Here is a 57,671-nt window from a genome sequence, read left to right on the forward strand (position 1 = left end):
CAACTTCTGGGCATGGTTCTGGGTTGTGTTCTCATTTTCAGCAAGCCTTCGATTACTATCAAAGCTCCCTGGCTTCTGGGGACGTTGGTTCTCCCCTGCAGGAGTTATAATCTGCGGCACTGCGGGCGTGCTTATTACCAACGAGCTCATTACCAACATTTCCAATGACCTGATACATTATGCTACTATCATTACAGTCTTAGGAGGTGCTCTGCTATTGATTTTGGCACTACGCCCAGAAGTCTCGATCCAGTCTCAGGCTGCATTTGTCTTTCTTGTGCCTCTCGGATTTCATGCTTATTTCCTGATAGCAGGATTAGTTTCAAGCGCCATCCTTGACCCGCCCTTTTTGCTAGTGGTAAGTATGGTTATGAGCATAATAGCACTATGGCTTCATCGTGATGCTCTAAATTACTGGTATCGGTCTAAATATGTCACTTATATTTTAAATAAAATTTTTTAGTCACTAAGAAATAAACCTTAATCTTCCTTTTTTTCTCTTAACTCTCAAGAAAAATTGTTTTATAGATTGACAGCCTGATATTTTCTGACACGTTCTTTAATATTCAGGATGTCCGGCAAGGTCAAAGGCACCACGTTCAGAATCTATTCTCGTAGGAGTTCGTGCATTCAAATCGCATCTCTTGAACTAATTCTTCAGGATATAGAAATCTCAAAAAAGTGTACGTTTTTGTAGAGAATGCACAAAACCCTAATTTTCTAAAAGTTGCCTTAACTAAAAATATATTTTGTAATATCTGCTTAATAAAGAGTTAATTTTTTTGTACGCATGTGTAAGAAATTTACACTATTTATTCTTGGAGAGTATCCTTAACAAAATAAATGATTATTTTATAGTAATTACATAATGAAAACATAGTTTGAAGAAAAAATTAATGAGAAGTACTTTCCGTTTCTCACAGTGCTTCCCATCCTCTCTTGCCCATCCCTCTTGTTTACACTTGTCAGATCAGTATCGTTTACACTCGTTAATATTGTTTACACTTGTATTATTGTTCACACTTTCGTTTAATTTCGCTTCGAAATAACCGGCAGTTACCTCATTCTTATGTGCTGCGAAGGCAGCTAAGACTTCCTGTTTTTCTCGTTCAGGAACATTGTAGTAGTCAAGTGATTCTTCGAGATCTGCTGCGACCGCATCGAACTCCTCAGGTGAGATTCGCAAGTCACGATGAGCATCTGCAAGGTTTTTGCCTGTATAGTTGAATGGTCCACCTGACACTGCGGCAACCCATAGAGTTCTCATGAATTTGAGGCCTGGCAATCTATTTAATTTATTGTTGTGCCAATCCCTTAGGGCAGGGTTTTTTGAATTTTTGCCAGCAACCGTATCGTTCACAACTGTATCGCTGAAACGATTCACTACCAATGCGATGGCATAGATCCCACCAAGACGTTCATACAAAGATTTTTCTTGTTTCCCCTCATTCTTTACTTCCTTACACGTCTCGTTTACTACTTTATCTTCCGTATCATCAAGCTCTCCGCCATTAGCATATGCTGCACTTACTGCCGTATCAGTCAATGACACTAAAAAACAGACTGCCAGCAAAATAGCTATTGCCCTTTTGATTTGACTTTTCATATCTACACCCCATATTTTCCACTTCCATTGATTGGTAACGAATAGGATTCCAGTGATAATTGTCACAATACCGAGAAGCATGTGAAGGCTCAGAACCCAGTTGTAATAGGGTAGTGTAAGGCCTCTTGTCTGTTATACAGCATGTAAAATACTGCAGGCAATGCCAGACAAAAAGCAACTGATGCGATTTTCCCATGGCTGGCTATGCTTTTTTTTCTCCTGTAAACCGCATGTATAAGAAATAAAAAAGCTGAGATCTGAATCAGTAGTGAGAGGTCAGACGGCATAAAGGGTCTTGAGCCTGAAAACATTTTACCTTCCGCCGACATTTTTTCAAATATTATTCAAAATTATCTTGAACCTGTTTACAATTAAAAAGTACTATAAAAATCACAAAACGTGATAGGGATTACTATGCATATATTTCTACCTCATAACTTTACAATATCAGTCTCCCAGAGACAATTACAAAAAAAATGTAATATAGAATTCTTTGTTGAATGAAGGCATTTCTTATCATTGATCAACAAAGAAAGATTGTAATTAACTGAGAGGAATTATCATAATCAAACTGCTTTACCGTTCTGGCAGAAATACATCGAAGGAGTGCCGTCTCCGAGATTGTATTCTTTCCAGACAGCGCAGGTGTAACATATGCATTGTTCTTTAGGGTTAAGATCCTGACAGGTAGCTTTACCCGTTGAACAGTATATTCCTGGGACGTTCTGAGGTTCAGGAACCTCTCCTTCTCGTGCACTTTCCAATTCCTTTGTTAAGCTGTTAAGTTTATCCTTTGCACATTTGCTGTCAGCCTGGACAGGACATTTTGGGCACATACATTTTTTTATATTTTCTCTAGTGTACGGAACTTTCGAATTACCACTCGTATTCATTTTATCCCCCGAATTACATTAATGAAAAAATATTCATTTCATATCTTGGGTTTAGAACATAAAAGCCTTTTCAGTTTTTAAAAGACTTTTCAGTTTTCGGAAAGATTATAACTTATGCGGGGACTGAAAAAGCAGTTTTTTACATGCTGGTAAATTCGACCGCGTAAATCCTGTTGCATACCTGTATTATATATCAGTTTATCTAAATTATACAAAGATCGATTTTCGAATAATATCGATTGGTGAGGGATAAAATGATTTTTAAAACAAATGTAATTGAGACTGTTCAGAGAACACCTGATATAAAGAGCATAAGATTTGAGAAGCCTCAGGGATTTCATTACCTTGCAGGCCAGTATATATTCGTGACTCTGGGTAACGGTCCTGACCAGATGACAAAACACTTTACATTGTCCAGTAGCCCTACTGAAGGCTTTCTCGAGATTACCAAGAGACTGACAGGCCATCCCTTTGCAAATGCTCTGGCAAGCCTGAGTTCAGGTGATAAGGTTTCTATGATGGGAGCTTATGGCGATTTCACCTTCCAGGGCGAGTATGATAAGGTAGGCATGCTGTCAGGAGGTATAGGTATAACTCCATTACGAAGTATGATCAAATACTCAATCGATAAGAAGCTAAGTGTTAACATAATCCTGCTTTACTCCAATAGATTTGAGGATGATATAGCCTTCAGAAATGAACTGAAGAATATGCAGACTGAAAACTCAAACATAAAAGTAGTTGAAACAATTACCAAACCCGGTCCAGACTGGAAAGGGGAGTCAGGAAGAATCAATGCTGAGATGATTAAAAAATTTATGCCGGATTATATGGAAAGCACATTCTACTCAAGTGGCCCACAGAAGATGGTAGATGCAATGGTCTCTCTTTTAAAGGAGCTGGGAGTTCCGGAGAAGCAGATTAGGCAAGAATACTTTCCCGGCTATGATTGATTTGCAAGCAAAATCTTCAAAAAGAATCAAGGCTTCAAAGCCTCATTATCTCGGGTTCTGCCTTAATTCCCTCCTTTGTTCTTGATTTGATATGTGCCATTGCCTATGATGTTTCCCTTTCCAGAAATACTATGCAATCCGCAATTTTTGTTTGGACAGAAAATATTAGTGAATTTTGGTTTTTGTCCTCTTTTTCCATTAAATAGAATTACATCAGTTCTAATATACAACATCAACTAAATAATAAAGGAGCAACTAAATATGGATGAATGACATTAATCGAGCTACTTTGGAAGCATATCATAAAGTGTAAAATCTTGTCTTTGTCTTAAGCTCCAACAGCAATTGACCATCCTTTATCTCATATCTATAAACATTCAGGGGCTTCTTTGCAGGTCCATTAATCACTGAGCCATCTGTAATTTTGAATCGTGAATAATGCCAGGGGCAGGTAAGGACTTCTCCTTCCAAAGTCCCTTCTGCCAGGGGTGCCCCTGCATGGGTACACCTACCATCAAGGCAGTGGAGCTGGCCATTTAAGTTGACAACTAGGAACTCCTGCTCCCTCAGATAGAATTTCTTCATACTCCCAGCGGGAACGTCATTCGTATTACATAGTTTTAGGTACATCTGCATCCCTGCCCTTGATGGCGACAAAAGATGATATCTCATTATACCTGTTCAAATATTTGCACACAGCGGTTACAAACTCCGCATGGCTCCAGAATAGTGGAGAAACGCTCAAAGGTGCTCCGGTACTGGGGTCTATCTGCTCCCCCATTACCCCTGAAGGTTGAGCGTGTTTTGTAGCCCAGAAAAGCAGATCTAAACCTTCTTTGAGCTGATCCAGCCTGGAAGCCCTGGCAATGTGCCACCTGGCTAGCCATAGGGTGCATATGAACCAGGGGTTTCCGGCAACATTTTTAGAGACACGGAAATATCCATCATTCTCATAGCGTGCAACGCCTCCTATATCCGTTTTTACCCAGAGTTTATCTGCAACTGCCCTCATTGTGCCCTCGACGACTTCGTCAGATGCATCGAAAACTTCGAATAAGAAGACCCCTGAAAGGCTGCTGTCTATAGTCATATCCTGAGACCCGTCCTCATTGATCGCTTTAGCAAATCTGTGCATATTGCTATTATATAGATAGGTAATCATTGCTTTTCTGATACCTTCTGCAGCACTGCTCAAGACCTCTTGACGATCTCTATCAAAGAAGACCTTTGCAAAATTAGCAGCAGCTATTAGGGCAGCATAGACTGCAGAGACGGTCCAGGTAAATGTCCCTACTTTTTCCTCCCATAGATCGAAGGATGGCCTGGGAAGCCCTGTTTTGGGATCAATATAATCCAGAAGAAACTCTGAAGCCTTTACCACCAGCTTATCGTAAACTTTCGCTATGAATTCGATATCATTGTGGCTCTCAAAGTGCTTCCAAAGAGCATAGAGAACTATAGCAGTCTCGTCTTCCTGAATTGGAAGTCGAATTCTGCCGTTTTGGTCGATGGATGCGAGCCAGCTGCTGCCTACAGAGCCATCTGGGGCATACTTGTGATGGAAATACCCCTTAGTAGTCATCGTCTTATTGCAGAATTGGAAGAATAGTCTGGAGACATCCTGAAAGCCTGCCAGGTCCCAAGCGTTGGCTATGAAGGCTCCATCCCTCATCCAGATGTATGCATAGGTATCTCTATTGAATTGAAGGTTATCAGAATCACATGAGGCGATTATACCACCGCCGTTGTCCATGCCTGCTCTCATTATCAGCAATGATTCCTTGAACATTCTTGTTATCTCGTTAGGCAAAATGTTAAGGTTTAATCCCTTCTTGTTCACCCAAGCGGCAAAATAGTTTTCAGTCTCCAGGAGCAGTTGTTCTACACCTGTCCTTTTAATCCTGGAATCAAGATTCTGTACATCATTCAAATCTTGGCCACAGGCTATCCAGTAATAGAGTACTTCATAGGACCTGGGTGCCAGATCAAGCTCAAAGGAAACCGTCGAATCTACAGATCCTTGGGAAATGGGGAATCCGCCTAGCAGTCCATCCTCTGCATCTACCCAGGTGCCTTCCATGCCGGGTATCTCTTTGACTCCAGTAGCAAACTGATAGATCCCTTTGCCTTGACCAGTGACACCATCAATAAGGAAGTAGCGTTTACGCTTATAATGGATTATAGAGTTTAGGGCAGAGTCATACATTGCGGTATCGCCAAAATCGTCGCCATATATGTGAAAGTCATGACTGAAGAAGAGTCTGGTTTTCCTCTGTGAATCCTCTTTGTTATGGATTATCAATTTCTTAAGGTAAACATCCAAATAATTATGGACTCCTTCATTGGTTTCTATAGTGATGCCCAACTCCGAGTGGCTAGCTCTGGTCCTGCTGACTAGTGTCTCTGGCATGTATTCCATCTTAATACCCCAGCTGCCATCGACCCATCTGAATTTTCCATCTACCCAAATGCCATTCCTAAAAATATGACCTCCTACATGATTCTCCAGGCCGATTTGGGGATAGTATAGATCCCTGATTCTCGATTCCCTATCAAAGGCAATAGCCAGCCTGCCATTACCTATTATAGTCCCTCTTGGCATATTCTGTCTCTTAAAAATAGTCTATGATTAATTATCAGCAGCATAAGGATATAAAGCTACAGGAGTAGTTCAGGCTTGGAGAGTTCAACGAGGTCATTTAATCTTAGGTATAGTAGCTTATTTGGCGTAGATTATTTTGAGAATGAGCTAAAATAAGTGATATCATATAGAAGAGAACCAAGTTAGCAATACTTCGCTATGGACGGCTTACATGCGTGCCTATCATTCCAGACATGCTACCGACAAATCTTTGATGACTTTCTTGCCTATGATTTGGTACCCAAGGATATGCGAGAAAAGATTGAACGAGCTCATCCCGAAACCCAGTTTTAATTTCAATTATCAGAATTATTCAGGATTGCTTTCACAATCAGAAGCTCTATTGGTCACTTAAAATACAATACCCAGAGAAGTAAACTTTGAGTTTTGGGATCGACTCAAATAATACTAAACAATAATGTCGACTACAACCAACTCTGATAGTATCAACCTTGAGCGAGAAATGATGTTATGGGAGCGAAGTCTGAGCCTATTGGAGAACAGTCCTTAAATCTCATTCTAATGGCCGGGCATGCTGGAAGTTTTCGAGAAATCGATGAGGGCAGGAAAATAGCAAAAAGGACAAATCAAAAAGAATATGAGATCTATGCCAGTCCAAGTGAGCTTCGAGAGATTATACCTGCTGTAGAGCGAACAAGCAAGGATAATCAAGAAGTAAGTGATATGGGCGAGAATGTTGTAATAATGCAGAACTTATTTTATGGTATCCGAGCGCAATCACTTGTAGCTCTTGATATAAAAATAGGGAAAAGTACAGCTTCGAGAGCTCAACTATTGGAGTCCGGGGAAAAAAGTCAAGCTGGGGCTTTTTTTAAAGAAGTGAAGATGAGGTTTTACGACCATTATACTAAATCTTCTACTCGAGGATGGCGGTTTATTCCAGTAAGTGATAGAAATAGGGCAAAAATAGGTCGAAATTCCGAGATATTCTTGAGGAAACAACTTGATAGAATAAGTGTGAATAAAGATGCCGTGTTAAGAAGTATTATAAGTCAACTTGATCTGATTAAAAAGAAAATGGAGCAAAGTCAAAAAACATTTATCGCATCTAGTGTCCTGATTGTAATCGATCTTCAGCATCCGGAGGATGTACGTGCAAAGTTGATTGATTTAGCGCATCCTATCGATGTGAGTAATAAACTGTTTCAAAAAAATAAAGAAAATTTTAATGAAGGAATAAATGCACTTATTGCTTTTTTTAAAAGCCGTGCAGCCGGATGAGAGATAAAAATAGATTGCACAGAAAGATTATACGGGTGAGTATTAATTCACGTTAAGAGCTTATCCGAAATTTCTGCTACTCTAAGTGTTATCCATGCACATGCTAAATGAAGCATAGCAAGGTAATTCTTAATTTTCTTTTCCCATCTTATAATTGTCTTCTGAATCTGTTTAGCCAAGAATGTCTCCTCTCCACAACCCATTTTCTTGCCTTAAAACCTTGTATTTCTATTCTTATGTTTTCCTCTCCCCTCTCTTATGTTTTCCTCTCCCTTGCTTTTGATATGGGCATTATAACCGTATTCTTTAACCAATTCTCCGATATCAGGAAAGTCATATCCTTTGTCCATACACATATTACCCAAACCGCAAGTAATTTACTTTTCAGATAAGCGCTTATCATCTGCGGTCACTTACAATGGGGTCTTCCCCGGGGAAAAGTAAGGCAGTTTATCTAATTTCAGGACAATTAACGGATTGAGCAAAATGTCGGTAGATCAGATCCCAATCGGTAAATTCTCTTTCATGACCCGCCTCTCGCAAAAAGCTCTCAGGCTATATGACCGGAAAGGGTTGCTTGTTCCGGAAGCAAAGGACCCTTTTACCGGGTACCGTTACTATACTGTTCCTCAGCTGGAAAAAGGAATGAAAATTAAAACCTTAAGCTTCCTTGGTTTTTCCCTGGAAGAGATTTCCATGCTACTGGATGCGGAAAGTAATGGAAACTACGAGCAGATGGAAGCATGTTTCAGGAAGAAACTTGAAGAGACACGAACCGGAATCGGAAAACTGCAACGGATCGAGGGCATTTTGCAGGGCGCCTGCAAACATAATGGAAAAATTATGGAGTTGTTTAAGATGTCTGTTACAGAACCCGTTATTAAGGAAATTCCCGAATTTAGAGTGGTAAGCAAGCGTGAAAAAGGGACTTTTGACGGAACCATCCATAAACTTATAGGCGAAATCTGTGCATGTGTCAGCAGCCCTGAAAACCAGCGGAACAGGGTAAAGGTCACGGGCCCTATTATGTTCCTCTGCCATGACGAGGAATACAAAGAAACTGACGCCGATATTGAGATTGCCCTTCCGGTTTCGGGCAGAGTCTCAGTAGAAGACCCTAAAATGGAGATTAAAACCATACCTGCTGCAAGGGTGGTTTCTGTTATCTATCGGGGTCCGTATCCCGGAGTTGAAGCCGGCTACAATCGGGCTCTTTCATTTGCCAGAGAGAATAATCTAGAATCTTTCGGCCCGAGCAGAGAACTATATCTTAACGATCCGGCAGAAGTCCCGGAAGAAGAACTCATGACTGAAGTTCAGATTCAGGTCAGGGAAAAGTAATTTTTTATTCTCCCAGGGCAGTACTCATATTAATGCTCCAGATTTCTGGAGTATTTTTTTTCAAAACATATCATACTGTGTTGTTAGCTCTGCCTTGGCACCTTTTGCAGAACCGGCAGATTTTATCACGTGATAAGCCTTGAATCACGAAATTAGCTTAGAAGAATTTTAATTCTCAAAAAGTAAGCTGGCTTTCAAAAATCAGCTACTAACCAGTTCAGGAGAAGATAATAGATCTGCCTGGATCTGCTAAGAAAAAGACCAGCTTAATTGGAAATTATTAAGCTCCAGAATCTATTTTTTAGTTCGTCCAAAATATTTTGTTAGAGTTTATATAAATTTGTAAACTATCGCTGATTGAATATGCTGTCAGTATTCTTTTTGGTTCTTGAATTAAGTGAGAAGAACCCTTAGAAATGTTATTGTTGGAGAGATACCTGTAGAGTATGGCTAAATAATTTCGAGCTCTTATTTTTATCAACTTCTGAATTATAGTTCTTTCAGTATTATATTCTCTGAAAATTAATACTTTGTCGATACAATTTGAAACCACTTTCACTGGCAAGCAAAGATAGATTTATACCAATAATATTTTCTTCCGGAAGTTGATGGAGAAGATTTTCTGGTAACATAATACTCACTCAACGCATCTTCTATAAAGTAAATCGAAGAGTCAGGTCAAATTGTATCAAACTTATCAAAATCTGGAGAGTATAGCAATGGGGAAACAAAAATCTGATAGAACACGCAAGATACTGAGTATTTTCACGGTAACTATTTTTCTAATATCAATAACTGTTGCGTCAGTAAGCGCACAGAATGGAGAAACATTATTCCCAATAGAGCCCGGTGCTAATGAAACAGAAGAAATAATAGAACCTACAGAAGAAGTAATAGAAGAAGTAATAGAACCTACAGAAGAAGTAGCAGAGCCTACCGAAGAAGTAATAGAACCTACCGAAGAGGTAACGGAACCTACCGAAGAAGTAATAGAACCTACCGAAGAGGTAGTAGAACCTACCGAAGAGGTAGTAGAGCCTACTGAGGAGGTAGTAGAACCCACTGAAGAGGTAGTAGAACCCACTGAAGAGGTAGTAGAACCCACTGAAGAGGTAGTAGAACCTACCGAAGAGGTAACGGAAGCAATTGAAACAATACCTGTTGAAACAATACCACAGGAAGATGTAATAGTATCAGGAGATAATGTAACAGTACCAGAAGAGGCTGTAACACCACCAGAGGAGAATGTATCATTACCTGAAATCATATCACCAGCATTGGAAACTAATGGTACTTTTACTATCATTAATGAAGATAATACCACATCCACATTGGAATTAGGCCCCGATACTGGAGGAGTTGCGGTCAATCCAAATGACACACGTGCATATGTGACCAATATTAACAATAATACTGTCTCTGTGATTAACACAATAAACAACAGTGTTGAAGCCACAATTAATGTTGGAAATTATCCTTCAGGAATTGCATTTGCAGGAGAGAAGGCATATGTAACCAATGTTAATAGTAACACGGTCACTGTAATTAACACAATAAACAACAACGTTATAGGCACAATTAATGTCGGAGAGCGTCCTGGTGCTATTGCAGTTGCAGGAGATAAGGCATATGTGACTAATATTAACAGCAACACTGTCACTGTAATTAACACGATAAACAACAACGTTATAGGCACAATTAATGTCGGAGAGCGTCCTGCTGGAATTGCAGTCGCAGGAGAAAAGGCATATGTGACTAATGCTAACAGCAACACTGTCACTGTGATTAACACGATAAACAACAACATTATAGGCACAATTAATGTTGGAAGCTATCCTACTGGAGTTGCAGTCGCAGGAGAAAAGGCATTTGTTTGTAATGCTAACAGCAACACTGTCACTGTGATTAACACGATAAACAACAACATTATAGGCACAATTAATGTTGGAGAATATCCTGCTGCAATTTCAGTAATAGGAAATGAAGCACATGTGACCAATCTTAACAGCAACACAGTCACTGTAATTAACACGATAAACAACAATATTATATCAACAGTGCCTTCAAGGAGCATTCCTGTTCCTCCATCCGGACATTGTGTGTGTGTTATTCCAGTACAAAAACCACCATGTCCTACGTGTCCGTGTCCTACATGTCCTTCAGTACCAAAATGTCCTACTGCAAACTTTACCAGCAGTCTCGTTCTGGTGGTGAAGTTTACTGACCTATCAAAAGAAGCGAATAAATGGTACTGGACCTTTGGAGACGGAACAAACTCAACTGAGCAGAACCCTATACACGTATACAATAAACCTGGAAACTACAAGGTTAATCTGACCGTAAGCAACAATAACTGTACAGTTAGGAAAAGTAGTGTAGTCAATGTCTGTACCTGTCCCAAGTAACGGAACAACTCCTGGCTCTAATGCTCCAGAGACCTGGAGCAATTACTCTTTTTTCTCCAGAAATTCTTTCTTCTCCAGAAACACAACTGTGTTATAGGCAGGAGGTTCAGGCCGGATTCTCTGCTCCTTAAAGCCTTCAGGAAAATTAAGCAAAAAATCTCTATTCAGCAGTTTCATTAATCCTTTCTCATAAATTCTGTAAGAGATTTTACACCCGGCAGGTGCTATTTTCAATAGATGAGCAAGAATTTCTTCTTTAGGCTCAGCCTGGGCAGCTATCATAATGACTCTGGTACTTACGTCAGGAGTTATGAAATCTCCTGTGCTCAATGAAAAATGATTTCCATTGAGTATACTGATATCTTCGGAAACTCCAAGCTTTTTAATTACCTCTTTTGAGAGGTCTGCGCTCACCGTATCCTGTTCTATCCCTGTACTTTTTACCCCATGCTGCTTTAAAAAAACAATCAGAGTAAGAGGGAGAGGTCCGCTCCCGAGAAAAAGTATTCTATCCTCTCTTTTGAGCCCGAAACCTTCGAATTCTGTTCTAACCAGTTTGAGATAGTTCTCGTAAAAAGGGAATTCCTTAAGGGTTTTCCAGGGCGATTTACTTGCAAGAATCTTGTTTGAATATCCTGTTTCAAGCCTTATCGTATAGAGATTTCTAAACCTGTAAATGGAGATAAAAATTGGTTCCAGTTCCCGGCTGTTCAAAAGTTCAGTGACTGCATTATCTTCAATATCCAGTGTAATAAGGGAATTCAACCTCTGGAAAAATGACCCATATAGATCGGAAGAGCCGTAGAGAATCTCTTTTTCAGGCAGATCCTTTATTTCCTCATACAGCTTGAGAATTTCCCCTAGAATGAACCCGGATGAAAGTTTAACGCTTTCGCTGACCTCTCCAACCATAATATCCCCGAAGAATATTATGGCGCTTTTGAATAAAAAGACACAGTATAAGGAGTGATGATGCAGAGTTAGATTTAATCAGTCCTCTTGGGCAAAGCAAGACGTGAGGACAAAACGTTTTTCGATAGGTAATTCTATTTTACTTTCACCTATCAGGGTTTTTAGTTATTTCGTTTTAGCTCTTTCATTTCTTAGCTCACTAAGTACCTTTCCTTTTTGTCCTTTTCTTTTATCCTTTTTTCGCTATTCTTATCTACTCTGCTTGTCTGTCCTTTTTATCCGGGCGACTTCTCCCGAAGCACTTCTACAGCAAACACAGGATCTCCTTGCAGTGCAGCGAAGGGATTCCTTGCACTTTTTTCATTCCCTATCCAGATGGAGTGAGCACAGTAAAGGCAGCAGCAGCGTGTGGTGTACAGATTATTTTTCGGCACATAGGCTTTGCAGCAGTTGCTGCCTCTTAAAACTCCATGTTTGCATAGAACAAGCTGCCTTGTCAGGTGCAGGTCCTATTCCAGACTATTCTGTTTACAGTCCCAGCTATCCGGTTCATTGAAATTCAGTATTTCACCCAATTTATAATTTGGTTTTATATACATTTAAAACTTTCCTATTCTGTCCTATGTTTTTATATTAGTTAAATTATAAATGTGAGTGAGCTTTCAGGCAAAAAAGAAAGCTTTAATTTTAAAGGACTTTAACCGAGAATTTTGCCGTTGTGAAGGAAGTTTTTTATCTGTGTCCCGCAATATACGCAACGTTTTTAAGCATCTTATAATTATTATGGTGCAGACCGGTAATCGTTTATCTTTAAGTTCGTTTATCTTTTATTCCATACAGCATTCGGGCTACCGAAAAATATGTGAAAACCCGATTAATCTCGAGATTCTAACTTAAAAAATATAAAGATCCAAAATTGAGGCTTACAAAAATGCAGTACCAGGCAACAGTAACTATTGAACAGAAAGCAGGCATGCTTGACCCTGAAGGCACCACAGCTAAAAGGGCTCTCGGACACCTTGGATATGCAGTCGAAAGCGTGAAGACTGCAAAACTCTACGAACTAGTGCTCGAAGCCGAATCTGCTGAAGTTGCGAAGCAGAAAGTTGATGAGATGTGCCAGAAGCTTATTGCAAACCCAATCATCCACAACTATACTATAGAGCTTAAGGAACTCAAATAAAGTCTCTGAAGGGAATAAAGGATTGAAGATTAAATCCGGAAAGCTAAATGCTCGAAAATTTGAAGGAAGATTGAGGGAAAAAAATGAAAATTGCCATTATTCAGTTCGGAGGCACAAACTGCGACATGGATGTTCTTCATGTTCTTAAAGACGTGGTTGGTGTGGATGCCGAAACTGTCTGGTACAAAGAAGAAAGCCTGACAGGCTTTGACGGTGTTGTTGTTCCAGGCGGCTTTTCCTATGGAGATTACCTCAGGGCAGGAGCTATTGCAGCTCGAACCCCTATTATGGATTCCGTAAAAAAGATTGCAGCCGAAGGAAAACCTGTTCTAGGTATCTGCAATGGTTTCCAGATTCTGACCGAAGCCCGGCTTCTCGAAGGAGCTCTTACAACAAACGAATATCCCAAATTCAGGTGCCACTGGACAAACCTTAGAGTAGAAACAGCCAATACCCCCTTTACCTCGAAGTTCAGGAAAGGTGAGGTTATAAGGCTGCCCATTGCTCATATGGAAGGAAAGTTCTACGCTGAAGAACCAACCCTGGCAGAGCTCGATGAGAATGAACAGGTAGTTTTCCGTTATGTGGATGAAAAAGGAAGGGCGACCGATAAAGCCAATCCTAACGGCTCTCTGGAAAACATCGCAGGAATAGTAAACACTTCAAGAAACATTCTCGGACTCATGCCTCACCCGGAAAGGGCTTCGGAATCAATCCTTGGTTCTGATGACGGCAGGCGGGTTTTCGAGTCCATGGCGGATTATATCACAGAAAACTTCTAATTTACAGAAAATCTCTAATCCGCTATTCATTTCTTTTTAAATTCCTTTCTTTTTTAATAAAAGCTTTTTAAATTTCTGTTTTTTAATGAAATGTTATTTTTATTTTTGATACTTTATTTTTTCAATTGTATATTAACTTCCGTTATTTTACTTCAATTTTTTTTCTTTAACTTGTATCTTTCCCCTATCAGTTTTACAGATTGTTGGAATCCGGATTTTTTTGCTTTTTTAATCCTCAAATCTTCCTTTTCAACTGATTTTCCCGGTATAGAAGAGTATGTTTGCAGAGGGAAATAAATGAAAGTTCAGGTTTATTTTTCAGAACATATATTTCAAAATCTTTTTATTACTTCAGATTATATTCTTATGAGTTATTATAAATACAGTATTTATTTTTCTGTATGGATAATTCAATCAATTAAGGGGAGTATTGGATAATGAATGAGAAATCAGTTTTTAAGACTTTTGCAGCCTTCCTTCTCGTGCTCGGGATAATTGCAACCCAGGCAAGTGCTGCAGTTATTACCGTAGGTTCCACCGGAGGAGAAAACTACACCTCTATTCAGGAAGCTATTAACAATGCACAGAATGGAGATACAATTCTTGTAAACCCTGGAGTTTACAAGGAAAACGTAAAAGTGAGTAAAGAAGTTTCAATCATCTCAAACTCTGCATCAGAGAACCAGATTAACCGCACATATGTACTGGGTGCGTTTTCTAACGAAGATGTCTTTTCCGTTAATTCAAGCAACGTGACAATATCCGGGTTCCATATCTCAGGAGGTCCTTCCAGTGGGGACTTGCATGAAGTTGGGATTTATCTTGAAGGGGTAAATAACTGTTCATTAGTCAATAATGCTCTGGTATTGAACGATGTAGGCATCGTTCTCAATGATTCTCAGCGCAACTACATTAAAGACAACCTTGTGAGCATCGGATACAGTGGGATTATTCTCATTGATTCCGAAGAAAATGAGCTGTCAGACAACTGGTTAGCAACGAACAGCGAGGGAATCTTGCTGAATAATTCTGTCAACAATAGTATTTTTAACAATACAGCAAGTGGAAATGAAATAGGGATTTATCTCGGAATGTCTGGAAGAAATATAATTAATTCTAACTTCATCTCGAAAAATGACTATGGAATCATTGGAAAAGTGGCAGAATACAATACTATGTTTAATAATTCCCTTTACCAGAATGGGCTTGGAATATACCTTAACGAATCTTCCAACAACACTATCTACCAGAATGAGTTTTCGAATTTCTTTGATGTATTGGATGAAGGAACTAATATATGGAACAGCAGTTCCTCAGGCAATATGTGGAGTAACTACACAGGCGAAGATGCCAATGGAGACGGTATTGGGGACACTCCATTCGTTATCAATGAAACAACCGGAAGCACGGATTACATGCCTCTGGTAAATGAAATTTCTTCAGACAACAACTCAGGAACGTGAGTGAAAAACCCTGAACTGATTCAGAAGAGCTATCAGGAAACTGGAAAGTGAGGAAGAAAACTGGGAAGTGAGGAAGAATAATCCAAAAAAAGTGCTCATGGAGAACTTTTTAGCAAAATCCTTTAAGGATTTTAATTTCAGGATTTTTGTTCGTTCTCCTGGAATTCTTCTTCACACTTTTTGGTTTTTCTATTCTTATTTTTGCTTATTGTAATTTTATTACTTTTTTATCTGCTTTCCAAATCTGACTTTACTCTTTTTCGGCTTTATCAATTGCTTCCTTTATATTTTCTATTGTCTGCCAGGAATGCCTGACGATACTGGGAAATTCTCCGCAGTGCTCTTTTCCCCATTTTACAAGGAAATCTCTTGTCTTCGGGTCAGAAGGATAGCCGCTCCCTAAATCTACTCCCCACTCTTTCTTGAGTTCTTCGATCAGCTCATCCCTGCGCACCTTTGCAATAATCGAGGCTGCCGAGACTATGGGATAGATGGCATCTGCCTGGTGCATGGAGATAATCTCTATTTTTTTTGCATGATCAGGACTGGTTTTTGCATACTGTCTGCGGAGATTTTCTGCAAAACGTTCGGCTTTAACATCAGCCGCGTCAGCATATACGATATCTGGTTTCAGCTGTTCAAGCACCTTTGCAAAGCAGACAACCATGATCTCGTTCATGCTCATTATTTTCCGGAGTTCATCAATCTGAGATGGGCTGACCTCAAGGATGAAATAGCCTTCTGCATGTTTTTTGATCTGGGCTGCAAGCTGCTCCCTTTTTTTAGGCGTCAGCTTTTTGGAATCCGCAACTCCCAGTACCTTGAGGATATGGGCTTTGGACTCATCGATCTTTACGCCTCCAATGCACATGGGCCCTATTACCGGACCTTTTCCGGCTTCATCAATTCCTGCGATCATCATTTTCTGGCTGCCTCCTTATTGAGGGAAAAGATTTTTTTAGGTATTAAAGTTTGCTCCCCTTAGAATCTCTCCACTTTGATTTGCAAGATAAATTAATTCAGAATGTGTACTCTTAAAACTTTTTCTTAAGGAGTTAATTCTTAGAGGACTATTTCTTAAAGAATCGCTTTTAAGAGAATTATTTATTAAAATTTATTAAGGAGACCTTTTATCTTTTCATTTTTTCATACTATATGCATTTAGCTTTACATAGAAGTTAGTTCTAACTGAGAAAATAATTTAAAACTAGAAAAATCTCCTAAAATTAGAATAACTCTTAGATTAGAATGATTTTTGAGAGCTAATTTAAAATACTTTAAATTTAAATTATTGTCTAACTTAAACCATATATACTTGATGAAGTATAGTTAATACTTAGTCGAAATTTCTTTGGGCAGGGAAATCATCGATTTTGGGAAGTGAGCAATCGGGCGATGAAAACTTCCCTGGCTAGTAGAGACGTTGGATCTTATTAAACGTTAAATGTTTAATTTTCCTGCTTGAATTTTGAATTTACCTGTTATCCATTTATTTTTGAGCCGGCCGGAGATTTATTTTTGGCTTTTAGAGGAATACGGAAAGGGGGTTATAATATCATTTTATGTGAATGTGGGGAGCTAGTGGAAGAAAATATTTTTATAGCTTATACGAAAACATCAGCTAATCCTTCAACCAGAACCATAGGTCACCAGAAATGTGGGGTTATTTTCAATTTTATTGACGGTAAAAGTCCAAAGAAATACTCTTCTCGAAAAGAATTGAAAATACTGGCTGCGAAGTTTGCAGATAAAAATGAGTTACTTGTGGAAAATACCGGGAAATTCCTGCTTGAGGTAGATAGACTCAAATCCAGTGGCCGTTTATCAGACATCGAAATATTAATCAGTGCATACAGGCGGATTCTGGAGTTAGAAAATAAACTCAAGCTATGTCCGGACAAAATGAAACACAGTCCGGATGATTAAAATGCCTGTTCTAGTAATGAAATCTTTCTTTTGCTGACTTTATATGACGCCATATGTTGACAATCTCGAACATCTTCTTGATGAGCTCTCCAGAATCGACAGGCTAATCCGCAGTTATTTCGAAGTCTTCTGGACAGATCCTTCTGAGCCGATGGATGAATTCAGGGGCCTGTATATTTCGGAAGCCGAAATAAGTACGCTCCTGAACGCAGGGGGGTTCGGAACAGACTCAAAAACGCTGCCGGACTCTGAGATCGAAGAAATAAGAGAGATGCGCAGAAATATAGGTCTTAGAAAAATTGAAACCCTGAGATATAGCAAAGAACTGAGACTTCAAACCCTATCTGAACTTTTCAGCCTTGACCCGTTTGAGATTGATATCCTTTTAATAGGGCTTGCCCCTGAACTGGATCTGAAATATGAAAAGATCTATTCTTACCTTCAAAATGATGTGACCAAAAAACGACCCGGAGTCGATCTGGCCCTGAACCTGCTCTGCCAGACAGCTGAAGAAAAAGTTAAGGCAAGAGCATATTTTTCGCGAGAATCACCCCTGGTCAAAAATTATCTCATATACCTTGAAGGAAGAGAGACAGGCGGGAATTCGGAAGGACAGCAATCTCTTCTGTCTGCATACATAAAAGTTGACGAGAGAATAATTGATTTTTTACTTGCGTTCGATGAGCCTGACCCGAGGATCCGGGATTTTTCATACATAATGGAAACAAAAAGGTCTTTCGAAGACCTTATCCTGCCCGAAGACCTGAAAAGCAGGTTAAAAGACTCTGTAAGCTGGCACATAAGGAATAAAGTTCCTTTAAAATTCTTTTTCGAGGGTCCGGCGGGCAGCGGAAAAAAGATTACCGCAGAGGCTACTTGCAGGGAGTCAGACGCTGATTTGCTTATTGTGGATTCAAAAGCCCTTCTAAAAAACCATTTTTCTGAAACAGTGACCCTTGTGCTCAGGGAATCGCTTTTGCAGGATTCAGCACTTTATCTTGAAAACTTTGATGCTCTGCTTGCAAATAACGAAACCGAGGCTAAAGAGACTGAAATTCCTGTGAAGAATTTACTTCAGGACCTGAGAAACTTTCCAAAAGATGTTTTTCTGGCAGGAAGAAGGTTTTCTGAACGAAGAGAGGATTTGATAAATAATGGTTTCCTTTCTTTTCCTTTTCCTCGTCCTCCTTATCTTCTCAGAAAAAAATTATGGGAAGCTTGCCTGGAGGAAGACTGTATCCTGGCAGGGGATATAGACTTGAAAGAACTTGCAAGCAAGTTCAGGTTCACGGGCGGTCAGATTGAAAATGTTGTCAGTACGGCACGGGAGATCTCAAGGGCAAAAAATCCGGATGTCCCGGCACTCTCAGCTGAGATTCTCTACGAAAGCTGCAAAGCCCGGTCAAATCAGAGGCTGAGCGGTCTCGCTGTAAAAATTAACCCGCATTATAACTGGGAAGATATTGTCCTTCCGAAGGATACTCTTGAGCAGTTAAAAGAGGTCTGCGATTTTGTCAAATATAGAGGGATAGTATACTCCGACTGGGGTTTTGAAAAGAAATTATCCCTTGGCAAAGGCTTAAACGTGCTTTTTTCAGGTCCCTCCGGGACAGGGAAAACTATGGCAGCTGAAATTCTTGCACGGGAAGTCCGGCTGGACCTTTACAAGATAGATCTGTCGAGTATTGTCAGTAAGTACATTGGGGAAACCGAGAAGAACTTAAATAAAATATTTAAGGAAGCTGAAACAAGCAATGCAATTCTCTTCTTTGACGAAGCTGATGCCCTTTTTGGCAAAAGGTCCGAGGTAAAGGATGCTCATGACCGTTATGCAAATATTGAGACCGCTTATCTGCTCCAGAAAATGGAAGAACATGAAGGGACCGTGATACTTGCAAGTAATTTCCGGAAAAATATGGATGATGCATTCCTTCGCAGGTTACACTTTACAATTGAATTCCAGGTTCCTGACGAAAAATCCAGAGAGCTTATCTGGAGACATACCTTTCCTGCTGAAACTCCTCTTGAGGCTGAAGTGGATTTTGTTTTCCTGTCAAAATTCAAACTTACAGGCGGAAATATCAAAAACATAGCTCTCTCAGCTTCTTTTCTGGCTGCGGGAGGCTCTGGCAGGGTCGGGATGGAACACATCATCAGGGCTACGAAACGGGAATACCAGAAAATTGGAAAACTGTTTACAGAAGCTGATTTTGGTGAGTATGCAAGCTATTTGAGATAATTATGTGTACTGGACATGTTTACAGGCACGGAGTATGTCTACGAATACTAAACGTTTTAGCAGTATAGATTGAACTATAAATTTTTCAATGGATATTCATCCTTTGCAATTAAGCAGTGGGAGGTGAGCTCATTGTCTGATTACAGAGCAATAGCTGATGTTGGAGAGACTTTGATAGAGCTCTTAAGGGACAATATGGAGGATCTGGTTGACAGGGAGTCAATAGTGCTTTTTTCTCCCGGAGAAATAGATTCCAGCGACAATGTGAGGTTATCCCTTTTTCTGTATCAGGTTCTTGAAAACACTCATCTGAGAAATCAGGAAATGCAGGTTAAGGGTCCGGATACGCTTACATTTCCGCCATTAACTCTTGAACTGTACTATATGCTAACGTCTCATACATCCTCCGGAGTGCAGGATAAAACAGCCAGGTCACTGGAGGAGCATACTGTACTGGGCAGGGCTGCGAGAGTCCTGTATGACAATTCCGTTTTGAAAGGGTCGCTTTTGAAGGGGAACTTGAATAAAAACGAGGAGCTTCACATAATGATGAGTTCCCTGAACATGGAAGATCTGACCAAAATCTGGAGCACATTCCCGAGTAAACCTTTCAGACCTTCAATTTGTTATGTCGTTACTCCCGTACAGATCAATTCGGGTAGGGAGGTTGGTGTTCAAAGAGTAGTATCAAGGGAAATAAACTATGCCTATTATGCCAGAAAAGGGGGTAAATGAATGGCTTTTGCCAGGATCTATGAGACCGATATCTGCACCGCATATGCCGGAGATATTCGATCTCTCAAACTCTCTTTTGCAGTAGGGGTGATTGACGATTATACGGGGCAAAAACCATTAGGCAAAATTCGGATGGAGATAAAAGAGACGGGTAAAAAAGCGTTCCAGAACCTCAGCGGGTATTATTTTTTTACTAATGTCGATGCCGAAGAGAGTTACATATTGAGCATTAAACCGGAGTTGTATTTCCCGGAAGAAATAACAGTGGATATGTCAGCTTTTTCTGATCCGAAAAAACCGGTAGTTGAAATTAACGGTAAACCTAAAATTGCCCTTAAGCCCAACCCCCGGTATCCGTTTCCTGCCAATGCGACTCTTCTTAGAGGACAAATAGAATCAAGCTCAGGAAAACCTGTAACTGGCCTGAGAGTTGGAGTGGAAGGCAAAGATATAGAAAACTTTACAGACAGCAGAGGAGAATTCGTGCTTTATTTTAAAAATATTGTAAAAACAGAGGAAATAACCCTGAAAATAGACGGAGAAGCTGTTGAGAACTCTTTTACGGTACAGGAAGGAAAAACAGTTTCTGCAAAAAAGATTTCGATCCAATAAATGATTCGATAAATGATTCGATAAATGATCCAATAAATAACTTAGCAAATAATTCAATAACTTATGTTTCAATCTCAAAGCACATGACCTGAAAAGCTAACTTCCAGAACCAGGATGCTGAAGCTGCCAGGATCAAAATATAATTAATGATCAAAATAGGGGGAATAAATATACCGGAATATTTAGCACCAGGGGTATATATTGAAGAATTCGAAATCGGGGCAAAACCTATCGAAGGTGTCAGTACAAGTACAGCCGGTTTTGTAGGATTTGCGGAAAGAGGTCCTCTTAACAGGCCTACTCTGGTAACAAGTGTTGCAGAGTATCAGAATACCTTCGGAGGATATTTACCTGAAGATAAGGAGTATGACAGCGTACGCTGGCTGCCTTATGCTGTAGAAGGATTTTTCAGCAACGGAGGTAAACGGGCTTATATAGTAAGGGTAGCTGTCAAAGACAGTGAAAACGAAGATTCAAATGCAAAAGCTGCCTCCGGCTTTGTACCTGATATCTCGGGAGTCACCACTCTCCTGACTGAAGAAACAAAAGCAGGGTCTTTTGTCCTGAAGGCGGATAATATAACAGGCTTGGAGCATGGGGATGTTCTATTCCTTAGAGACGGAGCTTTCTCAGAGTATATCCAGCTCAGATTTGCAGGTACAGCAAAAGTTCTTACCCTTAATGCTCCACTGGCAAATGGTACATATGCGGAAGGAACCGAAATCACTAAACCTGTACCAGGCCCCACGGATCCCGCTGATCCTGATGCTTATGAGGTACAGGAAAAACTCGAAGCCGGAGACACGGAAATTGTACTTGACGATGTTTCCGGACTTATAGTAGGCGATGCGGTCCTGCTCGATAAGAATGAAAATGCGGAGATCTGCATCCTCAGCGCGGTCAACGATACGCAAAAGTCAATCACAGTAACATCGACGTTAAAATTAAAACATGACAAGGGTGCAGAAATACAGAAACTATCCATTCCCGAAGTTGACCCGGTAACTGCAGCCACACTTATGGAACTGAAAGCTGGGGACCTGATTATTCCGGTTGCTCAGGGAGCTACGGAATTTGATGTGAACAGCGCACTCAAAATAGGGGATGAGTATTTCCTTATAAAAGCAGTCGAGACTGGTAACCTGCTCCTTTCAGAAGAAAAACTAAAGTACCAGCACAAAATGAACGCAGAAATAAAGCAGCTGGTAAGAGCTCTCAATGTCAGTGCTTCAAGTGAAGGAAAATGGGGAAACCGGATAAAGGTCATGTCAAACCTGAGTTCCCTATCCGAAGCCAGCCTGACAGAACCTGCCTCAAATAAAGATACTCTCACATTGAGTACGGTAAACGGTATGGAAAAAGGCACCCTGCTCAAAATCGAACCCAAAGATAAGGCTCCGATATACGAGACCGTAAAAGAAGTGATTAAAACAGGTAATAGCAAAAAGGTAGTCCTTGAAAATGTGATTAATGAAAACCTCGATACGGGCACGAGAGCCTCTACGGTTGAATTTGATCTCAAAATCAGGTTTGATGGCTCGGAAGAGATTTTTAAAAGTCTCTCCATGAACAGCAATCACAGCCGGTATATTACCAGGATAATTTCGGAAGAGAGTTCCCGCCTGATTCGGATAAAAGATGTCAGCAGCACACAGGACCCGGCTAAGAAAATTCCCATGCCAGCACAGGATACGGAGCCAGGCTGGCTTCTTGCCGGAGGAACCGACGGAATTCCGGAAGATGAAGGAAAAATCAACGAAACCTATGCTGGCAAGGATGACCTCATCCCTGAAAATAGGACCGGACTTCATACTTTGAAAAATAAAGAGGATATAAGTATAGCCGCGGTTCCTGGCATTACCACACAGGCAATACAGGACAAGATCATCGCTCAATGCGAAGAAGCGAAAGACCGTTTTGCGGTTCTGGATCCGAAAATGGGTTCTGACCTTGATGAGATCCAGGGACAGCGTAATTTATACGATTCCAAATATGCTTCCCTTTATTACCCCTGGATTCAAGCATATGATCCCGTATCAAAGAAACAGGTCAATGTTCCTCCAAGCGGGCATATTTGCGGTATTTATGCTCGCAGCGACATCGAAAGGGGAGTCCATAAGGCACCTGCCAATGAGAAAATCAACGGAGCTCTGGATCTGGAAAAAATTGGCAGTGCTGCAAGGATTATCACAAAAGGCCAGCAGGAAGTTCTGAACCCCAAAGGAATCAACTGCATTATTCCCTTCCCGGGCAGAGGAATCAGGGTCTGGGGAGCTCGAACGATATCCAGCGATTCTCTCTGGAAGTACATAAACGTCCGACGCCTGTTTATCTTTATTGAAAAATCCATTGAAAACGGGACTCAATGGGTTGTTTTTGAACCGAATAATGAAAAGCTCTGGGCAAGGGTTAATGCAACCATAACTCAGTTCCTCACAGGAGTCTGGCGGGACGGGGCTCTTATGGGAACAAAGCCTGAAGAAGCTTTTTTTGTCAAATGTGACCGGACCACAATGACCCAGGACGATATCGACAATGGAAGGCTGATATGCGTTATAGGGATTGCTCCTGTAAAACCTGCAGAATTTGTTATCTTCAGGATAGCGCAGTGGGCAGGAGGGTCTGCAGCAACTGAATAACAACAACCGAATTATCGTCGGCAGAATTGAAACCAGACCCGGCAGAAAGTCGATAAATTGAAACAGGATACAGATTAAAAATTATGATAGGAAAAGGGGGATAATATATGGTAAGAGCGGATCCTTACAGACAGTTCAGGTTCAGGGTTGAAATTGACGGGATTACCCAGGCGGGTTTCAGCGAATGTACCTTTGGGGACACCACAACAGATGTAGCTGAGTACAGGGAAGGGGACGAGCCTCCAAGGTTTAGAAAACTTTCCGGGCTAACAAAGTACGGAAATATCACCCTGAAGTGGGGAATTACTGATTCACTTGACCTCTACAGCTGGAGGCAGCAGGTAATAGACACAGGTGCAGAAAGTGCACGGAGAAATATGTCAATTGTCCTCATTGATGAAGCAGGTGCGGATAAAGCCCGCTGGAATATTGAGAGAGCCTGGCCCAGCAAGTACGACCCTGTAGATTTCAATGCAAAGGGAAACGAAGTGGCTATAGAGACTCTTGAGATTGTCCATGAGGGTTTCAAGCGAGCTTCCTGAGCTATGAATAATTTTAAATTATTTCTGATTTAATTTTAAAATATTTTAGTTTGTAGTTGTTAAAATATGTTTTAAATTAGAAAAATTAAGATATTAAAGAGTTTAAGGGGGAATTTTTCTGGGATTTCAAACAGAATTTGATTTTACCCTGCCTAAAGGTTATGTGGACAGCGATGGGAACCTCCATAATAAAGGGATCATGAGGTTGGCTACAGCGGCGGATGAGATCCTTCCATTGAAGGATCCGAGGGTCAAATCCAACCCCGCATATCTGACTATAATCCTGCTTTCAAGGGTAATTACAAAACTCGGGTCCCTTGAAAGCATCAACCCGGCTGTAATAGAGAACCTTTTTGCCTCTGACCTCGCATACCTGCAGGATTTGTATGCCAGGATCAATGAAAACGCTACAAATGAAATCCATGCAGTCTGCCCGAAATGCGGGCACAAATTCGACCTGGAGGAGCCTGAACAGGGGGAATAACCGGCTACCCCCTCAGCAGATTGTATGAGGAGGTAGCCTTTATTGCCTACCATTTTCACTGGTCCCACGAAGAGATTATGAATTTTGAACACAGGGATCGCCAGCGCTGGTGTGAAGAAATCTCAAAAATTAACCAGCGCCTGAGCAAGGACCGTGAAAAGAGCATACTCGATGTCGAATAATAACGGGTCAGATGCCAAAGTTTACGGAGGGAAAATAAAATAATGGCAGGTACGGCAGGGAAATCGGATCCCTTTATGTCTTATCGCTTCCGAGTGGAAATCGGAGGGATTATTGTCGCCCAGATGTCCGAAGTAACCGGGCTTCAGGCACAAACTGATACCGAAACTTACGAAGAGGGTGGAGTAAATAATTTCGTGCATATCCTTCCGAAACGGACCAAGTTCAATAACCTCGTTCTCAAAAGAGGTATAACCGATCTCGATCAGTTGTGGCAGTGGCATCAGGATGTTGTTAACGGGAGGTTTGAGAGGAAAGACGGAGCCATAATTCTGATGGATTCTGAAGGAAATGACAGGTGGCGCTGGGAATTTTCAAGGGCTTACCCTGTCCGATGGGCTGGACCCGATTTGAAGGCAGACAGCAGCACCATAGCTTTTGAGACCATTGAACTTGCCCATCAGGGAATATGGAAGGGGAGAAGGTGAATAAACGGAAGTTTTCAGGAGCAAAAAAATTGTATGCAAAAGGGTCACACGCCATTGTCTCAAACCTCCGCTTCCATTCAAAAATTATAGAAAAATATTCTGGAGGGAAAAAGAGATTCTTCAGCTTTCCATTTCTTCTTTTCAGGGAAAATTCCGAAGAGAAACTTGGTAGGAGAAACAAGTTTTCCTTTCCAATTCATATTCAGGTTCTCAAATACCCTGTTTCTCGAGAAACCGTCTCTAGTGGATTCACCGAAAAAAAAGTAATAATCGTTAATCAGTCTCTGAAGCCTGTTTTCCTGAAGGAAAAAGAGAAGGAAAGAGAGATATTGAGGACATATGAAAATGTGACAAATACCAGAGACATAATCAGACAAAATAACGGCGATACAGTTCAAAGAAGCGAGTCTGTCATTCAAAAAACAGCATATGATGTTCAAAAAGAGATTCGGGCTTTATCTCGAAATGGAAATTTCCATCCGGTCTCGGGCTCATTACCAGATACAAACCTCGCAAACATTGTGCGCAAAAAAGTTCCTAAAGGAGATCTCCTGAGAAATCCTATCGGTGCCAGAATGGCAGAAAATTCTGTATTTCGCCCTTATGTATTCTATCAGGGAAGAAGCCTTAAATCTGTAAACCAGATTAATTTTGGGGATAAAACTTCCGGAGAATCCTTTGAAGCGCCTTCTTGGGAAAGTGAAGGAATATCAAAATTAAGCAGGCTTTACCTGAGAAATGTTGATTCTGGAATGAATTCACCTGGCAGAAACCCCGTTTACGAGGATATTTCTGTCTTAAACCCCATTCCTTTCTCCAGATCGAAAGTTAGCCTGAGGTTCCATCTTGCTGTGCCTTCAGTTTCTGCTTTTGATGAAGGGCTTATTCTGGACAGTGCTTCTGGAAAAGGAACTTATCACCAGGCTCCCGGGCTGGTTTTTAACTCGGCGGGCAATCTCAGCCAGGAGATAGAAAGAGAAATGGAAGCGATTAAAGAAGAACTGGCTCAGGCTGAAAAGGCAGCCAGGGAAAGTTATTCCTCGATTTATTCTAAGATGGAAGAGGAATTAAAGCGAAATCTCGAAATAAATAAAATCTCCGAGCAAGTTATACGGCAGATTACGATGAGACTGAAAATAGAAAAAGAAAGAAGAGGGCTTCTTTAATTAAAGAAAGATATTAGAAGAGATATTGTAAACTGGGGGAGAAAATGAAGCAAAAACCAAAGAAAGGTTTTATCGAAATTTTCAGAGGAGGGAAAGAGCAGCCGGAACAAATTGAAATCCTTTATTTTCCTCCAGAATATTCGATTGATAAAAGTAACAATTTTTCTGAAATTTCAGTTCCAGGGCTTGAGTCCCCTTACCTGCAATACATAAAAGGGAATTCCGGAAGCATTAGCCTGGAAGTATTTTATGATACTTACGAGGAAGGCGGGGTAGATGTCAGAAAATATACGGATCAGCTGACAGGGCTTATGAATATTGATCCCGAATTGCATGCTCCTCCCGTGCTTCGCTTTATATGGGGTCTGGATTCGAAAGAGCCTTTTTACTGCGTGCTTGAGAAGGTGACCAGACGGTTCACAATGTTTAACTCGGACGGCATCCCTGTTCGGGCAAAACTTAACATTACTCTCAAAGAGTTCAAAGTTGAACTCAACAGCCGCGAAAGAAGCCTTCAGTCTCCAGATAAAACTCATGTTTATACTGCAAAACAGGGAGACAGCCTGTGGCTGATAGCTTACAGGGAATACGGGGATCCCGGGCTCTGGAGACCTATTGCACTGGCAAATAAAATCGAATATCCCGAGCTGCTCAAGCCAGGCACGGAATTGATCATACCTCCGGTGGAATAAAAACATGACACAGCTGATTTCTTCTGCCGAGATTTATGCCCCGACTTTTACAGTTTACCGGGCAGACAGTGGTGAAGCTGTTCCAAAGAATGAGATCACTGGAATTGAAATCGATGAAGACCTGGAAAACCCGGGGATGTTTCGCATTTATTTTAATGAGGCACTTGACCCGAAGACGCAGAGATTCAAATGGCTGGATGCAGAAAGCATTTTCCCAGGAACCATGCTTGTGACTTCTTTTGGATACGCCTCTCCTCGAAAAGAAAGCAGGATAACCGGCAGGATCAGGGCATTATCCCCTGGTTTTTTTACAGGGGGTCCTCCAACGCTTACCGTTGAAGGGTATGACCTTTCCCACGACCTTAAAAAGACACATTCCGATGTAAATCTCAATGAAGTGACTTATTCTGACGTAGCCAGGGGGATTGCCGAGAAAAATAAACTTGACTCTTCAGGAGTGGAAGATCCGGAAATAGGACCGTTCAGAAAAATCGAGAGAAAGGTAAACGAAAAGGATTATGCTTTCCTGAAAAGGCTGGCAGAGGATATCGGATTTGAGTTTTTCATCAGGAACCGGATTCTCTATTTCCGAAAACCTGCAGATGAAAGAAAAGGAAGCACGGATTTTGAATATTATAAAAATATCATAAGTTTCAGCCCGAGAATGAGCGCTGCAAACTTGGTAAACGAGGTAAGGGTAACAGCCTGGAACGAAAAAAACAAGGAAACTATTTCAGAAACTGCTGAACTCGATGAAATAAAAAGCAGTATCGGGATTCAAGGGTTTGCCGATATCGTGGAAGAGTCTCAGGGGACCAGGCTAAGTGTGAAGATTGAAGGGCGGGTTGTCAGGTCGAGGGAGGAGGCAAAAGCAATTGCCCTCTCAGAGTTAAAAAAGCGAAATATGGGGTTCATCACAGGAACCCTTGAGTGTGCCGGAAACCCGGAACTGAGACCCGGTGTCACCGTCAATATCACAAAAGTCGGGGAACGCTTCAGTGGAGTATATTATGTTATGAAATCAAAACATGTGCTTGGAGATGCCGGTTACAAAACAACCCTTGAGGTTCGGAGGTGTCTTTGACGGATCTGAGTGAACTTTTAGGAGAGACTGAAGAAGGTCAGGCTAAAAACATATACGGAGTTGCAGTCGGGATTGTAACCAACAATCAGGACCCTGAGAAACGCGGAAGGGTGAAGGTAAACCTGCCCTGGAGGGGAGAAAATGACGAAAGCCATTGGGCAAGAGTTGCAAGCCCTATGGCTGGGAGCGGAAGGGGTATGGTTTTTTATCCCGAAGTTAACGACGAAGTCCTTGTAGCATTCGAGCAGGGAGATGTAAACCATCCCTATATAATCGGAGGCTTGTGGAATTCTCAGGACCTTCCTCCCGAGACTAACAGCAGCGGAGAAAATAACATCCGCAAGATAAAGTCAAGGAGCGGGCATGAGCTTACATTTGACGATACTCCTAGGCAGGAAAAGGTTGAAATCAAAACGCAAGGAGGGCATATGGTCATCCTTGACGATACTTCAGGTCAGGAAAAAATAGAAATTACTGATAAAACCGGAAATAACAGGATTGTGATCGACTCCGCAAAAAACTCCATTGTAATGGAATGTGCCATGCAGCTTACTATCAAAGCCGGCATGCTTGAAATCGAAGGAACCAGTTCCCTTAGCCTGAAGTCTAATGCAATTCTCACGATCCAGGGCCTGCCTGTAAAAATAAATTAAGAGTAAAAAATTGGTAATTAAGAGTAAAAAAAAGTGGAGAAAACAATGCCACCTGCTGCAAGAGTTGGAGATGCCACATCCCATGGTACTCCTCTAGGACCCGGTCCCGGAAGCCCGAATGTTTTGATTGGAGGGATGCCTGCCTGGAGGGGGGCAGCCGATTTCCATGCATGTCTGCTCTCTTCAGGCCCTGCACCGCATGCCGGAGGAGTGGTTGTGCAGGGCAGCCCCACTGTTCTAATCAATAACTTGCCGGCTGCCCGTCAGGGAGATATGGTTATTGAAGCGGGACCTCCGAATGCGATTATAGTCGGGTGTCCTACGGTGCTTATAGGGTAAAGCTCATTTCACACTTATTTCACACTTATTATTGCATGGAATTATTATTACACTGAACTATTACAACGAATTTTTTTCTATCCGGATTTTTGTAAATATCACTGGGGGATTGAAGATTAGTATGGATTTTCTCGGTAAAGGATGGAAATTTCCTTTCAATATAGACCATAGGGGAAAGGTAGATATTTCCAGCTATGAAGCTGACATAAAAGAGGCTATTTTCATAATCCTGGGGACAGCCGAAGGTGAACGCCTTATGAGACCCGGTTTCGGGTGCAGAGTCCATGAATACCTTTTTTCTACAATGGATACGCTCAGCCTTCGCCTTATAGAAAATGCCGTAATTGATGCTCTAACCAGATGGGAACCTCGTATTGAGCTAATTGATGTTAAGGCTCTGCCTGACCCTGCAAACGACGGAAGGCTCTTGATAAACATTGACTACAGGGTCAGGACCACAAACACCAGTTTTAACCTGGTCTATCCGTTTTATGTAAAAGAAGGGGTGTGACATGTGAAAGCTCCTGAAATCAGCCGGTTGGATGCGGATACAATTCTTCAGGAAATCAGGAAAAAAGCTCCCTTTTATCTCCCTGAATGGAAAGCGGAAGCCTCAAAGGATGTGGGATTTGCCCTTTCAATGATTTTTTCCAGCATGGCAGGAAGTATTTCTTCCAGGCTGAACGAAGCTCCAAACAAGCATTTTCTGTCTTTTCTCGAAATGCTCAATTTTTCCCTGATCCCGGCAAGACCTGCACGCGCTCCTCTCAGCTTTGTGCTGAGTGAGGGAGCTCCCGGAGATGTCCTGATCGAAGCTTCTACCCGGGTATCGGCTAAAGGCTCTGATGGAGAGACAGTTATTTTTGAGACTGAAAAAAATATGCTTGCAACTCCCTCAAAAATTATGTCCGTATACAGTACAATAGCAGAATACGACGAGATTTTTGACCACTCACTTTCAGTAAATGGGAGAAATCAAACAGACCTTTTTGCAGAGCAGGACTCTTTACAGGAGCACACTCTTTACATAGGGGATGAAGAGCTCTTTAACCTGAAGCAGGGAACCATAGATGTCTTTTTTGAGGGAGCCGAGAGAAGCTCCATAAAAAAACTTGGAGATGTAAAGAATGCATTATGGGAATATCCTGTTGAGTTTGCAGAAAAGAAAGACGGGGAAGAGAAAAAAATTAAATGGATCTCTTTTAAGAGCATGGAAGCCAGAGATGAAGGGAATACACCTTTAATCAGGCTGGAAATGGGCCCGGTAGAAGGAGAAGGGGATAAAAAAATCTTCCTGCCTGTTGCTGAACTTAAAGTGAATACGTTTGAGAGCAGGTGGATAAGATGTAAAATTAAAGAATCAAAAATTAACGAATTTAAAGATTTAAAAGTGACAAACATAAAAGTTTCAACTTCCCCTTCTCCTTTTAAAACTCCCATAAATGAAGATTCCATACTAAGGGTCCAGGGCATAGGGAACACTTATTATTCAAGGCTTGCAGGAAATCAGGCTGAACATAGGATCAGGACAATAAGTGAACTCCTGTCCCTTAGTGACGAAGAACTGGCAGGTATACTCCGCTGCAGCAAAATAAGAGCTCAGAACATTCTGGAGGCTGCAAGAAAAAGATTTTATGACAAATCCGGGAAAGACGAACCTGGGAATAGCAATAATGCGGTTAAGGGTATTGATCCGGATTTCCTGTTCTACAATGACATACCCCTTGATATTTCCGGAGAAAATGTATACCCGTTTGGAAGTAAACCCAGGCTGAACGATACTTTTTACATAGGGAGTTCGGAGGCTTTTTCAAAAAAAGGATATAAAGTCCGCATGGAGTTCGGTCTGGAAGCCGGAAGATCGGGTTCTACTGCTAAAGCCGATTCTCCTCAACTTTCCTGGGAGTACTGGGATGGGGAAAGCTGGACTGTCCTTGGGATCGCTGGAGGTAACAATAACTTAAGCGAGAACGGAGAATGTTCGGACAGAAATAGCAGAGAAAGAAGAGAAAGTGGAAAAATCGTACAATCCGGCATAGAAATTCCTGAAATGCCCCTGGTAAAGCCTTCCCGCGTTAACGGTAAGGAGAGCTGCTGGGTCAGGGTCAGGTTAGTTGGGGGAAATTACGGGAAAGACTATGAGATAAATAGTGATCGAAATATCAGTAGCGGCAGTTTTTGTCCTCCTGCAATAAAAAACTTAAAAATTAATTATCTTAGTTCGAAAAATAAGCAGCCAGCTGTCGTTCTTGCTAAAAATAACCTGGAATTCAGAGATTGCCTGAAAGATCTGGAAACTCGTGGAAATTTCAAGCCTTTTGAAGCTCTGCCTGATAAATTCCCTTCGGTTTATTTCGGATTTAACAAAGCCCTTAGAGGAGGGCCTATGAGCCTTTTCATAGATATCGAGGAGAGCTTCGAATACCCTGAATCTTTCCTGCCGGATGTAAAATGGCAATATCTTGCAGAGGGCAGCGAGGTAAGCGGAGAAGAAAGAAGCGTAAAAGAAAGCAGGGGAGAATGGAAAAGGCTTGAGACCCTGGATGAAACCGGAGGATTCACAAAAAAAGGCATGCTTCAATTTGTCGTTCCTGAAAAAATGCAGGCTTCCAGCTTCTTTGGTTCAGGCGAACAATACTGGATCAGGGCGTTTGTAACCGGGAATTTCTTTAAAACAAAAACAGAACCAAACTTACAGTCTCCTGCATATGAACTGTTTCTCAAAAAGGAGAGGCCGGCAATATACAGGCTTGATAATACCAGGAATGAATTTTCCTCAGTGATTTCCTCAGAGATAAACCGAAGAGAAGCAACTCCTGAGAAAATAATTTCCGGCAAGGTCGAACCCTTACTCCTGAATAAGGAAAACTGTCTCGAAGAAGCTTTAAGGCCTGAAAGCCGGAAACTCGAACCTCCCGGAAAAGTGGAATGTAAAAAAGCTTTTGAGGTATTCAATATTGATTTCCAACCTGAAACAGCCCGAATGCTTCCTCCGAAGGTTCTGGGCTTTTATCTTAATTCAGTCTGGGCTGTCCAGGCAAGCACGACCTATAACGAGGTAGTGGGTTCGAGTAGCGGGGAGCCGGACCAGGAATTTTCCCTTATTCACATACCTGTACTCGACGAAGAAGTATGGATTAATGAATACGGAAGCATTTCGGAAATAGAGAGAAAAAGCCTTCGAAAAGATCTTCAGGAAATTGAAAAGGATAGCGAAGGGGACCTCAAAAAGCTCTGGGTACGGTGGCAAAGGGTAGAAGATTTCCTTGAATCAAAAGAGACCGACAGGCACTACACACTCGACAGGATAGGAGGAAAAATCCGTTTTGGGAACAGAATAGAAGGAAAGATTCCGCCTGCAGGCTTTGAGAATATCAGGGCCACTTACAGGAGCGGAGGAGGAAAAGCAGGAAATATCGAAGCTATGAAGATCTCAAAAATCATGAGATCAATAGCCTTTGTGGACAGGGTTTACAACCCAGTACCTTCAAAAGGGGGGACTGATCCCGAGCAGACTGATGCGCTTATAAAAAGGTCTCCTGCTGCTCTTAAACACCGAAACCGTGCGATGGCGGTGAGCGATTATGAGTGGCTCTTAAGGGAAGCTTCCAGTAAGGTTGCAAGGGTAAAGGTTCTGCCTAATTTCAGTTCCGAGGGCAAGTTCAGTACAGGATGGGTTACAGTTGTTATAGTGCCGGAAGGGACCGGGACAAAGCCTCTGCCTTCAATTGAATTAAAGCGAGGCGTGAAGCAATATCTTGAGACAAGATGCCCTCCTGTTCTATCTCTGAAGGTAATATCCCCTTTTTATATTCGGGTGGATGTACTTGCAGAAATCCGGACACGTCACATTGACGCAATTCCCGTAATTGAAAAAAGAGCTGTGGAAAAAATTACGGCCTTTTTGCATCCCCTCACAGGCTGTGAGAATGGAAAAGGCTGGAATTTCGGAGACGCACCCTGCATTTCTGAGATATATTCGATACTTGAAGGTATTGAAGCTGTGGATTACGTGGCAGATGTAGAAATAAGGTACTTTGAAGGGTCGAAAGCTCTGACACTGACCGGCACTTCTGTTATTAAACTGCCTGAATATGCACTTCCTTACAGCGGGGAGCATTCGATCACAGTAAAATGGGCGAACGGTAATAAGGAGGGGTAAAGCCTGTCTCTTCCCATACCCAATCTTGACGATAAGTCATTTGACCAGCTTGTAGAGGAAGCAAAAAAACTCATTCCCGTATATGCTCCGGAATGGACCGATCACAACTATAGCGATCCCGGGATCACGCTTATCGAGCTTTTTGCGTGGCTTACCGAAATTGAACTGTATCGCACAAACCTTGTGACTGACAGGCATCGTCTCAAATACCTTGAACTACTGGGGACAACACCGAAAAAAGCAAAACCTGCACATGTAGACCTCAGTTTTAGTTCAACCCAAAAAACGGAGCTGGTAAAGGGAACTCAGGTGTCAACTGAAGTTGCAGGCGAGAAATTCTATTTCTCTCTGGATGGGGACCTGGATATAATTCCTGCTGCATTTAATATTGAGAAACTGATAGTTGACGAACTCACAGGAGGAGTGTTCGACCGCACGAGTGCAAATCAAGACGGAGACCTTTTCTTTGCTCCTTTTGGTGAGCAGGTGCGGGCTGGATGCACATTTTATCTGGGTTTTGGAAAAGAAAGTGCCATCCCGCCTCAGACTCTCAGCTTTATGTGTTATCTTTACGAAAAAGACCTGAGAGCTCCTGGAAGCCATGGAAACGAGCAGGAATACGAATTTGAAAATGCGAAACTGAAATGGGAAATTTCGGACCTGGCTGGCGGATATCCGTGGAGAGAGGTAAAATCGATAGATAATACTGCAGGGTTCAAAAAGAGTGGAAGAATAATACTTAGTGAGCTTGAAGGCTGGAAGGCAGTTCAATCTATTCCTTTAATGAATTTTGAAAATTCCTATTTCTGGCTTCGCTGTATGGTAAAAGAGTCAGGTTATGAGTACCCTCCCAGAATCGAGAAAATAAGGCTGAATACGATCCCGGCAACTCAGGACCTGACTGCAGGAAAAGGGAGTGAGAAGGAGGACGAAGAAGGAAAAGAGGACAGAGAAAAAGGAAAAGGGAACGGAGAAGAAGGAAATCTTAAAGCTGGCTGTATCTGGAAGATTGAAGGAGCCGAACATCTGGAAATTATAAATTACATGCCTGCAGCCGGAGGTAGAAAAACCCAGACCATTGATGAGGCAGTAGAAGATTTTCTCAGAGATTTTAAAATTCCTTATACTGCAGTTACAACCTCAGATTATGAGTACATAGCCCTGAATGCTCCGGGTCTTAGGGTGGCAAAAGCAAAAGCAGTGCCCAATTATCGCCCTCTCCGTTCTCAACAGGCAAAATCCAGAGGTACAGAACCGACAAAATCAGAGTACAGCAAAGGTTCTGTAACCGTTATAGTGATTCCCTATACTCCCCTCGAAATTCTCAGGTCTCCCCCTACTCCTTCTGAAGGCTTTATACAGGCAGTATGCAGACATCTTGACAGACACCGCTTGCTGGGAACTGAGATTCATGTAATTTCTCCCGATTATGTAAAAGTGACAGTGAACGTTACAGTTGTCCCACAGGAGGGCAACCTTGACGACAGCCTTGTCCGAGAGGGCGTATTATCTGCACTTAACAGGTACATTCATCCCGTAAAAGGAGGGCTTGACGAACAAGGATGGCCTATTGGCAGAGACGTTTACCTTTCGGAGCTTTATGAGCTAATGGAAACGGTTGCGGGGGTAAAATGCATAATCAGGCTTTCAGTTTCCGGAGAACCTGACGCATACCCAGATTCATATGGCAATCTCGTACTGGGCTCAAAGTTTTCGAGCATTTATTCAGGGGAACACAATGTGGAGATTGCAAGGGAAGCCAAGAGCTGCCTGAAAAGAGGTGGTTTGCATTCGGGAAATTAAATATAGATGGATAGATTCAAAGGTACTTTTCGAAGAATTCATGGAATATAGCGAGAATCTCGATCTCAGACACGGTGACCTGAGGCTTTCCAGTGCTTATACATACTTGTTCGAGGAGGTGTTGTTAGGAAATCCGGGTTTTATTATTGAGGATATTGCAGTCGATGAATGCGGTTTCCTTTACCTTCTGAGTACAGAAAGCATTGCAGATACGGACAATCCAATAAATACAGAAAGCCCTGCAGATACAGGAAGTCCTGCCAGTACTGGGAAAAGTCTGATATTCAGGTATGCGGGAAATACGGCTGCTCTAAAGCCAATAGGGAACTGTCCCGGAATTTTTCCGTTAAAACTGGGAAGAGTTTCTGCAATTGGGGTAGACGAAGATACCCTTTACATTGCAGATAACGTCGACGGCAGCAATTCCCGTCTCAGTGCTTTTACAAAAAGTGACTATCATTTACGCTGGACCCTTTCAAAAGGCCCGGTTAGAGAGGAAGCTGAAGGGGAAGTTGAAGGGGAAGCTGAAGGGGAAGCCGGAGAGGATCTGAAAAAAATTACTGGTATAAAATGCGATGAAAAAGGGAATATCTACATTCTTGAAGGAAACAGGGTGCTTTCCATTAACAAGCACAGCCCCTCTCGTCCGGAACCCAGAATTTCCTGCAAAATTAACGGATCCGGAGAGCCAAAGATTCTGGAAGTGGATAAAGAAGGGAAGCGTTACGTCCTTGAAGGAAACAGAATTCATATCTTCAAGGCTGGGGAAACGGAAGCAGAAAGGAAAATAGATATAGAGAACTTTTCTCCCTCTGGGATCGCGGTTGATGCCTGGAAGGAGGTTTTTGTAGGGGAAGCGGATGAAACAGGAGACGAAAACCAGACTGAAAAGACTATACATAAGCTGGAGTTTGACAACAATCTTCTTTCTCATCCTTTATGGTCCTATAGGGATACCTGTAAAAAGCTTGTATACGGCCCTGAAGGCAGACTTTATGTGCTTGACGGAAAGGGAAAAAAGCTCACCAGTCTTATACGTAAAAAAGTAGATTTGAAAGCTCCTGATAATTCCTTCAGGGGAACCTACATCTCAAAACCTGTGGACAGCCAGGAAAGAGGTACTATCTGGCACCGGCTGGTACTTGATGGAGACTTTGCAAAAGGCACTCAGATAGAGTTCTTTTATTTCTCTTCGGATGAAAAGCTTTCAGGAGATCAAATTGAAGCTCTTGGTCCGGACGAGTGGAAAGTGTGCATTTCCGAGACTTCGGCAGTTCAGGGCTATGAGAAGAGGGATTCGCTTTTCCTGGATAGGGCGGAGGGCAGGTACCTCTGGTTTAAAATTATCCTTTCAGGAACAGAAGAGATTTCTCCGTGTATCGCATCTATCGGGATATTTTTCCCAAGGGCTTCTTACATCGATTATCTGCCTGCTATCTACAGGGAAGAACCGCATAGCAGAGACCTTCTGGAACGCTTCCTTTCCATATTTGAAAGCATAATCTTTGAAATGGATCATACAATCGAGCACATAGACCGTGTTTTCGATGCCGACTTTGCTCCGCCTGAATTCCTTTCCTGGCTTGCTTCCTGGCTTGCGGTTCCTGTAGATGAGGACTGGAGTGAAGAGAAAAAAAGACTTTTTATCAGGCATGCAGCCTCGCTGTATATAAAGAGAGGGACAAGGGAAGGGCTCTCCGAAAGCATCGAACTTTTTACGGGGATAAAGCCCCTGATTGTGGAAAATTTCCGCATCGAGTTCCCACTTGAAGGAAACAGGTCTCTTCCTTGCACCGGCGAGGATGTAATCTTTTTCCCTCCGGATGAAGCCAGAGTAAAAATAGACGGCAGGGAAGAAAATCTCGTCAATGTCCTTTTCGGGACCGAAAAATTTGTTTTCACGGTTTTCCTGAAAAGTCCGGGAATTGACACGGATACTATAAAGCGTGTTAGAAGGATTATTGACGAACAGAAACCTGCACACACATGTTACAACCTGAAGGTACTCGAACCCTGGTTCTACCTGGATATGCATACATATCTTGGAATCAACACCGCACTTACTGAGCCTGAGTTCATCCTTGGTACAAAAGCTGTGATCGGCAGGGATACTATCCTGGGCGACGAGGAGAAAGCCGGGCAGGTTGAAAGGCATTCAAGGGCAGGAATTGATACTGTACTTTCTTAAGATTCATTTCTTAAGATTCGATTTCTTAAAATTGAAATCTAAAGATTGAGATCTAAAGATTAGAGATCTCAAATTCGATATTGTTTTCCAAGCTACTCTTTCTAGATTAATAATTGACTGCAGGCAACTGCATAAGTCCTAATATGTATATTTTAAAACAAAGGGGTAATGGCATGTCCAATCACATAAACGGAACTGATAAGTGTAAACTGTACAGATTTGAGAAAAACAACTATTTTTACGGCAAGTTGATGACAGTTCGGGACTTCGAAACCGAGCAGAGTTATTTTGATGAAAAACGTCACCTGGTCAATAGACTTCTCCACGGCTCAGGGCTTGTCTGCGGTTTTGAAGACCTTAAAATGGAGCTTAAAGGCAACAAGATTCTGATTGATTTTATAGATGGAGGAGTAGCACTTGACTGCTGCGGACGCGAGATTGTAGTACCGGCAAATACACTGGGAAAGGATGTAATTAGCAGCAGCGGGTCAACTGTTTCTACTTTACCGGACGGCTCATTTCTCTATCTGAAATATAAACCCTGTTACGAAGGTTATGTTGCTGCAGCTTCAAATCCCTCAAGTTGCGAAGAGAGATGCTGCCCCGGAAGGGTTGTTGAAGACTTTGAGGTAATTGTCTCGAGTGAGGCTCCCAGTTCCGAAGGTATCCGCTGCCGGGTCGAATCCTCAGAGGACCCGAATGTAATTCCTGGTGCGAGTGAGTGGCTCGAAAATCTTGAAGAAGAACACAAACAATGCTCTCTATGCGGGGAAAATCAAGGAAGTAAGGTTTTTCTTGCGAGTGCGGACAGTGATCTCGTAATCAAACGGGAAGATACTGAAAAATACAGGATTTTTTTCACCCAGAAGGAACTCTACCAGCTTTTAAAGTGCCATATCCTGGACTCTAACAATCCTCATGAGGTAACTGCATCCCAGACCGGGGCACTTGTAAGTGTGGATGGGGTAAGCAACCCTGGCGGAAATGTGGATCTTGCCCCAAAAAATGCCATTGTTATTATTCCTGATGATACTAACAATCTTATCGCTATAGGAGAAACCCATTCCTCAAGAAAAGACAATCCACATGAGGTTACCGCTGCCCAGACAGGGGCACTCGTTAGTGTTAGTGGAGTCGGTAATCCAGGAGGAAATATAGACCTGACCGCAGGTGCAAATATTTCGATAACTCCCAACCCTGCAGCCAATACTATTGAAATCGCTTCCACGGGAGGAGGAACCCCGGCAGTAACAGTGGAAAGCGTGGGTACCAGCCTTATTGTTGGTACTTCGGACAAATATTCTCGTGAAGATCACGTACACGACCTGGGAAAAGAAGTTGTCGACTTTGGAAACCTTTCCGAAACGCTTCAAAAGCAGCTTAACCTGCTTTTTATGTATCTCAGAGAAAGAGCTCTGAAATGTACTGTAAGTAATTTTAAAATAATTATGAGGCAGCTGGACAGCAGTATAGCCTTTAAAATTTCCCAGGTAGCCAAAGATGCAGTGGACAACAGGATCTATGAAAATGAGGATGATTTCATTTCTTTTATGAAAGACTTGCTGGAGTTGATGAAGGAATTTGCAGATGAAATTCAGGGAAGAGTTACGGATATAAGTTTTGAAAGATTTATGAAATCACTGGAAGAACTTAAAGCGGCTATTGGCTCAGGCGATGCGATTCAGGTAGCTATACAGCAGGATGAAGTCTGCTTCTATGCTATGGAACTTGAGATGCGAGGATAAGTTCTGGGATAAACGAAAATTACGCCACCCATGCAAAATTTTCTGACTTAAACCCTTTATTTTCAGTATCATCTCCGATTATTTAGATGGTTTAAACCTTTTAATTTTTAACCATGATTTTTGAGGCGGGAATTTAATCTACTTAATATTTTTATTTTTTTCACGGTCTTTCAATCTCTGGCTGGCATATTTAAAATAAATTATCAAACAAATTGGGAAGAATACATGGCTGAGAAAGCTGTAGTTCATGCCAAATCACAGGAATCAAAGCAGAAATGCTCGAGTTTTTGCAACCAGAAATCCGGCTATAATTCTTCCGGGTCTCCTGCTGACAGGATGCTGCAGCTTCAAAGAACTGCAGGCAATCAGGCTGTTCAGAGGCTGATCAAATCAAGAGTTCTGCAGGCTAAGCTTAAAGTGGGTCAGCCTGACGATATCTACGAACAGGAAGCCGACAGGGTGGCTAATGAAGTGATGCGGATGCCTTTGAAAACGGGAGACAGCGATCAGTCATCAGTGGACAGTACAAGTACGAAACCCGTAATTCAATTGAAGTCAGGCTGCCTGTTTGCCAAGGGTCCCCCGTGCGGGGAAGAGGAACTTCTTGAAAGAACGATCATGCTTCAGATGATGCATCATTCCGATCTTGATTCCGGCCAAGGCCCCGATGTTCCGCCGTCAGCGGAGTCAGCCATCAGATCGCTCACAGGTAGGGGACAACATCTCTCCCGGTCTGAGCGCTCTTTCTTCGAGCCGCGCTTTGGGCATGATTTCGGCGGTGTGCGCATACACTCCGGACATGACGCAGGTGAATTGGCCGATGCTTTACGTGCAAAGGCGTTCACGGTGGGGAGGGATGTGGTGTTCGGGAAGGGGGAGCACATAATGGGGACGAGCGAAGGACAGCGCCTATTGGCACATGAGCTAACGCATGTGGTGCAGCAGTCAAGGTCACAATTGCCTATCACTACTGCGACCCGGCCCGGCTTAGTGCAACGACAGAAAGGCGATGCGAAGCAAGCGGCGCGAGCCAGGGTAGACGAGGCGATGAAAAAACTCAAGGCGAAATTCGGACTGGCTAAGGTCACTGAGGAAAATGGTGCCACGTGGAGTGAGTCCGAGTTGGCGAAGGTCGATGCTGCCTTCTCAAAAGTAAGCAAGGAAGATCAACCGTTGCTCAAGGATTTACATCTGGTTCGTACGGACAAATTTGAACCTTTTGTGCGGCAAGGGAAAACATTCAAGATCGCCGGGACGACCTTCGGTATTGGAATGATAAAACTGGCTAGGGAAGCGTTTCAGGGCGATGCTAGTACGATCCTCCACGAGGTCGGCCATTTGATACAAAATAAAGTGGCCTCCGCGATGTTAGAGAAGTCCAAGGCCAAGTTCGATCTCGAAGCGACAAGACTAATACTGGCAGAAATACAGAAAAAGGCTCCCACTCGGGTGGGCCACGAGATACAAACCTTTGTCGCAGCACTCAACCTAGTGGCAGCAGCGGCTGTCGATCTGATGAATAGCGGCGAAGATGACCGGGCAGCTAAGCAAAGTGTTCTGGATGATGCCAAAATGCAAGCCGACATTGCTCGGTTAGAGGTTGAACGACTTACGAACGATGATGTCGCAAAGGCTTGGTTAGAAGTCCACGACAGGCAGCAAAAGTGGGTTGAGGCAATCGAGAAATATGTAGAGGAGAAGGGAAAAAAGAACCTGACAGGTTTCATTGATGTGGTCACGAAGAACAACCTCGCACGGAAGAGGTATGCTCCGTTCACAGACTATGTAGCAGCTCACTGGCCAACTAAGCCGGAGGAATTCTTTGCACAATCATTTCACACGTGGCGCACCAACCCGAATTACATGAAGAGGAATATGAAACCTCTCTTTGATTGGTTCGAGAAGGGAGGCCATCGGGAGAGTAAAGGCTATCTGGAGGGCAAAGGCGCAATTGAAACAGTGCGTGAAGTTGCCCCCGTGATATATGAGCTGGGGAAAGAATTCAAGGAGACCTTTTGGCCTAAGGAGTTTCAAGATGCCATCTTTGGAAACCAGTAGCGATCATGCCCGGCACAGGTTTAATTCAATCAGGAATGATATATCCCGGGGTCTCCTTTACACCCACACCCGCATCGGTGACAATACCAGGAAGATACTGGAGTCCACTTCGTTTCTCTACGGTCTCTTAGAGCTGCTCAACGAAAAAGGGATAATCACGATCGAAGAGCTTGATGAAAGGGGATGGCAGGTCGCTGAGCGCCTGGTCAGGGAGTTCACTGAGAGCGGACTCGGGCTCATGTACCAGGATCCTGGATACGAAAGTACACTTTTGATAAGGAAGCAGATGTCGATTGTGAGAGCAGGCTGGATGTATGCAAAGCGATATGCTGTAAATTACCATTCGCGCTGTCAAGACAGAGTGTAATGAAGGGATAATCCGCTGGGAGTTTGGCCGTCCCTATCTGATCGCTTGCGGTGGTGATGGTTACTGTATATGTCTGGACCGGAATACCTATAAGTGCACAGTTCGGGATCACCGGACCGTACCATGCAGGGATTTTGATTGCAGGGATAATGAACAATGGCATTTTTGGGTTGATTATGTCAAGAAGATTCTCAATCCTGAATTAAAGGATAGGATTGAGAGGGATAATAGTAAAATCTGTTCTTCCTGTTTATCAAATAAATTCAAGTTATTAATTTCCTGTTATTTTTATCAAAACGAGTATAAGCAGTTACTAACTGTGTCTTACCAGATTTGAGAGTCTGTCTAATGCTTACGATTCTCAGTAACTAACCATCACGACCGATATTTAATCTAATATTTTCATTTTGTGGGTGCGATTTTGAATTTTTGGCACAGTTTTCAATCTTTGGCTGGTATATTTAAAATATAAATTACCAGATATAAATTGGGATGGGTATATGGTTGAAAAAACTGGAGTTAAAGCCAGAACACAAGAAACAAAGCAGAAATGCTCGAATTCTTACAAACAAAATACTAGCAGTCCCTCAGGTTCTCCTGCCGATAGAGTCCTGCAGCTTCAAAGAACTGCGGGCAATCAGGCAGTTCAGAGGCTGGTCAGGTCAAGAACTTCACAGGCTAAGTCCAGAGCTTTGCAGGCTAAACTCAGGATAGGCCAGCCTGATGATGTCTACGAACAGGAAGCTGACAAAATTGCCGAGCAAGTAATGAGGATGCCTGAGCCGCAGGTTCCAAAAGGAGAAGAGGTTTCCAGCCACATTCGGAATAACTCTATACAACGCAGGTGTCCAGAGTGCATTAAGAATAACCCAAAAAAGGAAGAAGAGGAGGGAATCTTCCGGAAGAAGGAGGCTTCTAGCCCTATTCCTGAAGTAACTCCAGAACTGGAATCCCATATTAGCAATATCCGTGACGGTGGCAAGCCTTTGCCCGAGTCTGTGAGAGCTTTCTATGAGCTGCGCTTTGGCCGTGATTTCAGCCAGGTACGTGTGCATACGGATTCAAAGGCGGTGCAGATGAATCGCGACCTGCGGGCACAGGCATTCACCTATATGCAGGATATCTATTATGGAGATGGAAAAGCTCCTGATAAAAATGAGTTGACTGCCCATGAATTGACTCATGTGGTGCAGCAAACCGGGGGAGTTCAAGCCAGACAGGCCTCTGAGCAACTACCTGTCAAATTAAAGTGTTTGACTTGTGAAAAAAAGAAAGCGGAGGTACAAAGATCACCTGATATATCAGTTTCCATGCCCGGAATACAAAGGTGGTCACTCTTTGGCGATAACGAAGACGGGAAAGAGTCGAGTAGCTCAGGTGGAGGGATCTTAAATTGGGCTGAAGAGAAAGCCAGCGAGATAGTAAACTCCATTACTGAAGCCGGAGGCGAAGCGGTTGATTGGGCTAAGCAACAGGCAGGTGCAGTTATTCAATCTGGAGATGGGGCTGAACAGCAAGGTACTTCCGATAACATGTTTGGGGCAAACTTTAGCCCTGCTGCGCTGGCAACGGCAAAAAAACTGGCGAGTAAATTAAAATGCAAATTCTCAATTGGGAAGGAAGGAATTACTCTTAGTTGCGGGCGTATCAAGTTAACAGATCCCCAGGAAGAAAAGGTTCTGGAATTTCCTAAATTATCGAAGGTTAAGAATTTAAAAGACTATATAATTGCAGGGGTAAGAATCGATACGCCTCAACTTGGGCTTGACATAGGTCCCAGCCTGTGGCTGAGCGTTGGCTCGGTTACCCTTAATGATGTTTTGATTCGGATTGATCCCCTACGTGATACTTACATAGGACAGGGGCAGGTTAATGTTCCAATAGGCAGCCATATTGTCGTCGAAGCTGCGGGAAAGATAAATGCCGGTGCCACACTCTCAATTCCGGTCGAAGGGATTAGCATCCCTATTAAGGGTTTTGCTGAAGGGGGATTCAGGGGTGAAGGTATAGGCTCTACTATCTTTAATTTTCAGGAGATGGCGCACCTATCATATATTCAGGACAAATTTATTTTTGACCTTGAAAGTAAAATTAAAGCCGGTTTTAAGGTGCAGTTTAATGTCACGCCTTTCTTAAATGTCCAGTATAAGATAGCTGAAAGAGAAAAACGCCTATGCGAGTTTACTGCACCAGTATGGACCTGGGAAAAGTGGATTAAGGCTGAAGAGCTATCTATTCCTCTTTCAATAAATCCAGGTAAAAGTAATAAGCCTGTTACTATCGGACCGGTAACGAAACAGGTTATTTCCGGTGAGGATATCGAAGGGAATCTATCACGGAATCTGCCAGGTCTCCAGGGAAAATGTACAACGCTCTGTGATTTAATTGAAGAGATTGGAGATCCATCTCAATTAATTTCTGCACGAAGTAGCATCGGTCAAAGTCAGGTTTTTAGTGCAAGTCAGGATAAAGTTTTGAAAGCACTTTCAAATGCAGCTGCTGAAGTTTGTGGAAAAAAGGGAGAAGTACCAGCTGTAGTCAATACGGGTTTGGATGAACCACATCCTATAGGGATGATCTGGTATAAGCCATTCAACAAATATAAACCAGTCATAAAATTCGAGCGCGATGAACATTATTATCGCACTGCACCCAAAAAACTTCCCGAAGATATTGATCCAAAAGGCCGTTCACTTGGTGTTACGATATGGTATAAAGAAAAGAGCAAATTCAGGAAAGAGAGGAAAACTGACAGCAGGAAAGAGCAAAATCAGCTGCGAGAGATGCTCAAAGAGTACAGTATTGATTATGATGAAAACCAGTATCAGGTTGATCATGTGCTGGATCTTCAATTGGGTGGAGATGACGCATTCGAAAACCTCTGGCCTCTCGAAACAAGAGTAAATCAGATTGCAAATAATGCTCATAGGGACCAGTGGGTCTGGTTCAGAGAATCGGAGGGCTCTAAGCCGATACAGGCAGTACTCGGGGACGCGAGACTTAACGGCCGCTGGTTTATTATCCAGAGTACTAAGGGGTAAGGAAAAGTTGCGTATGGCATAGGTTCATTATAAGTTGTCTAAATGTTAACCCACATGCTCCTTTTTTTCGCGTCAGCTGCGTTGTGAGAAAGCGGAAACACAAAAGACAGGACATGATCCGAAGAGTATCGTAATTAATGTTTACGGAATTTTTATAAAGAGTTGCTGGAATTACAGGGTCAAAATTTTTACATCTTCCAAAGTAAAGAAGTGTAGATTTTTTAGATTCGATCTATGATTTGATCCACATCTCACGGATAAGAGCTGGATAATCTCCAATTTTTTTATTGCTCTAAACCTTTAACTGGCACATTTTAAAGTATAATAATACTAAATATTAATTGGGAAGGTCATATGGCTGAAAAAGCTAGAATTTATGCAAAAATAAAGGAATCAAAGCAAAAATGTTCGAATTTCTACAACCAGAAACCCAGATATAATTCTTCTGGGTCTCCTGCTGACAGAACATTGCAGCTTCAGAGAACTGCAGGCAACCAGGCAGTTCAGAGATTGATCAAATCAGGAGCTTTGCAGACTAAACTCAAGATAGGTCAGCCTAACGATATCTACGAACAGGAAGCTGACAGGGTTGCCGAACAAGTCATGAGAATGCCGGATCCTGTTCCAGAGCGCAGGTCTACCGAACGCAATGAGAATAAAGAAAGATTCTTACAGACCAAAAAATCGCCAGAGCAGGCGCCTGTAACCCAGGGGCAGGAGAGTGTACCACCCGTCATCAATAAGGTGCTGCAATCTCCCGGTCAGCCACTCGACCCGGCTACCCGTACTTTTATGGAGCCTCGATTTGGCTATGATCTTTCGCTGGTACGGGTTCATTCCGGTACGGCCGCCGAGCAATCGGCGCAGGAGGTGAATGCCCAGGCCTATACGATAGGGCAAAACATTGTGTTTGGCACAGGTCAGTTTGCTCCGGGAACCCAAAAGGGACGGCAGTTGCTTGCCCATGAGTTAACTCATATTGTGCAACAGAACGCTTTACTGGCAAATCAATCGACGTCTAACGGCGTGATTCAGCGAAAGCCAGCTCCGGATGCAAAGACGGTAAGTGAGAACAAGGCAAGACTTGACAGGTTGGCGAGGAACCCCCGCGAGGCGCATCGCGCATGGAAGAGGCTTAACATACAGGATAGGTTCATTGTTCTAGACAGTATGGCACGACGTTATGGCGCTGCTTTTGCGGACCAGTTCCGAGAGGTTGCACAACGCGGGAAACCGGATTTTAGTGTAACCTACTGGCAGCCTCGCAGTGGGCCAACCCCAGAACAACTCAGGGCTGGAGGATGGCGCTTCCTGGAGATGGAATTCACCGGAAATGCCGCCTTCGATGTAGAGGTCTGGGTGAATCCATCAGGAAAAACTATTCGACGGGACGTTTCCACTTATCGGCCCGACCAGCCGGAAAAAAGAGAAGAAACACCAGAAAAACTGCCGCCTACTGAAAAAAAGGAGGATAAACCGCCCATTGAGGATTGCAAAGAGCTAAAAGAAATAACATTGGCAATTTTGCGTGATACGATCTCCACCGAAAATGCCGCGAAAGCGGATCTGGAGGGCGAGAAAAGCCAGCTGGAAAAGATGAATAAGACTACCGATGATTACTGCCAGCGATACGACGAATATATCCAATCGCTGCGGGCCATGAAGACAAGAGTGGATACTTCGGTGGACGACATCGAAACTATGCGCAAACAACTGGTGGAAGCAAAGTGCCCCGTGGACATTATCGATAGCGAGCTCCAGGAGCTGACGGATCTTCAGATCTGGGTCGATATCGAGTCCGGTCCGATGGGTACACAGTTTCTCGAGTGTATCAGGGTCCGACCTCCCAGGGATTTACCTGAGGACGAAGAATGAGTGGTTTCCGGTCGAAAGCTTCCCGACTTCAGTGAATAACAGGCACTAGATAATATGGAAGATTTTCACATAATACAATAGGAGGAATAAGTCATGACAACAGAAGATGTGCTTAATACAATCGAAAACCTGAGCAGACAACTTCAGTCCGCAATAGGTTCGCAGAACACAAATGAAATTACAAAATTGTATACGGAAAATCCGAAATTCTTGCCTCGCGGCGGTGACATTCCACAATTTGATCCTCTTCCGGAAAACCGCTGGTCAAAGGAATATCTAAGTGCATACTGGGAGAAGGTTTTTCGGATTCCCACAATGGGTTGCTGCAAGTATATACAGAGAGTCAACAATATAGAAGTGCTTGGTGATGTAGCATACGAAATCGGAACATATCATCTTGCAGCGGATACCGGAGTAGGGGAAGACCTTGAAGAAGGAGCATACTTTATCCTCTGGAAGAAAGAAGATGACCAGTGGAAGATTGCAGTACATATTTTGAACACTGGAAGCAGTCCGAAGTGGTGAAGTGTAGCTGAGATTTGAGAAATATGTAATATTGAATAAAAAACATATTTTTTCTAATAAATAGACGTTTTAATAAGCAATTTTTTAAATTTACATTTATCTTGGTTCAAACACTCCCTGTAAACAAAAACATTAAATCTAAAGTTGATTATTTTTGGGGTTAGTTAGCTAGCAACAGATGAGATGAAATTCCCATGCCAGTAATCACCTTGCATTATGAAGACCTCGAAAAACTTACAGGAACGGATAAGGAAACCATCATAAAAAGGGTGCCAATGATAGGTGCCGATATCGAAAGGGTTGAAGACGAGTATGTTGATATCGAGTTCTTCCCTGACAGACCTGACCTTTACAGTGTGGAAGGGGCAGCCAGGGCAATGCGGGGTTTTCTTGACATTGAGACCGGGCTTCCCGAATATGAGATAAAGCCTTACAATGTATCCATATCCATAAGTGAAGATATCCTGAATATCAGGCCCTTCCTCGGGTGTGCGGTTGTAAGGGGAGTGAAATTCACATCCTCTTCCATCAAGTCTCTCATGGACCTGCAGGAAGACCTGCACTGGGGCCTGGGTCGAAACAGGAAAAAAGTTTCCATAGGTGTGCATGACCTTAAAAATGTGAAACCTCCTTTCCGCTATATGGCAGTAGATCCCGGATTCGAGTTTGTGCCTCTTGATTACACCGAAAAGATGAGCATGACAGAAATCCTGGAAAAGCACCCGAAAGGCACAAGGTTTGCCCATCTTGTCAAAGGTTTCGACAAATACCCGATCATCCTGGACGCAAATGACAATGTGCTGTCCTTCCCGCCAATTATCAACGGGACGCTTACTACAGTGACCGAACAGACTACCGACCTCTTTATCGATGTCACAGGTCTTGGGGAAGCAGTATACACAGCCTTGAACATCGTGGTTACAGCCCTTGCAGAAAGAGGCGGACAGATCGAGTTTGTAAGGGTAATCCGTCCCGGAGGAGAGGAATTCATCCTTCCTGACCTTGAGCCGAAAGAAAGACTTCTTACAACAGAAGAGGTAAAGTCCCTGATAGGCATGGAACTTTCAGTTGACGAAATAGTAAAACAGCTTGAAAGGATGCGCTTTGGGGCATGCGCCCTTGACAAAGAAACCGTCGAGGTAAAGGTTCCGGCTTACAGGGCAGATATCCTGCACAACTACGACCTTGTAGAGGACATTGCCAAAGGTTACGGTTACGAGAATATCAAAGTAAGGGTTCCTGAGACCTATACTGCAGGTAAGTCCCACCCGATTTCCCTGATGCGGGCTTCCGTAAACGAAATAATGGTCGGGCTCGGCTACTATGAGGTTATGCCCTTCACACTTACCAGCGAAAAGATCAACTTCGAAAACATGTGCAGGCCAAAAACTGACGATGTTACCTATGTGCTTCATCCGATCAGTGAAGACCAGACAATACTCAGAACAACCGTGCTTCCTAACCTGCTTGAGATTCTTGCCTTAAACCAGCACAGGGAGCTTCCTCAGAAGATCTTTGAGTTCGGAGAGGTCGTAAGCAATGAAATAACGGGTCAGCACGTAGCTGCAGTCTCTATCCACCCGCAGGCAAACTTCACTGAAGTATATGAGGTAGTGGACGCCCTTATGAGAGAGATGATGCTTTCTTATGAGGTAAAAGAGTCCGAAGATCCGGCTTTTCTTGAAGGCAGGCGGGCAGATGTTTATGTTAACGGTAAAAAGCTTGGAGTTTTTGGAGAATTCCACCCCGAAGTAATAAGCAACTTTTCGCTCGGATATGCCGTTGTAGGGTTTGAGCTTGACCTTAACGACATTATAGATAAAAATATTTAATTCGAAGGTTAATTTTCCAATTTTTCAATTAACCTTTTAAATTAACTCTCAAATGGATCACTTCTTTTTTTGAAGGGTACCAGATAAGCTGGCAGCAGCTCCCTATAAAAGTTTGATTGAAATATTATTTTTTACCAGCTGTCAGGATAGCTTTACCCCTTAAAGTCAGAAAAGAAAAACAAAAGATTCAATCTTCGGATTTTTTGAATAAGATTAATATATTAGGTAGAGGCTGCCGGTTTTCATTATCTGTAGTTATTATATACTTCTATCATTATATACTTATTAATATGTTCTAACAGTTATATGACTATATTTATAAAAGGAGTTAGTTTTTGAAAAAAATAGGCTAGTTAATACTGATTTTGATAATGAAATTGTAACTGTTAAATATTTGATAAGTAATAAAAAACACAATTAATAGCCAAAAATCAAAAATTAGTTTATAGGGTACTGGGAGATTAAAAAATGAAGAACAGAATCAGGCTATACTCAATACTTGTAGCTTTATTCCTTTTGCCTTTTCTCTGTGCGACCGCATCCGCGGATACGGTACAGGGTGTTGAAACTCAGATCACTGCCAACAACTCAAGTCAGTCGAATCCCGATATCTATGGCGAGTGTATTGTGTGGCAGGATGACCGCAATGGATATTATGATCCCTATGTTTACGAACCGAACTGGGATATCTACATGTACGACCTTTCCAGTTCCACAGAAACTCAGATTACAACCAGTGAATCGAACCAGAGCCGGCCTGCTATTTACGGGGACCGGATAGTCTGGACAGATGATAGGAATGGTAATTACGATATTTACATGTATAATATCTCCACTTCCACAGAAACTCAGATAACCACCAATGGATCGAACCAGAGTGACCCTGAGATCTATGGAGACCAGATAGTCTGGACAGATGACAGGAATCGTAACTATGATGTTTACATGTACAATATCTCCACTTCCACAGAAACTCAGATAACCACCAACGAATCAAACCAGAGGGGACCTGCTATTTACGGGGACCGGATAGTCTGGACAGATGAACGGAATGGAAATGAGGAGTACATCGTCGACACCTACATGTATAACCTTTCTACTTCCACGGAAACCCAGATCACAGAGGATGGAGGTTATCTTGAATACGGTCCTTCTATCTACGGGGATAGGGTAGTGTATATGAGTGAAATAGCAGGCGATTTTGTCTGGACGTATGACCTCTCTACTTCAGAGCTAACTTTCATCGCCTTCGATGCTTGGAGTCCGGATATCTACGGAGACAGGATAGTGTGGATGTATGGAATGGGATTCTCAGACATCTACATGTATGACCTCTCCACTTCCAGGGAAATTCAAATAACCAGCGATGAAGCACATCAAGGGGCTCCAGTTATCTACGGGGACAGGATAGTATGGGAGGATGACCGCAATGAAAACTCCGATATCTACATGTTTACTCTTTCTTCTGCTGAGTTGACGCCTCTGAGTGAAATGACAGCTCTCAGGGAGTATGTTGAAAGTACATACAAGTGCCATGTGAAAACAAAAACAGGCCTGGCTACTCTTCTTGATAGATCGAAATCCTTCCACGAAAAGAGTGAAGATGCAAAAGCCGTTTCCATGCTTAAATCCTTTATTCATCTTGCTGACAAAATGAAGGACTGCGGGCAGATTTCGGCTGACGAAGCGGATTACATGGTTAAGGAAGCAAAGGAAATTATCTATCAGATACAGGCTCAGCAGGAGTGAGAAGTGAGATTAAAATTTCTTTCCACTCTTTCTTTTTTTACTTTTTCACTCATTACCTTTATCCGTTACCTTTACCCATTACTTTTACCCATTGCCTTTACTCATTACCTTTACCTATTGCCTTTACCCTTTACCCTTTATTTTAACACTAAGTAAATTATTTTTATTTCAGTATCTTTTCCATTTCCGCTGCAATTCTCCTGACTTCAGGTATTTCTTCGGTTTCAGCCAGCTTGTTCACAAGTTCGAGCATTCTCTCCTTCATCAGTTCCAGGTCTTCAAGAGCAAAAGAAAGTTCTCCTATAAGGGCTTCCAGACTTTTTGTTTCTATGAGACCTGAAAGCTTTTCAGAGTCAGCTTTTATTGGAAAAAGGGCTTCAGGAGAATTAAAGTCCACATCATATTCCTCTTCAAAGTACTCCTTTGGAAAGGTTTTGAGCCACCTGACATTCCGAATGTGGCTGATAAAATTACTGAGCTGCCTGTGTTCGTAATCCCCGGTTACCTTTCCGATCAGTACCTCGTTTCTTGCCTTGAGAGGGACCGCGACAAGGTCTCCTTTCCTTATTTTTGTGATAAAGGAGTAGATTTCCCCTGCCCAGGTTTCGGATAACCCTCCCCGCATGCCCGGGTATTTTTCGAGTATGAGTTGTTTAACCTGCTCTTTGTTTTTGTTTGATAGATCCGGGAGTTCAGCCCAGCCGATGGTAACCACGCTGTCATCCAGAATTCTCTCTTCGTCCTCTAAAGTGCCTGCGGCTTTGAGCAACCAGAACTTCATAACCTGTCTCCTCATTATTATTTCTCTTATCAGACCTGAACGGTTCTTATTTGTTTTATTTCTAACTGCCTGTGCTCTCTAAAGGAGAATTACATATTTGCCGATTTTCCTTAAATTTAGTCCTGGAAAGTAGACTATCATGCACGTATCTTTAGTATATTAGGAATACGGACACCGAGGTTATACCGAATATCCTTCTGTATCTCGCCTATCATGCTTACTTCACTTTTATCCAATATGTTTGCGTACTGGATAACAAAAAAGTATACGAGAACAAAGGCTGCGTACTCCCAGGCTTCTCCGGAAAGCGGAATTGCCTCCCTGGTTGCTAGCATGGATGCGACTATGAAGGCGCAAATAAAGGTCAACTTCCTGTACATCGAGGTGAAAGGGTGCATGTTCTCCTTTTTCCAGGTTCTCAGGGTCATCAGGACTTCAATAGCTGTGTAAGATATTGAAGATGCTACAGCTGCACCTGCCATGCTATACTCAGGTATAAGCATGAAGTTAAGAATTACATTAATTCCTGCACTTGCAACCGAACACTTCATAAGGAAATCAGAGTTTCCCGATGCCATTATTGTATGATAGTTAAATCCGAAGTATGAGTTTGCTATGAATCCCAGGGCAAGGATACGCAGGACCGGAGCACCACCTGAATATTCCGCTCCGTAGAGCTTCGTGAGAAGAAACTCGGGATACACAAACATTAACACGAAGACAGGAAATGTAAGCATGAAGCACCACTTGGTCATTATCTGGTAAAGAGAACTGATCGATTCGTTCCTGTTTTCTCCCCACAGTTTTGATGCTACAGGGACATACACAAAACCCATTGAGTTTATTATTATAGTCAGAAACCCTACAAGCGGGTATACTGCATTGTAAACTCCAACAACTTCAGGTGACTTGAAATAACCGAGCATTATGGTATCTGTCCAGGTCATAAGGTTCAGCAGAGTTGCTGTTATCAAAAGGGGAAATGAATACCTTATCAACTTCCTTGTTGGCTCACTGAACTTAAGTTTCCATTCAGTCTTGAACGGGGGTCTTATTATAAAGTACACCGACATTATGCCAAAAGTAAAGACCATTGAGAGCAAGTCTGCAAATACGATTCCTTTCAGGGGTACGTTGAAAAACACAGCTGCAGAAGCAAATCCGAGAAAAGACACCGGCCTTATGATGTTATAGAAATACATATTAACATTCGTAAGGTCGAATCCTCTGTAGATCGCGATTGTTACGTTCAGGAGTATGGTGAAAGGGATGGCAAAGATCATAATCCTGACTACAGACAGGATTTTGCTCTGGATGTCAAATCCTTCCCCTGCCAGACGTTCGAAGAGTAAGGGTGAGATCAGCATTGCAAACAGACTGGCAATCAAACCCATAATTATGGCTGAAACTATTATCTCATGAATCTTGTGCTCTTCATTCCTGCCTCTGAAATATGCAATGTACCTTGGTACTCCATCACTGAGTCCAAGAGTTGCGACTGCACCTGTAATTGATATTACCGTAAGTGCAAGAGAATATATGCCAAAGTCAGCTGGTGAAAGATATGACGTAAGTACTCCTCTAAGAATGGTATCTAACAGCCGTCCAATAAGGGTTCCTGCAAATATTACACCAGAACCTATAACTATTTTATTAACTGAGTCACTAACCGATATGCTAACACCGTTTTATTATCCTTAGTTGCAATCTCTCCAAATGCAGATCAAAGTTTAATCCGTTGAGGATTACTCTTTTTATTTTTCTTAGCAGTATTATTGAACTGCTTATAATTTAAACTTCTTCCAAATTTACAGTTCTACAGAATATATTGATATTTCTTGTAACTGTGAATTTTTACAAGGAAAACTCTTTAAGTTTACACTGCCAGGTAGAGGTATGGGCAAAAAGGTCTTTGTCGGGGTTGACGGCTGCAGAGCAGGCTGGTTTGCAGTGTTTCTTGATGAGACAGGGAAAAAAGAATGCAACTGGGAAATTGCTCTCTTTCCTGAGTTTTCACTCCTGATTGATTTTTTGGAAAACAACTACAGGCAGGCAGAGCCTCTTATCCTTGTTGACATCCCAATTGGCTTGAAAAATGGAGGCAGTGGAGAAAGGCTTTCGGATATCGGTGCCCGGAATATTCTGAAAACCAGGAAGTCCAGCATCTTTCCTATACCGCGCAGGGAAGCGATTTATGCGGAAACCTATGAAAAAGCCTGTGAGATTAATGAAAGGCTTTCTGAAAAACGTATCTCGAAGCAAGCCTGGAACATACTCCCTAAAATACGGGATGTGGACGGTTTCCTGGTTGATAACGAAAGTTTCAGGGAAAAAGTCAGAGAAGTAGGGCCCGAAATCTGTTTCCAGTCTTTTGCAGGCTTTCCTATGAGATATTCAAAAAAGAAAGTTGAAGGTTTTATTGAAAGAAAGGAAGTTCTGAGTAATGTCTTCAAATCTACAGATGAAATCATAGAATATGCTCTTTTAAAGTACAGAAGAAAAGACCTTGCAAAAGATGATGTCCTGGATGCCCTTGCAGCTGCACTAACTGCAAAAATAGGCAGCAGGTATGGGTTTGTTTACGTACCCGAAGAACCTGAGACTGATAGTAGAGGACTGAAGATCCAGATGATTTATTGTGAGTGTGACTTTTCTTCTATTGATTCGGTTACTTTCACGCAGTACCAGAAAAGCTCTTTTCCCCAGTCCAAAGCTCTTTTGTCAGCGGACATAAGTAACTGGTCCCTTAATTTTCCATTATTTTCGTAAAGTTTAAGCATAAGAAACCTGTCAGTTACAACAATTGAAGGGATAGGTTCAGGTTTCTGATAGATAAATATTTTTGAGTTTTCGTTTCTGGACAGCCTGTTAGCATCTTCAGGAAAATTCGAAAACAGGCGTCTTACAACATTTTCTGACATACAGAGGGTAAGTTTGGTTCCATTTTCCGCAAGGTCTGCATAAAGAGAAGGTGCTTCAGGATGGAAGTAGGATACAAAGGTAAATACCTCTTTTGAACTCAGAATATTTTCTATGAAGGCTTTTGGGGTTTCAAGCATATGATCCAGATCAGGTTCAAACAGTTCGCAGTGTCCGAGTTCATCGATTCTGTCCAGAAGGAAATCTGGAATAGAAGTTAAGTCATGTGTTTTCCAGTAGCTGTCATCGACTTCAAGAACCTCAATAGTATTCAGTAGTGGCTCCAGGTTTTCAACTATTATTTTTCCTGTTTCTGATAAAGCATAGACTTTCTTTTCTTCGGTAATCAGGTGAGCATCTTTCAGTTTTTTTATATGAGGCTGGATCGAGCTGGCATCTACGTTGAGCAATTCTTTGATTGTATCGATATTTCTTGGTTCTTCCCTTAGCAGGAGCAAAAGCTCTTTTCTCCTGTCAGAAAAGAAAATAAGGTTGATAAGTGACTGTTTTATGTTCTCACCTGCCGTTTGCCCGCTTGTTCATAATAATGCCCTAAAAACTTTTAATGCCCTAAAAACCTTTTCATTTTTGAGCATAATCGCCCTTCCCATATTTTATATTTTCCCAAATTTACAAATACTCTGACAAATTATAGTCAGGAAGAGATTTTAGTTGAAGCACTTGAATAACTATATAAATTGCGTATAAATGTTAGAATTCGAAGTGAAATCAAGATTAAGCCAAAAAAAGAAAGGATTGAAAAATAAAATAAAAAAATCAAACAGGAAGGAATAAAAATAGAAGGAATTAATCTATAATTCATCCCGAACATTAAACAATAATTCAGTTAAAAAATTCAGTTAAAAGCTCGGTTGAGAATTTTATTGAAAATTCAATCCATTCAGGTGATCCGATTATTATAAGTATCCAGATAAGGAACTCAATCGGAATGGAATTCGTTCTGATCCCTGCAGGAGAATTTGAGATGGGCTCCCCTTCCCGTGAGAAGCGCAGAAAGCTCTGGGAAAGCCCTGTACACAGGGTATCTATAAAAAAACCTTTTTATCTTGGCAGATACCCGGTTACTCAGGAACAATGGATCAAAGTAATGGGAAGTAATCCTTCGTGTTTCAGGGACGAAAAGCACCCTGTTGAAACTGTTTCCTGGGAAGAGGTACAGGTCTTTATCCGAAAACTTAACGCCCTTGAAAACTCTGGCGAAAAAAGCTCAATCTACCGCCTCCCCACGGAAGCCGAATGGGAATATGCAGCCAGGGCAGGAACTATAACCAGTTTCTTCTTCGGCGATGACGAATCTAAACTCACTGAATATGCCTGGTATCTTAAAAACTCGGGACTTCAGACTCATCCTGCAGGCTTGAAAAAATCCAATACATGGGGGCTCTACGATATCTACGGAAACGTAGGGGAATGGGTGCAGGATGAGTACCATGTAAGTTACAAAGGAGCGCCTTCAGATGGTCAGACATGGGAAAGCCTTTTCGCCAGCATATCCGTGCCTGTAAGGGTCAGGAGAGGCGGGGGCTGGAACGGGAATGCAGGCTGCTGCAGGTCGGCTGAGCGACTTTTTGCGGCACAGGATAAGAAACTCAATAGCCTGGGATTCAGGGTTGTTAAAGAAGTTTGACCATATGGAAAATCCAGAAGAAAACTTAGTTTATTTTATGCCGTTTCTGTCCACTTTATCCACTATTTTCTCACTTAAATGTTCAGTAAGTTTTTTCCCTCATCCTCCGTAGAGAATCCATAAGTAAGGAAATGCTGGCTTTATTTGCAGTACCCTGAACCATCCGATAATTGAAGAGTACCCAATCCGCTTGGCAGAGCTTAAAAGCATCCACTCTCATCTCTCAAGCCTGGGTGGACCGTGAATTCTCACCGGACTCATGCCGCCGGGATACTTCAAGATCGAATTTTATCAGCATCCAGCCGGTAAGTCACATAACTCTTTTGTGAATGACATTTGTGTTAATTCTTTCTATGTGCTTCGTTCATACTTTTATCCTTCAAAAACTCGTAGTGGTTCACAGCTTTCAGTCTTCCTTCCTTTCACCTCTTCTTTTCCAATCCATCCGAACATAAGGATCAATTTTTCTAAAAAATAAGCCGGCTTCATTGCCGGCATTCTGCAAAATATTGGCCAGATTAGCAGATATGAGCCATGTCCTTTTCTGATGGGCATGGTTTTTCTGTTCCGGATTTTGTTCCATTTTCGAGGAATTGGCAGGCTTTTTCGAGATCGTCGACTAGAATTGCTGCCATGTCAGGAGTGAAATTTTCTCTTACGACGATGCGCATTATCTCAATATCCTCCGCATTTTCCGGGAGACAGTAGGCGGGGACTATCCAACCCCTTTCCCTCAATTTGTGCGAGAGCTGCAACAAGGAATAGCCAGCCTTCTCTTTTTGTCTGAAAGCAATTATAGGGAGCCTTTCTCCTTTGTTCAGCATTTCGAAACGGCCCAGCCTGTCAACCTTCTCGGCAAGATCCTGGGAAACATCAAGGATTTTTTTCATTATTCTGGTATAGCCAGCTCTTCCGAACCTTAAAAAATTGTAATATTGGGCTGCGACCATTGCACTGCCTCCTGAAAAGTTCAGGGTGTACGAATCTTCCATTTCCCCAAGGTAGTTTACACGGAAAATCAGGTCTTCAGGGAGGTCATTTTTATCACGGAAGATCAGCCAGCCAAGGCCCGGATAAGTCAATCCGTACTTATGCCCTGAAACGTTTACGGATTTTACTCTTTCCAGCCTGAAATCCCACTCAAAATCCGGTTCGGTAAAAGGCAATATGAAGCCGCCACTTGCAGCATCGATATGGATGGGTATGTCCCAGCCTTTTTCTTTTTTATATTCCAGAAGTAAATCGTTAATTTCTTTTACAGGATCTATTTCTCCTGTAAAAGTCGTCCCCAGAACGCAACCAACACAGATTGTGTTCTCGTTTATCCTCTCTGAGACAGCTTCAGCCGTGATTGTGCGCTTATCTTTGTCTATAGGAACTTTTCTGGCATCGACATCAAAGTACCTGGTAAACTTATCCCAGCAAACGTGAGCATCGTTTCCGAAAATTATGTTTGGTTTATCCGTACCTCGTCCTGATTTTTTCCAGTTCCATTTATGAGCCAGCAAACCCAGCATTATAGCTTCTGAAGAGCCAGCTGTTGACGTGCCCACAAAATCGGTGTGATGGCCATTAAAAAGACGCCCAAGCATATTCACCATAATATTGTGAATAACTCTGGCAGTTTGAGGATATTCGAAAATATCTATGATATTTTTGCTGATGTTTTCCATGACAAGCTTATCTGCTTCCGGTTCCATCCATGTGTTGACAAAACTTGCCAGATTCAGGAAAGGATTGCCGTCGAGGCTCTGCTCATCATGTACCAGTTGATAAGC

At 42.3% G+C, this 57,671-nt stretch carries 47 protein-coding genes and 2 pseudogenes (2 of these 49 running past the window's edge); 37 read left to right on the top strand and 12 right to left on the bottom strand.

The features are described 5' to 3' along the window. A protein-coding gene (locus MSHOH_RS10060; RefSeq protein WP_239451319.1) for a carotenoid biosynthesis protein crosses the window boundary here: on the top strand, positions 1–463 show its 3' portion. It extends 419 nt beyond the left edge of the window; the window shows 463 of its 882 coding nt (coding positions 420–882); its start codon lies beyond the left edge, outside the window; its stop codon occupies positions 461–463. Between the two features lie 507 nt (positions 464–970). On the opposite strand, the gene MSHOH_RS10065 is transcribed toward MSHOH_RS10060, so the two are convergent. Together MSHOH_RS10065 and MSHOH_RS10070 are read right to left on the bottom strand one after the other, a co-directional pair. Continuing rightward, positions 971–1,606 (bottom strand): group I truncated hemoglobin, encoded by a 636-nt coding sequence (locus tag MSHOH_RS10065; RefSeq protein WP_082089486.1) that lies wholly within the window; start codon positions 1,604–1,606, stop codon positions 971–973. A 566-nt stretch (positions 1,607–2,172) separates the two neighbouring features. Further along, positions 2,173–2,499, bottom strand: a complete 327-nt coding sequence (locus MSHOH_RS10070) for a DUF2769 domain-containing protein (RefSeq protein WP_048139358.1) — start codon at positions 2,497–2,499, stop codon at positions 2,173–2,175. A 254-nt stretch (positions 2,500–2,753) separates the two neighbouring features. Between MSHOH_RS10070 and MSHOH_RS10075 the strand changes: the two genes are divergently transcribed. Further along, on the top strand, positions 2,754–3,452 hold the full coding sequence (locus MSHOH_RS10075) for an FAD-dependent oxidoreductase (RefSeq protein WP_048139361.1): 699 nt from the start codon (positions 2,754–2,756) through the stop codon (positions 3,450–3,452). Between the two features lie 300 nt (positions 3,453–3,752). On the opposite strand, the gene MSHOH_RS10080 is transcribed toward MSHOH_RS10075, so the two are convergent. Continuing rightward, the gene (locus MSHOH_RS10080; RefSeq protein ID WP_239451320.1) at positions 3,753–4,037 is read right to left on the bottom strand and encodes a Rieske (2Fe-2S) protein; all 285 of its coding nucleotides are present in this window, start codon (positions 4,035–4,037) and stop codon (positions 3,753–3,755) included. Positions 4,038–4,062: 25 nt separating this feature from the next. Further along, positions 4,063–5,862, bottom strand: coding sequence for a glycoside hydrolase family 15 protein (locus tag MSHOH_RS10085; RefSeq protein WP_158024112.1), 1,800 nt, complete (start codon positions 5,860–5,862; stop codon positions 4,063–4,065). Positions 5,863–6,564: 702 nt separating this feature from the next. Here MSHOH_RS10085 and MSHOH_RS10090 point away from each other — a divergent pair. Beyond that, complete coding sequence (locus MSHOH_RS10090) at positions 6,565–7,335, top strand: inositol polyphosphate kinase family protein (RefSeq protein WP_048139367.1); 771 nt, start codon at positions 6,565–6,567, stop codon at positions 7,333–7,335. 47 nt (positions 7,336–7,382) lie between these two features. On the opposite strand, the pseudogene MSHOH_RS22760 reads toward MSHOH_RS10090, so the two are convergent. Next, positions 7,383–7,703, bottom strand: a pseudogene (locus MSHOH_RS22760) (transposase); the annotation flags it as partial. Positions 7,704–7,821: 118 nt separating this feature from the next. Here MSHOH_RS22760 and MSHOH_RS10100 point away from each other — a divergent pair. After that, positions 7,822–8,676 (top strand): MerR family transcriptional regulator, encoded by an 855-nt coding sequence (locus tag MSHOH_RS10100; protein ID WP_048139369.1) that lies wholly within the window; start codon positions 7,822–7,824, stop codon positions 8,674–8,676. Between the two features lie 719 nt (positions 8,677–9,395). Further along, entirely contained in the window at positions 9,396–11,081 is a 1,686-nt protein-coding gene (locus tag MSHOH_RS10105; protein WP_239451321.1) for a PKD domain-containing protein, read from the top strand. 42 nt (positions 11,082–11,123) lie between these two features. Here MSHOH_RS10105 and MSHOH_RS10110 read toward each other — a convergent pair whose 3' ends face one another. Both MSHOH_RS10110 and MSHOH_RS24305 read right to left on the bottom strand, forming a co-directional pair. Then, the gene (locus tag MSHOH_RS10110) at positions 11,124–11,993 is read right to left on the bottom strand and encodes a nicotianamine synthase family protein (protein WP_048139371.1); all 870 of its coding nucleotides are present in this window, start codon (positions 11,991–11,993) and stop codon (positions 11,124–11,126) included. A gap of 275 nt (positions 11,994–12,268) precedes the next feature. Then, positions 12,269–12,427 (bottom strand): hypothetical protein, encoded by a 159-nt coding sequence (locus MSHOH_RS24305; protein WP_162197624.1) that lies wholly within the window; start codon positions 12,425–12,427, stop codon positions 12,269–12,271. 497 nt (positions 12,428–12,924) lie between these two features. Between MSHOH_RS24305 and purS the strand changes: the two genes are divergently transcribed. The 3 genes from purS to MSHOH_RS10125 all read left to right on the top strand — a co-directional run bounded on the left by purS (position 12,925) and on the right by MSHOH_RS10125 (position 15,421). Then, the gene (purS, locus tag MSHOH_RS10115; protein WP_048139373.1) at positions 12,925–13,176 is read left to right on the top strand and encodes a phosphoribosylformylglycinamidine synthase subunit PurS; all 252 of its coding nucleotides are present in this window, start codon (positions 12,925–12,927) and stop codon (positions 13,174–13,176) included. Between the two features lie 83 nt (positions 13,177–13,259). Beyond that, positions 13,260–13,958, top strand: coding sequence for a phosphoribosylformylglycinamidine synthase subunit PurQ (gene purQ / locus MSHOH_RS10120; RefSeq protein ID WP_048139375.1), 699 nt, complete (start codon positions 13,260–13,262; stop codon positions 13,956–13,958). Positions 13,959–14,395: 437 nt separating this feature from the next. Further along, the gene (locus MSHOH_RS10125; protein WP_048139377.1) at positions 14,396–15,421 is read left to right on the top strand and encodes a right-handed parallel beta-helix repeat-containing protein; all 1,026 of its coding nucleotides are present in this window, start codon (positions 14,396–14,398) and stop codon (positions 15,419–15,421) included. 250 nt (positions 15,422–15,671) lie between these two features. Here MSHOH_RS10125 and rnhB read toward each other — a convergent pair whose 3' ends face one another. Next, positions 15,672–16,343: a ribonuclease HII gene (gene rnhB, locus MSHOH_RS10130; RefSeq protein ID WP_048139379.1), complete on the bottom strand. Its 672-nt coding sequence runs from the start codon at positions 16,341–16,343 to the stop codon at positions 15,672–15,674. Positions 16,344–16,882: 539 nt separating this feature from the next. On the opposite strand from rnhB, the gene MSHOH_RS10135 reads away from it, so the two are divergent. The 27 genes from MSHOH_RS10135 to MSHOH_RS10260 all read left to right on the top strand — a co-directional run bounded on the left by MSHOH_RS10135 (position 16,883) and on the right by MSHOH_RS10260 (position 50,545). Continuing rightward, positions 16,883–17,347 carry a hypothetical protein gene (locus tag MSHOH_RS10135; RefSeq protein ID WP_239451322.1) on the top strand — a complete coding sequence of 155 codons (465 nt, stop codon included), beginning with the start codon at positions 16,883–16,885 and terminating at the stop codon, positions 17,345–17,347. Positions 17,348–17,390: 43 nt separating this feature from the next. Beyond that, the gene (locus MSHOH_RS10140; protein ID WP_048139381.1) at positions 17,391–19,586 is read left to right on the top strand and encodes an AAA family ATPase; all 2,196 of its coding nucleotides are present in this window, start codon (positions 17,391–17,393) and stop codon (positions 19,584–19,586) included. A 132-nt stretch (positions 19,587–19,718) separates the two neighbouring features. Then, positions 19,719–20,321 carry a DUF4255 domain-containing protein gene (locus MSHOH_RS10145; protein ID WP_048139383.1) on the top strand — a complete coding sequence of 201 codons (603 nt, stop codon included), beginning with the start codon at positions 19,719–19,721 and terminating at the stop codon, positions 20,319–20,321. Continuing rightward, on the top strand, positions 20,322–20,933 hold the full coding sequence (locus MSHOH_RS10150; protein ID WP_048139385.1) for a hypothetical protein: 612 nt from the start codon (positions 20,322–20,324) through the stop codon (positions 20,931–20,933). Between the two features lie 146 nt (positions 20,934–21,079). Next, positions 21,080–23,572 carry a phage tail sheath family protein gene (locus MSHOH_RS25175; protein WP_052730808.1) on the top strand — a complete coding sequence of 831 codons (2,493 nt, stop codon included), beginning with the start codon at positions 21,080–21,082 and terminating at the stop codon, positions 23,570–23,572. Between the two features lie 107 nt (positions 23,573–23,679). Continuing rightward, positions 23,680–24,114: a phage tail protein gene (locus tag MSHOH_RS10160; RefSeq protein ID WP_048139387.1), complete on the top strand. Its 435-nt coding sequence runs from the start codon at positions 23,680–23,682 to the stop codon at positions 24,112–24,114. 163 nt (positions 24,115–24,277) lie between these two features. After that, the gene (locus MSHOH_RS10165) at positions 24,278–24,598 is read left to right on the top strand and encodes a phage tail assembly protein (RefSeq protein WP_239451323.1); all 321 of its coding nucleotides are present in this window, start codon (positions 24,278–24,280) and stop codon (positions 24,596–24,598) included. 20 nt (positions 24,599–24,618) lie between these two features. After that, a complete protein-coding gene (locus MSHOH_RS25865) occupies positions 24,619–24,780 on the top strand; it encodes a DUF6760 family protein (RefSeq protein WP_332881752.1) in 162 nt (53 codons plus the stop codon). A gap of 42 nt (positions 24,781–24,822) precedes the next feature. Then, positions 24,823–25,266 (top strand): phage tail protein, encoded by a 444-nt coding sequence (locus tag MSHOH_RS10175; RefSeq protein WP_048139392.1) that lies wholly within the window; start codon positions 24,823–24,825, stop codon positions 25,264–25,266. Then, positions 25,263–26,432, top strand: coding sequence for a hypothetical protein (locus MSHOH_RS10180; RefSeq protein ID WP_158024113.1), 1,170 nt, complete (start codon positions 25,263–25,265; stop codon positions 26,430–26,432). The genes MSHOH_RS10175 and MSHOH_RS10180 overlap by 4 nt, the downstream gene beginning before the upstream one ends. Positions 26,433–26,476: 44 nt before the next feature. Continuing rightward, positions 26,477–27,124: a CIS tube protein gene (locus tag MSHOH_RS10185; RefSeq protein ID WP_048139396.1), complete on the top strand. Its 648-nt coding sequence runs from the start codon at positions 26,477–26,479 to the stop codon at positions 27,122–27,124. 4 nt (positions 27,125–27,128) lie between these two features. After that, positions 27,129–28,208, top strand: a complete 1,080-nt coding sequence (locus MSHOH_RS10190; RefSeq protein ID WP_048139398.1) for a phage late control D family protein — start codon at positions 27,129–27,131, stop codon at positions 28,206–28,208. Further along, positions 28,205–28,861 carry a phage baseplate assembly protein V gene (locus tag MSHOH_RS10195; protein WP_162197625.1) on the top strand — a complete coding sequence of 219 codons (657 nt, stop codon included), beginning with the start codon at positions 28,205–28,207 and terminating at the stop codon, positions 28,859–28,861. The genes MSHOH_RS10190 and MSHOH_RS10195 overlap by 4 nt, the downstream gene beginning before the upstream one ends. 45 nt (positions 28,862–28,906) lie before the next feature. Next, positions 28,907–29,200, top strand: a complete 294-nt coding sequence (locus MSHOH_RS10200) for a PAAR domain-containing protein (protein WP_048139403.1) — start codon at positions 28,907–28,909, stop codon at positions 29,198–29,200. Positions 29,201–29,321: 121 nt separating this feature from the next. Continuing rightward, a complete protein-coding gene (locus MSHOH_RS10205) occupies positions 29,322–29,711 on the top strand; it encodes a GPW/gp25 family protein (RefSeq protein ID WP_239451324.1) in 390 nt (129 codons plus the stop codon). Between the two features lie 3 nt (positions 29,712–29,714). Next, a complete protein-coding gene (locus tag MSHOH_RS10210) occupies positions 29,715–33,362 on the top strand; it encodes a putative baseplate assembly protein (RefSeq protein WP_048139406.1) in 3,648 nt (1,215 codons plus the stop codon). A gap of 183 nt (positions 33,363–33,545) precedes the next feature. Further along, a complete protein-coding gene (locus MSHOH_RS10215) occupies positions 33,546–35,165 on the top strand; it encodes a baseplate J/gp47 family protein (protein ID WP_048139408.1) in 1,620 nt (539 codons plus the stop codon). Between the two features lie 40 nt (positions 35,166–35,205). Then, positions 35,206–37,353, top strand: a complete 2,148-nt coding sequence (locus MSHOH_RS10220; protein WP_158024114.1) for a phage tail protein — start codon at positions 35,206–35,208, stop codon at positions 37,351–37,353. A gap of 173 nt (positions 37,354–37,526) precedes the next feature. After that, positions 37,527–39,098: a hypothetical protein gene (locus MSHOH_RS10225; protein WP_048139412.1), complete on the top strand. Its 1,572-nt coding sequence runs from the start codon at positions 37,527–37,529 to the stop codon at positions 39,096–39,098. Between the two features lie 225 nt (positions 39,099–39,323). After that, positions 39,324–41,156, top strand: a complete 1,833-nt coding sequence (locus MSHOH_RS22135; protein ID WP_052730809.1) for an eCIS core domain-containing protein — start codon at positions 39,324–39,326, stop codon at positions 41,154–41,156. After that, on the top strand, positions 41,134–41,523 hold the full coding sequence (locus tag MSHOH_RS10235; protein WP_204245410.1) for a hypothetical protein: 390 nt from the start codon (positions 41,134–41,136) through the stop codon (positions 41,521–41,523). Before MSHOH_RS22135 ends, MSHOH_RS10235 begins: the two co-directional genes overlap by 23 nt. A 56-nt stretch (positions 41,524–41,579) precedes the next feature. Then, positions 41,580–41,729: a hypothetical protein gene (locus MSHOH_RS24645; protein WP_204245411.1), complete on the top strand. Its 150-nt coding sequence runs from the start codon at positions 41,580–41,582 to the stop codon at positions 41,727–41,729. A gap of 294 nt (positions 41,730–42,023) precedes the next feature. Then, the gene (locus tag MSHOH_RS22140) at positions 42,024–44,564 is read left to right on the top strand and encodes an eCIS core domain-containing protein (RefSeq protein WP_052730810.1); all 2,541 of its coding nucleotides are present in this window, start codon (positions 42,024–42,026) and stop codon (positions 44,562–44,564) included. A gap of 354 nt (positions 44,565–44,918) precedes the next feature. Then, entirely contained in the window at positions 44,919–46,439 is a 1,521-nt protein-coding gene (locus tag MSHOH_RS22145; RefSeq protein WP_052730811.1) for an eCIS core domain-containing protein, read from the top strand. 93 nt (positions 46,440–46,532) lie between these two features. Continuing rightward, on the top strand, positions 46,533–46,964 hold the full coding sequence (locus MSHOH_RS10250; protein ID WP_048139414.1) for a YybH family protein: 432 nt from the start codon (positions 46,533–46,535) through the stop codon (positions 46,962–46,964). Positions 46,965–47,158: 194 nt separating this feature from the next. Continuing rightward, positions 47,159–48,796 carry a phenylalanine--tRNA ligase subunit beta gene (gene pheT, locus MSHOH_RS10255; protein ID WP_048139416.1) on the top strand — a complete coding sequence of 546 codons (1,638 nt, stop codon included), beginning with the start codon at positions 47,159–47,161 and terminating at the stop codon, positions 48,794–48,796. A gap of 468 nt (positions 48,797–49,264) precedes the next feature. Beyond that, positions 49,265–50,545, top strand: a complete 1,281-nt coding sequence (locus tag MSHOH_RS10260; protein ID WP_052730812.1) for a TolB family protein — start codon at positions 49,265–49,267, stop codon at positions 50,543–50,545. A gap of 163 nt (positions 50,546–50,708) precedes the next feature. On the opposite strand, the gene MSHOH_RS10265 is transcribed toward MSHOH_RS10260, so the two are convergent. After that, a complete protein-coding gene (locus MSHOH_RS10265; RefSeq protein ID WP_048139418.1) occupies positions 50,709–51,326 on the bottom strand; it encodes a restriction endonuclease in 618 nt (205 codons plus the stop codon). A gap of 137 nt (positions 51,327–51,463) precedes the next feature. Then, positions 51,464–53,002, bottom strand: coding sequence for a flippase (locus tag MSHOH_RS10270; RefSeq protein ID WP_048139419.1), 1,539 nt, complete (start codon positions 53,000–53,002; stop codon positions 51,464–51,466). A gap of 220 nt (positions 53,003–53,222) precedes the next feature. Here MSHOH_RS10270 and MSHOH_RS10275 point away from each other — a divergent pair, with 220 nt between their 5' ends. Further along, positions 53,223–54,095, top strand: coding sequence for a DUF429 domain-containing protein (locus MSHOH_RS10275; protein ID WP_338037929.1), 873 nt, complete (start codon positions 53,223–53,225; stop codon positions 54,093–54,095). Here MSHOH_RS10275 and MSHOH_RS26130 read toward each other — a convergent pair. Beyond that, a pseudogene (locus MSHOH_RS26130) lies at positions 54,062–54,757 on the bottom strand (helix-turn-helix transcriptional regulator); the annotation flags it as partial. The gene MSHOH_RS10275 and the pseudogene MSHOH_RS26130 overlap by 34 nt on opposite strands. Positions 54,758–55,194: 437 nt before the next feature. Here MSHOH_RS26130 and MSHOH_RS10280 point away from each other — a divergent pair. Continuing rightward, positions 55,195–55,893 carry a formylglycine-generating enzyme family protein gene (locus MSHOH_RS10280; protein ID WP_158024115.1) on the top strand — a complete coding sequence of 233 codons (699 nt, stop codon included), beginning with the start codon at positions 55,195–55,197 and terminating at the stop codon, positions 55,891–55,893. A 518-nt stretch (positions 55,894–56,411) separates the two neighbouring features. On the opposite strand, the gene MSHOH_RS10285 is transcribed toward MSHOH_RS10280, so the two are convergent. Further along, positions 56,412–57,671, bottom strand: the 3' portion of a protein-coding gene (locus MSHOH_RS10285; protein WP_048139423.1) for a glutamate decarboxylase. 147 nt of this gene lie beyond the right edge of the window; only the last 1,260 of its 1,407 coding nucleotides appear in the window; its start codon lies off the right edge, out of view; its stop codon occupies positions 56,412–56,414.

It is taken from the genome of Methanosarcina horonobensis HB-1 = JCM 15518, from assembly GCF_000970285.1.
Classification (GTDB): Archaea; Halobacteriota; Methanosarcinia; order Methanosarcinales; family Methanosarcinaceae; genus Methanosarcina; species Methanosarcina horonobensis.

Excerpts from the sequence above, each read along its gene's own strand:
- MSHOH_RS10265 (WP_048139418.1), bottom strand. The coding sequence starts at position 51,326 with ATGAAGTTCTGGTTGCTCAAAGCCGCAGGCACTTTAGAGGACGAAGAG.
- MSHOH_RS10075 (WP_048139361.1), top strand. The coding sequence starts at position 2,754 with ATGATTTTTAAAACAAATGTAATTGAGACTGTTCAGAGAACACCTGAT.
- MSHOH_RS10200 (WP_048139403.1), top strand. The coding sequence starts at position 28,907 with ATGCCACCTGCTGCAAGAGTTGGAGATGCCACATCCCATGGTACTCCT.
- MSHOH_RS10235 (WP_204245410.1), top strand. The coding sequence starts at position 41,134 with ATGCCATCTTTGGAAACCAGTAGCGATCATGCCCGGCACAGGTTTAAT.
- MSHOH_RS10085 (WP_158024112.1), bottom strand. The coding sequence starts at position 5,862 with ATGCCAGAGACACTAGTCAGCAGGACCAGAGCTAGCCACTCGGAGTTG.
- MSHOH_RS10205 (WP_239451324.1), top strand. The coding sequence starts at position 29,322 with ATGGATTTTCTCGGTAAAGGATGGAAATTTCCTTTCAATATAGACCAT.
- MSHOH_RS10070 (WP_048139358.1), bottom strand. The coding sequence starts at position 2,499 with ATGAATACGAGTGGTAATTCGAAAGTTCCGTACACTAGAGAAAATATA.
- MSHOH_RS10125 (WP_048139377.1), top strand. The coding sequence starts at position 14,396 with ATGAATGAGAAATCAGTTTTTAAGACTTTTGCAGCCTTCCTTCTCGTG.
- MSHOH_RS22145 (WP_052730811.1), top strand. The coding sequence starts at position 44,919 with ATGGCTGAAAAAGCTAGAATTTATGCAAAAATAAAGGAATCAAAGCAA.
- MSHOH_RS10260 (WP_052730812.1), top strand. The coding sequence starts at position 49,265 with ATGAAGAACAGAATCAGGCTATACTCAATACTTGTAGCTTTATTCCTT.
- MSHOH_RS10190 (WP_048139398.1), top strand. The coding sequence starts at position 27,129 with ATGACACAGCTGATTTCTTCTGCCGAGATTTATGCCCCGACTTTTACA.
- MSHOH_RS10090 (WP_048139367.1), top strand. The coding sequence starts at position 6,565 with ATGGGAGCGAAGTCTGAGCCTATTGGAGAACAGTCCTTAAATCTCATT.
- MSHOH_RS10105 (WP_239451321.1), top strand. The coding sequence starts at position 9,396 with ATGGGGAAACAAAAATCTGATAGAACACGCAAGATACTGAGTATTTTC.
- MSHOH_RS25175 (WP_052730808.1), top strand. The coding sequence starts at position 21,080 with ATGATCAAAATAGGGGGAATAAATATACCGGAATATTTAGCACCAGGG.
- MSHOH_RS10065 (WP_082089486.1), bottom strand. The coding sequence starts at position 1,606 with ATGAAAAGTCAAATCAAAAGGGCAATAGCTATTTTGCTGGCAGTCTGT.
- MSHOH_RS10185 (WP_048139396.1), top strand. The coding sequence starts at position 26,477 with ATGAAGCAAAAACCAAAGAAAGGTTTTATCGAAATTTTCAGAGGAGGG.
- MSHOH_RS22135 (WP_052730809.1), top strand. The coding sequence starts at position 39,324 with ATGGCTGAGAAAGCTGTAGTTCATGCCAAATCACAGGAATCAAAGCAG.
- MSHOH_RS10275 (WP_338037929.1), top strand. The coding sequence starts at position 53,223 with ATGGGCAAAAAGGTCTTTGTCGGGGTTGACGGCTGCAGAGCAGGCTGG.
- MSHOH_RS10150 (WP_048139385.1), top strand. The coding sequence starts at position 20,322 with ATGGCTTTTGCCAGGATCTATGAGACCGATATCTGCACCGCATATGCC.
- MSHOH_RS22140 (WP_052730810.1), top strand. The coding sequence starts at position 42,024 with ATGGTTGAAAAAACTGGAGTTAAAGCCAGAACACAAGAAACAAAGCAG.
- MSHOH_RS10225 (WP_048139412.1), top strand. The coding sequence starts at position 37,527 with ATGTCCAATCACATAAACGGAACTGATAAGTGTAAACTGTACAGATTT.
- MSHOH_RS10280 (WP_158024115.1), top strand. The coding sequence starts at position 55,195 with ATGGAATTCGTTCTGATCCCTGCAGGAGAATTTGAGATGGGCTCCCCT.
- MSHOH_RS10160 (WP_048139387.1), top strand. The coding sequence starts at position 23,680 with ATGGTAAGAGCGGATCCTTACAGACAGTTCAGGTTCAGGGTTGAAATT.
- MSHOH_RS10110 (WP_048139371.1), bottom strand. The coding sequence starts at position 11,993 with ATGGTTGGAGAGGTCAGCGAAAGCGTTAAACTTTCATCCGGGTTCATT.
- MSHOH_RS10250 (WP_048139414.1), top strand. The coding sequence starts at position 46,533 with ATGACAACAGAAGATGTGCTTAATACAATCGAAAACCTGAGCAGACAA.
- MSHOH_RS10080 (WP_239451320.1), bottom strand. The coding sequence starts at position 4,037 with ATGAAGAAATTCTATCTGAGGGAGCAGGAGTTCCTAGTTGTCAACTTA.
- MSHOH_RS10140 (WP_048139381.1), top strand. The coding sequence starts at position 17,391 with ATGACGCCATATGTTGACAATCTCGAACATCTTCTTGATGAGCTCTCC.
- MSHOH_RS24645 (WP_204245411.1), top strand. The coding sequence starts at position 41,580 with ATGGTTACTGTATATGTCTGGACCGGAATACCTATAAGTGCACAGTTC.
- purQ (WP_048139375.1), top strand. The coding sequence starts at position 13,260 with ATGAAAATTGCCATTATTCAGTTCGGAGGCACAAACTGCGACATGGAT.
- rnhB (WP_048139379.1), bottom strand. The coding sequence starts at position 16,343 with ATGATGATCGCAGGAATTGATGAAGCCGGAAAAGGTCCGGTAATAGGG.
- purS (WP_048139373.1), top strand. The coding sequence starts at position 12,925 with ATGCAGTACCAGGCAACAGTAACTATTGAACAGAAAGCAGGCATGCTT.
- MSHOH_RS10100 (WP_048139369.1), top strand. The coding sequence starts at position 7,822 with ATGTCGGTAGATCAGATCCCAATCGGTAAATTCTCTTTCATGACCCGC.
- MSHOH_RS10220 (WP_158024114.1), top strand. The coding sequence starts at position 35,206 with ATGGAATATAGCGAGAATCTCGATCTCAGACACGGTGACCTGAGGCTT.
- MSHOH_RS10175 (WP_048139392.1), top strand. The coding sequence starts at position 24,823 with ATGGCAGGTACGGCAGGGAAATCGGATCCCTTTATGTCTTATCGCTTC.
- pheT (WP_048139416.1), top strand. The coding sequence starts at position 47,159 with ATGCCAGTAATCACCTTGCATTATGAAGACCTCGAAAAACTTACAGGA.